The 57,671-nt window shown below is 51.6% G+C and carries 44 protein-coding genes and 1 riboswitch (1 of these 45 running past the window's edge); of the genes, 19 read left to right on the top strand and 25 right to left on the bottom strand.

Annotated features, from left to right (window positions below):
• Positions 1 to 550, top strand: the final stretch of a protein-coding gene (locus ABYK60_RS07380; RefSeq protein WP_372871330.1) for a methyl-accepting chemotaxis protein. The gene continues 1,079 nt to the left of window position 1, outside the view; only the last 550 of its 1,629 coding nucleotides appear in the window; its start codon lies off the left edge, out of view; the stop codon is at positions 548 to 550.
• A gap of 138 nt (positions 551 to 688) precedes the next feature.
• Here the strand turns inward: ABYK60_RS07380 and ABYK60_RS07375 are convergent, their stop codons facing one another.
• On the bottom strand, positions 689 to 2,263 hold the full coding sequence (locus tag ABYK60_RS07375) for a diguanylate cyclase (RefSeq protein ID WP_372871329.1): 1,575 nt from the start codon (positions 2,261 to 2,263) through the stop codon (positions 689 to 691).
• A 112-nt stretch (positions 2,264 to 2,375) separates the two neighbouring features.
• A complete protein-coding gene (locus ABYK60_RS07370) occupies positions 2,376 to 4,238 on the bottom strand; it encodes a methyl-accepting chemotaxis protein (RefSeq protein WP_372871328.1) in 1,863 nt (620 codons plus the stop codon).
• 284 nt (positions 4,239 to 4,522) lie between these two features.
• Between ABYK60_RS07370 and ABYK60_RS07365 the strand changes: the two genes are divergently transcribed.
• The 4 genes from ABYK60_RS07365 (at position 4,523) to ABYK60_RS07350 (ending at position 7,586) form a co-directional block, all read left to right on the top strand.
• On the top strand, positions 4,523 to 5,485 hold the full coding sequence (locus ABYK60_RS07365; protein WP_372871327.1) for an ornithine cyclodeaminase family protein: 963 nt from the start codon (positions 4,523 to 4,525) through the stop codon (positions 5,483 to 5,485).
• A gap of 99 nt (positions 5,486 to 5,584) precedes the next feature.
• Positions 5,585 to 6,148 (top strand): RNA polymerase sigma factor, encoded by a 564-nt coding sequence (locus ABYK60_RS07360; protein WP_372871326.1) that lies wholly within the window; start codon positions 5,585 to 5,587, stop codon positions 6,146 to 6,148.
• Complete coding sequence (locus tag ABYK60_RS07355; protein ID WP_372871325.1) at positions 6,145 to 6,660, top strand: hypothetical protein; 516 nt, start codon at positions 6,145 to 6,147, stop codon at positions 6,658 to 6,660. The genes ABYK60_RS07360 and ABYK60_RS07355 overlap by 4 nt, the downstream gene beginning before the upstream one ends.
• A complete protein-coding gene (locus tag ABYK60_RS07350) occupies positions 6,657 to 7,586 on the top strand; it encodes a DUF4097 domain-containing protein (RefSeq protein WP_372871324.1) in 930 nt (309 codons plus the stop codon). The genes ABYK60_RS07355 and ABYK60_RS07350 overlap by 4 nt, the downstream gene beginning before the upstream one ends.
• Before the next feature lie 16 nt (positions 7,587 to 7,602).
• Here ABYK60_RS07350 and ABYK60_RS07345 read toward each other — a convergent pair whose 3' ends face one another.
• Positions 7,603 to 8,517, bottom strand: coding sequence for a LysR family transcriptional regulator (locus ABYK60_RS07345; protein WP_372871323.1), 915 nt, complete (start codon positions 8,515 to 8,517; stop codon positions 7,603 to 7,605).
• 491 nt (positions 8,518 to 9,008) lie between these two features.
• On the opposite strand from ABYK60_RS07345, the gene ABYK60_RS07340 reads away from it, so the two are divergent.
• Positions 9,009 to 14,027: a S8 family serine peptidase gene (locus ABYK60_RS07340; protein WP_372871322.1), complete on the top strand. Its 5,019-nt coding sequence runs from the start codon at positions 9,009 to 9,011 to the stop codon at positions 14,025 to 14,027.
• Between the two features lie 71 nt (positions 14,028 to 14,098).
• Here the strand turns inward: ABYK60_RS07340 and rsuA are convergent, their stop codons facing one another.
• Positions 14,099 to 14,797, bottom strand: a complete 699-nt coding sequence (gene rsuA / locus ABYK60_RS07335; protein ID WP_372871321.1) for a 16S rRNA pseudouridine(516) synthase RsuA — start codon at positions 14,795 to 14,797, stop codon at positions 14,099 to 14,101.
• A 224-nt stretch (positions 14,798 to 15,021) separates the two neighbouring features.
• Between rsuA and ABYK60_RS07330 the strand changes: the two genes are divergently transcribed.
• From ABYK60_RS07330 to ABYK60_RS07305, 6 genes are all read left to right on the top strand, one after another.
• Entirely contained in the window at positions 15,022 to 17,109 is a 2,088-nt protein-coding gene (locus ABYK60_RS07330; RefSeq protein ID WP_372871320.1) for a M13 family metallopeptidase, read from the top strand.
• Positions 17,110 to 17,237: 128 nt separating this feature from the next.
• Complete coding sequence (locus ABYK60_RS07325) at positions 17,238 to 17,639, top strand: SMI1/KNR4 family protein (protein WP_126167825.1); 402 nt, start codon at positions 17,238 to 17,240, stop codon at positions 17,637 to 17,639.
• A gap of 14 nt (positions 17,640 to 17,653) precedes the next feature.
• Positions 17,654 to 18,157, top strand: a complete 504-nt coding sequence (locus ABYK60_RS07320) for a DUF4447 family protein (protein ID WP_372871319.1) — start codon at positions 17,654 to 17,656, stop codon at positions 18,155 to 18,157.
• Positions 18,158 to 18,225: 68 nt separating this feature from the next.
• The gene (locus ABYK60_RS07315; protein ID WP_372871317.1) at positions 18,226 to 19,320 is read left to right on the top strand and encodes a serine hydrolase domain-containing protein; all 1,095 of its coding nucleotides are present in this window, start codon (positions 18,226 to 18,228) and stop codon (positions 19,318 to 19,320) included.
• 93 nt (positions 19,321 to 19,413) lie between these two features.
• Complete coding sequence (locus ABYK60_RS07310) at positions 19,414 to 19,875, top strand: DUF1456 family protein (protein ID WP_372871316.1); 462 nt, start codon at positions 19,414 to 19,416, stop codon at positions 19,873 to 19,875.
• A 235-nt stretch (positions 19,876 to 20,110) separates the two neighbouring features.
• Positions 20,111 to 21,799, top strand: a complete 1,689-nt coding sequence (locus tag ABYK60_RS07305; protein WP_372871314.1) for an NAD-dependent malic enzyme — start codon at positions 20,111 to 20,113, stop codon at positions 21,797 to 21,799.
• A gap of 87 nt (positions 21,800 to 21,886) precedes the next feature.
• Here the strand turns inward: ABYK60_RS07305 and ABYK60_RS07300 are convergent, their stop codons facing one another.
• Positions 21,887 to 22,324 (bottom strand): DUF3069 domain-containing protein, encoded by a 438-nt coding sequence (locus ABYK60_RS07300; RefSeq protein ID WP_372871313.1) that lies wholly within the window; start codon positions 22,322 to 22,324, stop codon positions 21,887 to 21,889.
• A 342-nt stretch (positions 22,325 to 22,666) separates the two neighbouring features.
• On the opposite strand from ABYK60_RS07300, the gene ABYK60_RS07295 reads away from it, so the two are divergent.
• Complete coding sequence (locus ABYK60_RS07295) at positions 22,667 to 24,562, top strand: diguanylate cyclase (protein WP_372871312.1); 1,896 nt, start codon at positions 22,667 to 22,669, stop codon at positions 24,560 to 24,562.
• A 2-nt stretch (positions 24,563 to 24,564) separates the two neighbouring features.
• Here the strand turns inward: ABYK60_RS07295 and ABYK60_RS07290 are convergent, their stop codons facing one another.
• Entirely contained in the window at positions 24,565 to 25,404 is an 840-nt protein-coding gene (locus tag ABYK60_RS07290) for a substrate-binding periplasmic protein (protein WP_372871311.1), read from the bottom strand.
• A gap of 126 nt (positions 25,405 to 25,530) precedes the next feature.
• On the opposite strand from ABYK60_RS07290, the gene queG reads away from it, so the two are divergent.
• Complete coding sequence (gene queG, locus ABYK60_RS07285; protein WP_372871310.1) at positions 25,531 to 26,697, top strand: tRNA epoxyqueuosine(34) reductase QueG; 1,167 nt, start codon at positions 25,531 to 25,533, stop codon at positions 26,695 to 26,697.
• Here the strand turns inward: queG and ABYK60_RS07280 are convergent.
• Together ABYK60_RS07280 and metE are read right to left on the bottom strand one after the other, a co-directional pair.
• Positions 26,694 to 26,903 (bottom strand): dodecin, encoded by a 210-nt coding sequence (locus ABYK60_RS07280; RefSeq protein WP_372871309.1) that lies wholly within the window; start codon positions 26,901 to 26,903, stop codon positions 26,694 to 26,696. The genes queG and ABYK60_RS07280 overlap by 4 nt on opposite strands.
• A gap of 89 nt (positions 26,904 to 26,992) precedes the next feature.
• Positions 26,993 to 29,263, bottom strand: a complete 2,271-nt coding sequence (metE, locus tag ABYK60_RS07275) for a 5-methyltetrahydropteroyltriglutamate--homocysteine S-methyltransferase (protein ID WP_372871308.1) — start codon at positions 29,261 to 29,263, stop codon at positions 26,993 to 26,995.
• A gap of 164 nt (positions 29,264 to 29,427) precedes the next feature.
• Here metE and ABYK60_RS07270 point away from each other — a divergent pair, with 164 nt between their 5' ends.
• Entirely contained in the window at positions 29,428 to 30,333 is a 906-nt protein-coding gene (locus tag ABYK60_RS07270) for a LysR family transcriptional regulator (protein ID WP_372871307.1), read from the top strand.
• Positions 30,334 to 30,373: 40 nt separating this feature from the next.
• Here the strand turns inward: ABYK60_RS07270 and ABYK60_RS07265 are convergent, their stop codons facing one another.
• The 4 genes from ABYK60_RS07265 to ABYK60_RS07250 form a co-directional block, all read right to left on the bottom strand.
• The gene (locus ABYK60_RS07265; RefSeq protein ID WP_372871306.1) at positions 30,374 to 31,102 is read right to left on the bottom strand and encodes an HDOD domain-containing protein; all 729 of its coding nucleotides are present in this window, start codon (positions 31,100 to 31,102) and stop codon (positions 30,374 to 30,376) included.
• 141 nt (positions 31,103 to 31,243) lie between these two features.
• The gene (locus ABYK60_RS07260; protein ID WP_372871305.1) at positions 31,244 to 31,840 is read right to left on the bottom strand and encodes a GDSL-type esterase/lipase family protein; all 597 of its coding nucleotides are present in this window, start codon (positions 31,838 to 31,840) and stop codon (positions 31,244 to 31,246) included.
• 95 nt (positions 31,841 to 31,935) lie between these two features.
• Positions 31,936 to 33,915 carry a TonB-dependent receptor gene (locus ABYK60_RS07255; protein WP_372871304.1) on the bottom strand — a complete coding sequence of 660 codons (1,980 nt, stop codon included), beginning with the start codon at positions 33,913 to 33,915 and terminating at the stop codon, positions 31,936 to 31,938.
• 85 nt (positions 33,916 to 34,000) lie between these two features.
• Positions 34,001 to 34,131, bottom strand: a riboswitch (cobalamin riboswitch).
• A gap of 83 nt (positions 34,132 to 34,214) precedes the next feature.
• Positions 34,215 to 34,808, bottom strand: coding sequence for a hypothetical protein (locus ABYK60_RS07250; RefSeq protein ID WP_372871303.1), 594 nt, complete (start codon positions 34,806 to 34,808; stop codon positions 34,215 to 34,217).
• A 380-nt stretch (positions 34,809 to 35,188) separates the two neighbouring features.
• On the opposite strand from ABYK60_RS07250, the gene ABYK60_RS07245 reads away from it, so the two are divergent.
• Positions 35,189 to 37,054, top strand: coding sequence for an MOSC N-terminal beta barrel domain-containing protein (locus ABYK60_RS07245; protein ID WP_372871302.1), 1,866 nt, complete (start codon positions 35,189 to 35,191; stop codon positions 37,052 to 37,054).
• A gap of 64 nt (positions 37,055 to 37,118) precedes the next feature.
• Here the strand turns inward: ABYK60_RS07245 and ABYK60_RS07240 are convergent, their stop codons facing one another.
• From ABYK60_RS07240 to ABYK60_RS07185, 12 genes are all read right to left on the bottom strand, one after another.
• Positions 37,119 to 39,239: a methyl-accepting chemotaxis protein gene (locus tag ABYK60_RS07240; RefSeq protein ID WP_372871301.1), complete on the bottom strand. Its 2,121-nt coding sequence runs from the start codon at positions 39,237 to 39,239 to the stop codon at positions 37,119 to 37,121.
• A 132-nt stretch (positions 39,240 to 39,371) separates the two neighbouring features.
• Entirely contained in the window at positions 39,372 to 40,649 is a 1,278-nt protein-coding gene (gabT, locus tag ABYK60_RS07235; protein WP_372871299.1) for a 4-aminobutyrate--2-oxoglutarate transaminase, read from the bottom strand.
• A 21-nt stretch (positions 40,650 to 40,670) separates the two neighbouring features.
• A complete protein-coding gene (gabD, locus tag ABYK60_RS07230; RefSeq protein ID WP_372871297.1) occupies positions 40,671 to 42,113 on the bottom strand; it encodes an NADP-dependent succinate-semialdehyde dehydrogenase in 1,443 nt (480 codons plus the stop codon).
• A gap of 48 nt (positions 42,114 to 42,161) precedes the next feature.
• On the bottom strand, positions 42,162 to 43,448 hold the full coding sequence (locus ABYK60_RS07225) for an NAD(P)/FAD-dependent oxidoreductase (RefSeq protein WP_372871296.1): 1,287 nt from the start codon (positions 43,446 to 43,448) through the stop codon (positions 42,162 to 42,164).
• 176 nt (positions 43,449 to 43,624) lie between these two features.
• Complete coding sequence (locus tag ABYK60_RS07220) at positions 43,625 to 44,440, bottom strand: ABC transporter permease subunit (protein WP_372871294.1); 816 nt, start codon at positions 44,438 to 44,440, stop codon at positions 43,625 to 43,627.
• Positions 44,437 to 45,348: an ABC transporter permease subunit gene (locus ABYK60_RS07215; RefSeq protein ID WP_372871293.1), complete on the bottom strand. Its 912-nt coding sequence runs from the start codon at positions 45,346 to 45,348 to the stop codon at positions 44,437 to 44,439. The genes ABYK60_RS07220 and ABYK60_RS07215 overlap by 4 nt, the downstream gene beginning before the upstream one ends.
• Positions 45,345 to 46,481 carry a polyamine ABC transporter ATP-binding protein gene (gene potA, locus ABYK60_RS07210; RefSeq protein WP_372871292.1) on the bottom strand — a complete coding sequence of 379 codons (1,137 nt, stop codon included), beginning with the start codon at positions 46,479 to 46,481 and terminating at the stop codon, positions 45,345 to 45,347. The genes ABYK60_RS07215 and potA overlap by 4 nt, the downstream gene beginning before the upstream one ends.
• Positions 46,482 to 46,594: 113 nt before the next feature.
• On the bottom strand, positions 46,595 to 47,695 hold the full coding sequence (locus tag ABYK60_RS07205) for a polyamine ABC transporter substrate-binding protein (RefSeq protein WP_372871291.1): 1,101 nt from the start codon (positions 47,693 to 47,695) through the stop codon (positions 46,595 to 46,597).
• A 173-nt stretch (positions 47,696 to 47,868) separates the two neighbouring features.
• The gene (locus ABYK60_RS07200; RefSeq protein WP_372871289.1) at positions 47,869 to 49,248 is read right to left on the bottom strand and encodes an aspartate aminotransferase family protein; all 1,380 of its coding nucleotides are present in this window, start codon (positions 49,246 to 49,248) and stop codon (positions 47,869 to 47,871) included.
• 51 nt (positions 49,249 to 49,299) lie between these two features.
• Positions 49,300 to 50,655 (bottom strand): glutamine synthetase family protein, encoded by a 1,356-nt coding sequence (locus ABYK60_RS07195; protein WP_372871288.1) that lies wholly within the window; start codon positions 50,653 to 50,655, stop codon positions 49,300 to 49,302.
• A gap of 3 nt (positions 50,656 to 50,658) precedes the next feature.
• Entirely contained in the window at positions 50,659 to 51,423 is a 765-nt protein-coding gene (locus ABYK60_RS07190) for a gamma-glutamyl-gamma-aminobutyrate hydrolase family protein (protein ID WP_372871287.1), read from the bottom strand.
• A gap of 389 nt (positions 51,424 to 51,812) precedes the next feature.
• On the bottom strand, positions 51,813 to 52,361 hold the full coding sequence (locus ABYK60_RS07185; protein ID WP_372871286.1) for a cupin domain-containing protein: 549 nt from the start codon (positions 52,359 to 52,361) through the stop codon (positions 51,813 to 51,815).
• Between the two features lie 293 nt (positions 52,362 to 52,654).
• Between ABYK60_RS07185 and ABYK60_RS07180 the strand changes: the two genes are divergently transcribed.
• A complete protein-coding gene (locus ABYK60_RS07180; RefSeq protein WP_372871285.1) occupies positions 52,655 to 53,962 on the top strand; it encodes an NAD(P)/FAD-dependent oxidoreductase in 1,308 nt (435 codons plus the stop codon).
• A gap of 83 nt (positions 53,963 to 54,045) precedes the next feature.
• Here ABYK60_RS07180 and ABYK60_RS07175 read toward each other — a convergent pair whose 3' ends face one another.
• Positions 54,046 to 55,542 carry an aldehyde dehydrogenase gene (locus ABYK60_RS07175; protein WP_372871284.1) on the bottom strand — a complete coding sequence of 499 codons (1,497 nt, stop codon included), beginning with the start codon at positions 55,540 to 55,542 and terminating at the stop codon, positions 54,046 to 54,048.
• A gap of 417 nt (positions 55,543 to 55,959) precedes the next feature.
• Between ABYK60_RS07175 and ABYK60_RS07170 the strand changes: the two genes are divergently transcribed.
• Together ABYK60_RS07170 and ABYK60_RS07165 are read left to right on the top strand one after the other, a co-directional pair.
• Complete coding sequence (locus ABYK60_RS07170; RefSeq protein ID WP_372871283.1) at positions 55,960 to 57,300, top strand: aspartate aminotransferase family protein; 1,341 nt, start codon at positions 55,960 to 55,962, stop codon at positions 57,298 to 57,300.
• A gap of 32 nt (positions 57,301 to 57,332) precedes the next feature.
• A partial coding sequence (locus tag ABYK60_RS07165; protein WP_372871282.1) for an aldehyde dehydrogenase family protein occupies positions 57,333 to 57,671 on the top strand: 339 nt, incomplete at its 3' end.

Genomic DNA, 57,671 nt, shown 5'->3' with positions numbered 1-57,671 from the left:
GATTGGACAATTGGCAACTGAGAGTCAGAACATCGGCAGGGTGCTTGATGTTATTAAAAGCATCGCAGAACAAACTAATCTTCTGGCGCTTAACGCCGCTATTGAAGCAGCAAGGGCCGGCGAACAAGGGAGAGGTTTTGCGGTAGTCGCTGACGAAGTAAGAACCCTTGCACAGCGCACCAGTGAATCTACTCAGGAAATTGAATCCATGATCGAATCGCTACAGCAAGGGGTTAAGGGTGCTGTCAGCTCCATGGAAAAGGGCATAGAACAGGTCGACGCTGCCAATATCAGTACTAATCGTGCTGGGGAAGCACTGCGCGACATAGTCAATGCGGTAGACACTATCACTCAGCTCAATACCCATATAGCCACCGCAGCCGAAGAGCAAAGCAGTGTTGCCGAAAGTATAAATCGCAGCGTTATCGCCATCAGTGACATAGCGCAGGAGTCAACCGAAGCTTCCAATAACATGACAAATGCTGTGGCAAAGCTTTCCCGGCTGGCGACGGAAATGCGGCAACAGATGGGAACCTTTGTTTTGCACTGAAAGACTTTATCGAATTCAGAACTGCCCAACCGTAAAGCAGATTGAATCTTTTCAACGTAAAAACGCCTGATATTTTTCATCAGGCGTTTTATATTTCAAGCTATAGGTAATTGCTGCTCGTTGCAGATGCTGGTTAATTCATCCAACGGTTTTGACCAACTTGGCCGCCTGCATAAACCGCAAACAAACACGATTCCGCCCCTCAGATTTAGCCAGATAAAGTTGTTTATCAGCCATCACCAGCATATCTTGCCAGGAGGTATCTTTAAATTGGCTGTCAAAACGCTCAAATAAGACTCCGCCAATACTGATAGTAACCAAACCAAATTGGCCGGCTGGATGAGGAATAGCCAACGAACGGATCCGTACCAGCATGCGTTCGGCCAAGCGCTCCATTTGAGTGACATTGTCACCTTGAATAACGACACAAAACTCTTCACCACCAAACCGTGTAACCAATTCCCCTCTCCGGCGGCACTCAATCAGCAATGCCTGCGCCAGTGCCAGCAAAACCTTGTCACCAGCCGCATGCCCCTGTGTATCGTTATATTTTTTAAACTCATCCACATCTATCATTAAAAAACCAATCGCCCCCTTGCCGTCACTCCACTCCTTGTGCGCGCGGCTCGCAAACGCATCCAAGCCCCTGCGATTGGCAATGCCGGTTAAAGGGTCTTTCAAAGACAGAGATTCAAGATAATTCTGATGACGCTCAAGCATCTCGGCGAGCTGGTTAAATGACGATGTAAGCCGGTCCAGCTCATCCAGAAAGAATCGCTGATTTATCTTTATCATCCTACCCCGGGAGGTCATTTTCATCAGCACTCTGTTGATATTGGCAAGCGGAGTAAGGACCAACAATGAGATAGGTATACTGCCAACCAACAATACGACCATAAATGTCAAAAATATCAATCCGGACTCACGAGATATAAAGGATGGCACATCCCCTTTTTGATGTTGCACAGTCATCACCAAAGCGGGGCTGTCAAAGACGTCATTTATCAGCCATTGATGCGAGTGCCTCACTGCATCAACACTGAGCTCTCCGTGAAAAGACGGTAAATGCCCGTGAAGTCTGGCATTGGCCAGTGAAAGGCTGGATTCCACCAAAGTGAGCGCCTTGAGCTTTTCGGTTAAAGATACATCCACTATCCTCAACACCAGAAAACTGCCCACAATCCTTCCCTGCCCTTTGCTTGGAATTACTGCGCTGTTGCTGAAAAACATCACTTTCGCGCCATATCTGAGCAATCCGGTTCGACTATTGGGTTTCTCACTCGCAAGCTGCGCCGCAGAGGGCAGTATTGCCCCCACCCAATTCTGAAACTCATGGGCGCTTTCCGGTACCATGCCGGGTTGTGATAGATAAGACCAAATAATATTGCCTTCAGTATCAAACAAAAGCGCCGCATCCATCCCTGCGACTACAAAGGCATCATCATACAAATTGGAAGCTATAAACTCATCGGTGGGCTGATTAACAAAGTCAACCATGTCATCCCAAACAGCGTAATCAAAACTGAAAGTGGTCAACGGCTGGCGAAAAAACTCCATTCCCGCCTGCAAGGCCTTTACTTCCATCAGTTGCTGATCCTTCAGCTCATTGGTCAGGCTAGGGCGCAAAAACAAACCATAAAGCAAAAACGAAGTGAAAAAAGCAATCAGGGTAAGGGCGCTGCCCAATAATAAGGTGAAGTTATTCAGCTTCATATTTATAGCCTGAAGTTTTAATACTTTAAGCTTAGTCAGGAATTACTGCTTTGCAGAAAAAAACCGCCTTGCGGCGGCTTTTCATTATTCATCACGTTCATTGACCTGAAGGCTAAATCCTGAACTGACTGACTGCGGATTTAAGATATTGCGCCCGTTCCCGAACATCGTCCGAAGCTTTGGAATTTGCCAGCGCTGAATGTGATGATTCATCGGCAATGTCACGGATCACCACTACATTTTTATTCACTTCCGCCGCAACAGAGCTTTGCTCCTCAATCGCCGCGGCTATCTGGGTACTCATATCCATAATATTGGTCACATCAGCGTTAATCTGCGCCAACATGGTACCGGCACTAGCTGCCTGCTCAGCACTCTCACCGCCCTGCCGCTGACAGGCTTCCATAAGTTGTACAATTGAACGCGTGCGGGTTTGCAGAGTTTGAATAATTCCTGCTATCTCTTCGGTAGATTCCTGAGTCCGCATGGCAAGTGAGCGAACTTCATCAGCTACAACAGCAAAACCACGCCCCTGTTCACCAGCTCTTGCCGCTTCAATGGCCGCGTTCAGAGCCAATAAATTAGTTTGCTCAGCAATGCCGCGGATCACATCCAAAACACTGCCAATAGTTCCGCTGTCACGCTCCAAATCCCCAACGACTGATGCCGAATGATTCAACTGGTTCGCCAATGACTGAATTCTGTCAATAGTCTGCTCAACGCTTGACTGACCATTTTGGGCGTTTAGATGAGTGAGATTCGCACGCTCAGCGGCCAACTCTGTATTTTTGGCTATCTCATCGATGGTTGCCCCCATCTCTGTAATGGCAGTGGCAACCATATCGGTTTCATTTAACTGACGCATCACACCTTCAGAGGTTCGATTGGCATTGGCAGACAAGTCTTTGCAAGACTGATTCATCACATCAACCGCTTCGTTGACCTGCTGAATTAACCGCTGAAAACTTTCAATCATTTGATTGAAATGCATACCAACTTCTGCGATTTCATCTTCACTGGCCGTATCGCAACGCAAGGTCAGATTTTTATCACGTCCTACTGTGGAGATAATCTGATTAATGTTGTTTATTGGGGTAATTATCGCCCGAATAATCATTATGGTGACAAAGGCTACCAACAGCGCAATGACAGCAAACAGAGTCGTCGCCATTGCTATGGCCGCCTCCTCCTCACTATGGATCTCATCCAGAGCCAGCTCACGCAACTCAGAAGCGACCTTGTCGATTTCGGCTACAACTGAACGCAACTCCCCCAGCTTGCCATCGGTTTTAGACAATCCAAACTCTTTCTCCTTTGCAATCAATGCATTGAAGTTTCTCTGAAATTCAGACATCAATTGACGGATCTGCGCCTTTACCGAACCATCAAGATCCGACAAATCCAGCGCCAAGTAAAAATTCTCCAGCGTTTTTTCGAACTTGTCCTGGTAAGCTGCATCGCGGCGTAGCATGAAATCTTTTTCATTTCTTCGCAGTTGCAGCATTTGCACAGCAATTTCAGCTTGGTCGTGTTGTTTAAGCAATGTCTCTACGTTATGCACAGCATCACGCAAGGCACCATATAATCCATCCTTTGGAGTAAGGCCTATTTGTTTCTCAATATCCACCACCTGAGAAAACAGCGACAAATACTGGTTCATCAAAGTACCAAATCTGGTAAGCGCCGCAGGAGGGATATCGTATTTTTCAAATACTAACTGCATGTCAGAGAGTTTATCCGTCAAAGAGGCTGCATGCTTTTTATGGTCATCTACATAAGCTAAATCTTTACGATCCAGAAAATCTTTTTCATCTTTTCTGAGTTCCAACATATCTCTTTCGAGCTCAACAACCGTTTGTGCGGCAACAGACAATTCCACCTGTGTTTTGCCTGAGTAAAGCTGAAGAATAAACATAACGATAAGCGCACCTATGGACAACGATGCGCTGAGCAATAATTTTTGACGAATGAGCATGTTACTCTCCCCCGGTTGGTCACTCTTATTAACTGTAGACCCTAAGCCTGAAATTGGTAAATGGACACATCCGTGTAACAAAAACATCACCTGTACTTTCTGTTTTCATCCGGCAAATTACAAGTGTTTTTTCGTTTAACCTATTAATTTATAGCGCTTCTTATTCTAAGCTGCGCTCCTTCAACAAAGTAAAACTTACATACTGCAATTTACAGACCAGATAATATTGAATACAATATCCAAGACTACCAAGATATCCACCAAAACTAACAAACAGGTGTTTCATGAAAGTTATCGATGCTCAACAGGTTCATCAATCACTGACGTTTGAATCCCTGATTGCGGCATTACGACAACAATTTTCCCAACCCTCGACTATCCCCCAGCGTCAGGTATATCCGTTGGCATCTGACAGCCACGATGCTTTTGCGGTTCTGCCAGCCTGGGATGACCACAGCATTGGTGTTAAAGCCTTTACTTACCTTCCTGATAATACTGCCAAAAATCCTGGGTTTCAGAGCCTTTACTCACAAATATTGCTCTTTGATCGCCAAACTGGCGCTCCGCAGGCCTTGGTGGATGGCACCAGTGTCACCTACTGGCGCACGGCTGCCGTATCGGCGCTGGCAGCCGATTATCTTGCACGAAAGAACAGCTCCCGACTGCTGGTGTTGGGCACGGGGAATCTGGCACCTTTCATGGCCCTGGCGCATGCCAGTGTCAGACCCATCCGTGAGATCAGAGTGTGGGGGCGAAACCCTGCCAAATGCGAGCAGGTGTGCCGGCAAATTCAGGCGGCAAGGCCAGATATGACAGTGACCATCAGCCAGACCCTTGAACAGGATGTACCCTGGGCCGATATCATCAGCTGCGCCACCGGCAGCCCCGAACCACTATTCAGCGGCGCCTTGGTCACGCCAGGCACCCATACCGATTTTGTCGGCAATCACCATAAAAACTGTAGGGAATGTGATACAGAACTGGTGATAAATGCTCAGGTTTTTGTCGATTCGCGCCTGAATGTGTTTAACGAAGCCGGGGAATTACTGCTGCCTGTGGCCGAAGGGTGTTACGAACTCGCTTCCGTAAGCGCTGAGTTGGCAGAGCTTTGCAGCGGTGCCATTCCCGGCAGACAATCAGACTCCGAGATAACCCTGTTCAAAAGCGTCGGTTCGGCACTCGCCGATTTGGCCGGAGCAAGGCTTGTGTATCAACAGCTTAATCAAGCAAATGGCGAGAAAAAATAAGCTATTACAACTCTGATTGACGTTGGGATGTAAAAGAATTGGCATCCCGACTAAACCTTTCTATCTTGGGCATCTGTCTTAAATAGCAAACAAAGACCGATGGAACCCAAGGTGCTCCCCATCTCCAAGCAAGCCAGTACACAGCAAACAGATACCAGCGACAGCCATCTGGCCCAGCTGGCCGCTGACGGCGATAAGCTCGCCTTTGAACAGCTGTATCAACGGCATCATAAACGGATTTATGCCCTGGCACTGCGCCTTGGCGGCGAGCCCAGCCTTGCCGATGAAATTCTGCAGGAAAGTTTTGTACGCCTGTGGCACAAGCTGCCGCAGTTTCGCGGTGAGAGCCAGTTTGGCACCTGGTTTTATTCGCTGGCGCTCAATCAGGCATTAAACACCCTCAAGCAGCACCGCAGCTTTTGGGGGCGTCTGATCCCGGACTGGCAATTACAGCAAGCCCCTGAGCAAGCTTGCCACGACGATGAACTCTTGCTCGATCGCCTGATAGTCAGACTGCCGGAACGGGCTCGACTGGTGTTCGTGCTCTTCGCTGTTGAAGGCTTTTCCCACGAGGAAGTGGCCAGTCTGTTGGGGATTTCAACCGGCACCAGCAAGGCCCACTACCACAGGGCGCGGGAACTGATGAAGGAGATGCTGTCATGACCAATGCAGCCGACAAACAGCTCGACACACTGATTGCAAAGGCTCCCAGAGAGCTGACACCACCTGCGGGCAGCTGGGATGCAATAGCAACAAGGTTGGACCGGCCACAGGTTGAATATCGAGCTTCCAAGCCACGATGGCTAATGCCCGCAGCCCTGAGCGCCTGTCTTTTACTGGCATTGCTGCCCCTGCTTTTAAAGCAGCCAGCTTCGGAAGTGGATAACAGTTTGCTGCCTCTGATTGAGAGTATCGAGCATGCCCATTTTCAGGAAGTCGCCTCCCTTGAAACCGCATCCAGCCATGCATGGCAGAAAGCCGGATTCCAGGAGACCGTGGATGCCGGACTTCAAGAATTGCGAGAGGCTGCACGACTCATACTCGGTTCGCTAAAAGCCAATCCTCATGACAAACAACTTTGGCAGCTCTGGCTCTGGGTCCAGCGCCGCGAAATTGAACTTCTTACCCAGGGACAAAGGCTGCCAGCGGCCGCCACACAAGGAGACACCCTATGAAGACTCTGCACACATTGACATTACTGTGCCTGCTTACAAGTCCACTGTTTGCGGCCGAAAAGGTGGATAAACACCTTGAGCTTAGCGGTCAGACAATGCTGGAAGTTAAAGTGCAGCGAGGTCAGGTTGAGTTGAGCCCCTGGGATAAAAACACCATTCAGGTGCAAGGCACGCTGGATGAGCTCAGCGAAGGTTTGGTGTTTGAAAGCCAAAGTGGCCGGATCCTGCTGGAAGATAAAATGCCCAAGAGCTACCAGGGCAAAAACAGTCAGGGGTCAGCTCTGAAAATCAGCGTACCAGCCGGTATGGCATTGAAAGCCGAAAGTATCTCCGCCGATTATCAACTGAATGGACTGATGGGCGATGTGGAGCTTGGCACCGTATCCGGCGATATCACAGCCGCCAGCCTGACCGGTCAAGTCAGCTTTAATACTGTATCCGGCGAAATAGATGCCAGCGAGCTTTCTGGAAAAGTTAATATGGAAACAGTTTCAGGCACCATTCAAGACAAAAACTCCAGCAGCGACGAAGCAAATTACAAATCGGTCAGCGGCAATATTAAACTGACCACTCAAGCACAGACGGTCCTTATTGAGCAGGTTTCCGGCGATACCGAAGCCCAGCTTGCCAATGCCGGCACGGTAAAGTACAACGCCGTCAGCGGTGATGCAAAACTGTCGCTCAAAGGCAATGTTAAGCTATCCGGCGAATCAGTCAGTGGTGATATCACTCTCAAGCTGCTCGATGCTGCCAATGCACGCGTTGATATCAATGGCGGTCCCGGTGGCAGGATTGACAATAACCTCTCGGGCGATGCACCGAGCAAACCCAAATATGGCCCGGGAAGCAGTCTGGATATGCAACTTGGTGACGGTACAGGAATTATTGAACTGTCGACTCTGAGCGGTAAAGTGACTCTGGATTAAAGTGACTCTGGATTAATCAGTGTCTTTCGTGGATGAGTGAGGCCTCAAGGAAGCTAATAAACGCCGAGGCCAGCTCATCCAATTCCCGCCTTCTCCAATACACCACGCTGAAATTTGCATTAAGCAGTGGCATATCTGTTACGGGTAAAGCCACCAGCTCACCACGCTTTAACTCTTCGCTTATCCCCAACTCCGGGATGAGAGCAATCAAATCGCAATCCGGCAGAGACGACTTGATACTGCTGAACTGATCAAATTTCAGCAAGCCACCATTCGCACGCCCCTGTGGCGATAACAACTGGCCAAATTGTGCAGCAACCTGCTCGGGCAGCTCTCTTGGGATAGCCATGGGATAGTTCGCCAGCTCAGTCAACGTCAGCGCTTCATGACGACTTAAAGGATGCGCTCTTCGCACACAAAATACGACTTTGAATGGCGGCAGCGGCACCAGGCTAAGCTCCGAGTCCTGGTCAAGCCCGGTAACCCGGGTTTCTGCAATAAAAAATGACAAGGCTCCCTGCTGTAGCCTATCTCTCAATGCCCGCCAGCCATCAACTTTAAGCTCGACATTAACGGTCGGGTACTTTGATAAAAAGCGTCCTACCACAGGCCCCAGCATGTGAGATGAAGGCAAGGGGCTTGCGCCTATGACTAACTCGCCCCGATTAACCCCCTTCAACGAGCGGATCTCACGCTCCATGCTCTCCAGTTCTATGGCAATTTGACTGCCGCGGCTCTGAACAAGCTCGCCAAATCGGGTCAACTCAACCCCACGGGCATGGCGTTCCAATAACTGCACACCCAGTAATTCCTCCATGCGCTGGATAGAACGGCTAAGAGAAGGCTGAGCCAGATTCAGCTTGGTCGCGGCCTGATTAAAATTCTTTATCTGTGCCAACACCAGAAAATGCCGTAAATGTCGTAATTCCATAATTACCACCCAGGGACGCAGGTATGTTCTAAGTCATACTTTTATCGGATACCGCCCTTCAATCTATGCAATCTGACTATGGTAGACAAGCGGACAAAATTTACACTTTGTATCAAGACTGTTAACAACCACCACCTTACCTCACCTTTGTATCAATACGTAACAGCCCAATAAAATCGCGACATTGCTCATTGCAGAGTCTAATCAAGGCTAACGCGATGATAAAAAGAAACATATTTTCAACTTTGTCATTACCTGAGTGGCGAGCAATAGCTTTTATGCATCGATCAACAAACAAATATGCATTGGACGTTACTTCAGTACCTCACTGAGTATCTCTGGCGAAAGAACTACTGCAGCAGCCATTGGTAAAGCAGAAGACCATCGGCATCTTGATTATCTGCACTGAGGGGATCGTTCCCACAATGATGCCATAGCGGTTCTTTGCAGAAAAAATACAACAATAAAGCCATGCCTTAAGGAGATTGACAGTGAAATTAAACTCAATTTCGATCGCAATAACGAGTGCCATCTATGGCGCGTTAGCGATGTCGAGCGCTCACGCAATCGACAATCAAAGAATAAAAAGTGTTAACGTAATGGAGCTGTACCAAGCCCAGCAGCAGGCAAAAGCCAAGATGGGTGAGGATGGGGCGCAAGTTACCAAACCGCTCAGACGGGGGGAAATGCGTAACATCCATTTCGAAGCCAAACAGCCGAGTGAAAAGCTGAAAATCGAACAAGACCTTAAAGGGACACAGACCTACATAGTCAGGTTGCACGGCGATTCAGTTGCCACCTACAAAGGTAATATCCCGGGTTTACAGGCAACCCAAGCGAGCTTGAATAGCACAGGCCTCAGCAGCAAACAGCCCAAGCTGTTCAGTGCCGGTAAGCCAACAGGCACAAATGCCAGCAGAATTGCAGCCTATAGCAATCACCTCCTGTCTGAACAACAAAACTTTATCCAAAAGGCAGGTATCAGGGCTAAACAACAATTCACCCTGGCTATCAATGCTGTAACCGTAGAAATGACACAAGATGAGGCCATCCAGTTAGCGGCCATGCCAGAAGTGGCCTACATTCAGCGTTCCAAAACATATGAACTCCATACTGATATTGGACCGGAACATATAGGCGCTAAGGGCGTTTGGGAGGGCACCAGTACCTCGGATGGTGGTAAATACCAGGGCGAGGGTATGATAGTCGGCATCATAGATACTGGCGTAAATACTGATCATCCTTCTTTTGCGTCTGTCGGTGACGATGGCTACCAACACATTAACCCTCTGGGTTCCGGAAATTATTTGGGCGATTGTGCCACTGACGAATTTGCTGATCGTTGCAACGACAAACTAATAGGCGTTTACACTCACAAAGATGTAACTGCCGAGTACGTTGATGAATGGGGAAATCCCCTCGCACCCAAATTTGGTGAGGACTTCCAGGGGCACGGCAGCCATGTTGCCAGTACCGTTGCCGGTAACGTTCTGTATGATGTCGATGTCGTAGGCTCACAACTGGGCGGCGGACCTGGCAACCCGATTGGCGTGAAAATGCCAAAAATATCAGGGGTCGCACCACATGCCAACATCATCTCCTATCAAGTGTGTATGGTCAGCGGTGGCTGCTCCGGAGCAGCCATGCTCTTTGCGATTGAACAAGCCATTAAAGATGGGGTTGACGTCATCAACATGTCCATTGGTGGCAGCGAAAGCTTTCCATGGGATGACGCATTCGAAATGGCTTTCCTTTCAGCCAGAGAAGCTGGAGTCGCCGTTGCATTATCAGCCGGTAACTCCGGGGAAGCCTATGGCACAGACTCCCTGTACACTGTCGACCATACCTCTCCTTGGGCGTTAAATGTGGCAGCGACAACCCACGCCCGCTCAATAGTGATCGCTGACAAAGCACTGGATAATTTCATAGGCGGAGATGCCAGCCTGATGCCTGCCAGACTCGACGCAGCAGGGATATCGGATGCTTTCACGGGTCGCTTTGTTATTGCAGCCGATATGGGTGATGCACGTTGTAACTCCCCTTTCCCAGCAGGAACCTTTGAAGCAACTGACATCGTTGTGTGTGAACGAGGTGATATTGCCAGGGTTGAAAAAGCCGTAAACGTCGCCTCCGGTGGCGCGGGTGGTTTTGTACTTTACAACACCTGGAGTGAAGGTGATCAGGTGTCCAATGATACTTATGCAATTCCCGGCGTGCACATCACTGCTACCCAATGGTATGGCAACTGGCGCATTAAAGGACTGCAACCTTGGCTTCAGTCAGGCACAGATTTACAAGGCACCATTACAGCATCAACCGCAACTCGGGTGATAAATCCTGATGATGCAGATCAGCTCGCCAGTTTTTCTTCTCGTGGACCATCTAGCACAATAAGCGAACTCTTTTCGCCAGGTATTGCAGCTCCCGGCGTTGATATTTTCGCGGCGTGGAACGATGAAAATCCGCTGAACCCTCAGGCTGATACCCGTAACTACAATGCTATCAGTGGCACTTCAATGGCAAGTCCACATGTGGCAGGGGTTATGGCCTTGGTACGCCAGGCCAATCCAAGCTGGAGCGCCTCCGAAGTCCAGTCAGCATTGCAAATGACGGCTGACAGTCAAGCTATCAAAACTAAGCATCCACTTGATCAGAAGGTTGAAGTTGCTGGCCCTTATCGAGCTGGCCATGGTCTGGTAAATGTCGAACGCGCCATAAATAGCGGCCTTGTCATGGATGAAACTGCTGATAACTTCCGCAGAGCAAACCCACGCAATGGTGGCCAGGTTCGTGAGCTGAACCTACCACAATTGATAAACCAGGACTGTGGCTTAAGTTGCAGCTGGATCCGCACAGTAAAAGCAACCCGTGACGGTACCTGGAATGTTGAAGCAACCTATGCAGATCGCTCACCATTATATTGGGACTTTACTCTTGACCCAACGGCCAAAGTTACGGTTTCACCATCCAGCTTCACATTAAAAGCGGGTGAAACCATTGACTTAACTGTTACAAGTAAATTCCAAGAATCGGATATGGCTTGGTACGACGGTACAGTTCAAACCACATCCGGAGAAATTCAGTTTATTCCTGAAGACAGTACAGTTCCCGCAGGTCACTGGCCATTTTTGGCAACATATGCCGGAAAAACTTTGCCAAGCACTATCAATATCACAGCCCACGATGATCAGTCACAGTATGTCATTGCAAATGTGCCTTTTGGTGCCCCTGGCTCAAGCCTTTCAGGCGTTGCATATACCCCGGTGGAAGCCACTGTAACCGAGGTAACCCTGCCGCGTATGGGCTTTGGTTCACCGATGGTTGATGACGAGTTCTATTGGGATTTGACCAAACCAAACCTGAAAACAATCAAAGTGGAAGTACCGGAAAATACCGCCGTATTCCGTGCAGAATTGTTGGGAAGAACCGGTTCAGAAATAGATCATCCGTTAAATCAGTATTTGGATACAGACCTTTATATTTTCAGGGACTATAACAACGATGGCCGTCTGCACCAGTCCGAAGCAATTTGTGGCTCTATGTTAGGCCAGACCACAAAAGGTGAATACTGCGCGTTGGAAAATCCTGAAGATGGCGAGTACACCATCATGGTACTCAGCGCCTATCCACTATTTCCATGGGAGAACATAGACACAGTTGAGTTGGCACACGTTATTATTCCGAAGGAGCAGACTTCAGCGATAAGCCTTAACTTTGAAGAGACCGCTAAGCTTAACTCAACTCTGACCATCGACTGGAATATGGCGATGGAGCAAGGTAAGCGTTACTACTCTGCGGCAGCCATTGCCGCTGGGGATAACGCCGATGGTTCACTCGCGCTGGTACCGCTGCAGATCACCCGTGGTGTCAACAGCGTGTCTATCGAAAGCTCTCAGGATGCCGCGCGTATCGGTGACATTGTTGATTTGAGTGTAGTAGTACAACCTAATCTTTCTGGTAATGACCGAGCTATAGAACTCAGTGCGACGCTCTCAAATGGGTTAAAGCTAATCCCCGGTTCAATGACGACTGTTGACGGGCTCACCGAAACAGAAAATGGTTTTACGTTGGTCAGTACCCAACTTAACACTGTCGATAAGAAAACCGACTATAAAATCACCACAAGCCTTGAAGATAAAATGTGTCGCACACCACTCGACATTGATTATCCTGACGGCACCCCCGTTAATGGTGGTTATTTAGATTTGGCGAAATTCGGCTTCAATGTCACTTGGGGCAGTTTCTATGAAGTCAACCAATGGGGTTGGGGTAACTGGGTACACGATACCGAAATTCCATTAATAACTGGCACCATGGCGCCGTTTGATAATGCGGACTATTTTACCACTGACTCAATAATCCTAAGCTCAAAGGGCTGGTTACAGCTTGATACTCTGCAATATGACCCTTGGAGCCCCGTGCCAGGAGATTTTTACCTGGAGCTGCCTGCAAAAGAGTATTCTGTTCCGCCTGACTTTATCGTCGCACCTTTCTGGGGCGGGCTTGATGCAGCGGATCCAATGGCAATGTTCGGTTCACAAAAATGGAATCTCGCCAAATATGAGCCCAGCTGGGATATCAATCAAGAGAAAGGAGTCACACTTGCCTATGCCGATGATTACACCATTATCGAATGGAACAAAGCTGCCACCCATGACCAAAGTTGGGATGAAAGCTGGAATCAGCTCATTACACCACGTGATGACAGCTACGACTTCCAAGTATTCCTGAAAGCCAACACCAGTCATAAGCAGGGTGAATTTGAAATCATCATGGCCTATGACAACATTAGCTTTGCTGACGAAAAGGGAGAAGGTTCAATAGGTGTTCGTGGTTATAATGGCCCACGCGCTACTTACGGCCCGCTGAAAGGTTACACAGGCCAGAGTTATGCCTTTAATAACCTCACTGAAAAAGTACAAGATAACTTGGTTGTCTGTTACGACATCAGCGGCCCAAGTGACAGCATGATAATTGTCAACATGAAGGCAGAGGTCACCCACGACGCCCTTGGTGTAGATCAAACTGTCAAGATAATCGGTGATGTGGAAGGCATCGCGAACGCCAATGTTGAACAGGTTATCGCAGTGGCCTCAAACATCATTATCTCGCCAATCAGCGACAAGACAATGGATGAAAACACCACACTTACTGGTATCGTCGTTAACTATGCAGACAATGACGGTGGGTTATCGAAAAATACTATCACTGTCAGCGGAGATAACATTACTGCCATCGTCAATGGACACGGTTCAGGTGCGACCTTTGACATCACACCAGCAGCTGATTTCTGGGGTGAGACCATAGTGACAGTAACAGTTGCAGATAACTTGTTCCCTAACGACAAGAGTTCCACCAGCTTTACGCTGACAGTGAACTCAGACGGCGTGGAGCCAACACCTCCAACACCGGAAACTCCAACACCTCCATCCAAGAGTGGTGGCGGTAGTCTGGGCTTCCTGAGCCTGATGCTGCTCGGTCTGCTGGGTGCGGGTCGTCGCAGACACTAACCTGAGTCTTTGAACCAAAAAGGGCCTTCATCGAAGGCCCTTTTCATTATTTGCGTTCGCGCTGAGTGCGCTCAACTGACGGAGGCGACCTCTGCATCGGTCAGGTAACGCCACTCACCCGGCTTCAGAGCCAAGTCAAGCTCAATCGCGCCTATGGCTTCACGGTGCAGCCCCACCACCTTGTTACCCACGGCGGCAAACATCCGCTTTACCTGATGGTATTTGCCTTCAGTAATGCTGAGCAGGGCTTCGGTGTCCGCCAGGATCTCAAGCACTGCTGGCTTGGTCAGCCCTTCTTCACCATTAAGCTGCAGGCCATTGGAAAATACCTGCACCAAATCCGCGGTCAGCGGATCGGCCAGTTGCACCCGATAGCGCTTGGCACAGTCGCGCTTTGGGGAGGTAACCTTGTGGGACCACTGACCATCGTCAGTGATAAGCACAAGGCCGGTGGTATCGGCATCGAGTCTGCCGGCGATATGCAATTTATCGGCGCGGGCAATATCAAGCAAAGAAATCACCGACGGATAGTATTCGTCCAGGGTGGAGCAAATGGTGTCCACCGGCTTATTCAGCATCAAGTAACGGACTCCCACCAGCTCAAGGTGCTCGCCTTCAAGACATACCCGGGCACCGTCCGCTACTTTGAAGGCCGGATTTTTAACAACCTCACCATCGCAGGTTACATCACCACCGCTGATGGCTTTTTTTGCCAGTCCACGGCTCAGGTCGGTGGTTTCAGCCAGAAATTTATCCAGTCTCACAATCATCTATTCCGCAGTGAATTTTCGCCGCCATTATGCCGCGGCGACACTAAAAGGCAATGTCGACAATTTTGCTTACAACCCCTAACAAACTATTGTGGCCCCGCCCTTGTTTACATTCCCGCAAAAGCCTTAACATATCGGCCGGACATAAGCACAGTAACCGCCTGTTAACCGAACGAAATACTTAAAAATGTATCGAGCGCAGGCAAAACAACCAAGGAAAAGCAATGAGAAAAGTACTCATCGGGGGATTGTGTGCCTCGCTCATCATGGGTCTGGCCGCGTGCAATCAAGAAAAAGCTGCAGACGCCAAAGCGCCGGAAGTCGCCAAAACCGCAGCAGCTGAAGCCGTTGCCAAAGCCCTGGGCTCAGGTATTGATTTTGCCAATTTCGACAAAAGTATCCGTCCACAGGATGACTTCTATGACTATGTGAACGGCACTTGGGAAAAGAACACCGAGATCCCTGGCGATCGCACCAGCACCGGTGCCTTCTACGACCTGCGTGAAAAGTCACGCGATGACGTAAAAGCCATCATCGATGAAGTAGCCGCCACCCCCAACCTGAAAGAAGGCACTGACGAGCAGAAAGTAGCCGACTTATACCGCGCCTTTATGGATGTGGAAACCCTGAACAAACTGGGTATCACCCCCATACAGCCAGAGCTGGATGCCATCAAGGCCATTGCCAATACTGACGACCTGGTGAAGTTTTTCGCCCACAGCCAAATCGTTGGTGGTGGCACCCCAATGGCATTCTACATTGGTGTGGATGCCAAAGACTCAAGCCGCTACGCCACCCACCTGTGGCAATACGGTCTGAGCCTGCCAGAGAAAGATTACTACTTCAACGAAGATGAGCGCTTCGTGAAAATCCGCGACGCGTTTAAAGCTCACATCGAAAAGATGTACGAACTGGCTGGCATTACCGGCGGAAAAGAAGCCGCAGAGACAGTACTTAAGCTGGAAACTGCCATCGCCAACGCACACTGGAACGTGGTTGATGTACGCGACAGCACCAAAACCTACAACAAGTACCTGGTTGCCGACCTGCCAAAGCTGGCACCCGACATCAACTGGGGCCTGTATCTGGCTACATTGGGCGCAGACAAGCAAACCGACATCATCATCAACCAGCCAAGCTTTGTTGAAGGTCTGAATGCACTGGTGAAGAGTGAGTCGCTGGATAGCTGGAAAACCTACCTGCAATGGCAAACCCTGACACACGCCGCCGGTTACCTCACCGAAGCTCTGGATCAGGAAAACTTTGAGTTCTTCTCCAAAACACTGAACGGTCAGGCCGAACAACAGCCTCGCTGGAAGCGCGGCGTAGCCTCTGTCAACGGCATGCTGGGTGAAGTCGTTGGTATGGTGTATGTGAAGCGTCATTTTACCCCGGAAGCCAAAGCCCGCATGCAGGATTTGGTCGAGAATCTGCGCGGCGCTTACGGTAAGAGCATCGATGAACTTTCCTGGATGAGTGCCGACACCAAGGTGGCTGCCAAAGACAAGCTGGCCAAGTTCAACCCCAAGATTGGCTACCCCAACAAGTGGGAAGACTACAGTAAGTTGACCATCAAGGCCGATGATCTGGTGGGTAATGCCAAACGCGCATCAGCCCTTTCCCACGAAAAAGAACTGGCCAAACTGGGTGCCCCTATCGATCGCGATGAATGGCACATGACACCACAAACCGTGAACGCCTACTACAACCCAACCATGAACGAAATCGTGTTCCCTGCCGCTATCCTGCAGCCACCTTTCTTCAACATGGAAGCCGATGATGCGGTGAACTATGGTGGTATCGGCGCGGTTATCGGCCACGAAATGGGCCATGGTTTTGACGACCAGGGTGCCAAATTCGACGGTGAAGGCAACATGCGTGACTGGTGGACCGAGCAGGATCTGCAGGAGTTTGCTGCCCGTGGTAAGGCCCTGGTTGAGCAGTACAACGGCTATCAGGTGTTTGACGACCTGCACGTGAACGGCGAGCTGACCCTGGGCGAAAACATCGGTGACCTGTCTGGCGTGACCATCGCCTACAAGGCCTACAAGATGTCACTCAACGGCAAAGAAGCTCCGGTTATCGACGGTCTGACCGGCGACGAGCGCTTCTTCATCGGCTTTGCCCAAATATGGCGCGCCAAGATGAAAGAAGAAGCATTGCGTAACCGCGTGGCCACCGACCCGCACTCACCGGCCAAGTTCCGCGCCCTGGGTGCCCTGTCGAACATGCCTGAGTTCTACAGCACCTTCGATGTGAAAGAAGGCGACGCCATGTATCTGGCCCCTGAAAAGCGCGTGAAAATCTGGTAATCCAGACGCGCCCACAAGGGTAAAAATCAGTAAAAACTGATACAAATCAAGGGTGCCTCAGGGCGCCCTTTTTTTTATATCAGCGCATGGTTATACTCGGCTCACTATGCCAAGGAGCAATAAAAACAATGCATGAACTCATCGAACAACTACAAGAAATGAGTGAACAGGTTCCGGTACCGCTGGAACTGCCTTCATTTGATCAATTGATTGACGTGGAAGAAGAAATACTGATCCCACTGCCGTCCGAACTTAAAGAGTACCTGCTGCACGCCAGTGACGTGATTGTTGGCAGCCTTGAGCCAGTGACCGCCGCCGACCGTCAAAGCCACACCTTCCTGCCGGAAGTGGCCGCTTACGCCTGGTCCATTGGCCTGCCACGCGCCATGATCCCCATCTGCCAGAACGGCGATAACTTTTACTGTATCGATCAGGAAGGTCAGGTACACTACTGGGCCTTTGGCGACTTCACCGAAGACCAGTGGGACTCCTTCTGGGAATGGGCTGAAGACGTCTGGATGAACAGTTAATTACGGAAACCATCATGGCAAAAGAGATTGGCCTCAACGGCATCGAAATGCAGTACCTGAGGCTGTCACTGGGCCTGAGCCCTGCGCAGGCGGGCACAGTCACCGGCCACAGTGAAGATGAGGTGGTTGCCTGGGAAGCAGGCAGCACTGAAGCGCCCGGTCTGGCACAGAAAAAACTGCTGGATATCGACGAAGTGATTGAGATGCAGGTGCTGAACACCTCAGACGGCATCGAAGCCATGTTCAAAAAAGAGCCCAAGCGCCGCCTGGCCTTCGTGGTGTACCCCACGCAAGCGGTGTATGCCCAGTACAACCCGGAGTTTTTAAGCTCTCTGCCGCTGGCGGAGCTGTACAACACCTCAGCCTGGCGCATCAAAAAAGAGTGCCAATTGGTACTGGACGTGGAAGTCACCCTGGTGCCACTGGATGTGGAGAGCTACAAAGCCTTCCGTGAGCAGAACGGCCTCGGCGAAAGCCGTGAAAGCCGCGCCAAATGGGCTGCAGCACAGCTTAAATAAATTGCAGCTACTTGGTACAGTTTATAAAAAAACGGCATCCACAGGATGCCGTTTTATTAGGATAACTCATGATACTTAAATGGATTTATGCAAACATCATTTTGATTTCAGTACTTGCGAACTCTGTTGCTTGCGCTGCTACGGGTCTTCAGGAAAGAAATGAGCGACTAAAAACGCATCTTAACAAGGAGCTGGCGACAGACTTTCAGGGCGAAGTGCTGCTGCGCCAGCACGGCCGCCCCCTGTACCAGAGCTCACGGGCAACATCAGGTGAGGCCTATGCGACCAAGGGCAATCTTTATGTGATTGGTTCAATGTCAAAAACGGTGTTTGCCGCTTTCTATCTGGCGCAGCATGAAGCGCAGTTAAATCAGCCGCTGGATCAGAATTCCCTGCCGGCGATATTGCGACGGCCTGCGCCACTGACACCCTTGATGCTGCTCAGCCACACCTCCGGCATTAATCGGAATGGCAATGGATTGCATGACAAGAAACAAGGAGATAGGGCCGCATTTGTCTACAGTAATGCCAACTATCAGCTGCTCGCGACATTGCTATTCCCCGCCTCTTCAGGCGTTGAGCCCACTGTCCGTTCAAGCATTCCGGAAGATACCAAGCCAAGGCTCCAATCGGCGCTGAATACCTTTTTCAGCCGCCAACAGTTGGATATCCAGGCACAAACCGGTGAACTCAGTCAAATAATGGCCCGCGAACCCAGACTCAGGGCGGGCTTTCAAGAGCAGCTGACAGAAAATGGCCCCCAGCTCACCGTCACTGAACTCACCATTGCCGAGCCTGAACTTGCCTCTGGGTTCCTGATTGCCTCGGTGGACGGTATGGCGGATTTTCAGGACAGACTGTTTGGCGGCAAAACGCTGCTGCCATCGGCATTAAATGCCATGGTCACACCATGGGCAGAACGGGAGCATAGATGGGGCTCTCTTGGCTATGGGCTGGGGCTGCAAATAGCTCAGCAGCCACTGGAGTACAGCCACAGCGGCTATGTACCCGGTTATATGAGCCTGATGCTCTATTACCCCGAGAGCGGCCTGCAACTGGTGATGCTGGACAATGTCTCACGGGACCTTACCGATATGGAGCGCGCCTTTGCCAGAATGGACAGGCTCAGACAACTGGTGCGCGAGTATGCCAATAGCCTCTGAACGCGACGCCAGCAGTCGCACCCAGAGCCGGCCTTGGGTATAATTGCTGCATTCGGCATTTGCCACCAAATAAGCTCCTGAATCTGGACACCTATGACCAATAACGATATTTTGCGCCGTCTGCGCTTCGCCCTGGATATTAACGATGCAGGGATGGTGCAACTCTTTGCCCTGGTGCATCAGCCCATCACCGAAGATGCACTGCTGGCCATGCTGAAAAAAGACGATGAGCCGGGTTTTCGTCCCTGCACCGATAAAGAACTGTGTCAGTTCCTGGATGGACTTATCATCAGCCGCCGCGGCCTGAAGCCCGGCAGCGAAATACCCAGACCCACGCCGCTCGACAACAATCTGATTTTCAAAAAAATCCGTATTGCACTGGAGCTGAAAGAAGATGACATCCTCACCCTGCTGACCAAGGCTGGGTTTGATTTATCCAAATCGGAACTTGGCGCCATTTTCCGCAACCCCGACCACAGACACTATCGGCCATGTGGTAATCAGTTGCTGCGCAACTTCCTGAAAGGATTGTCGAAGCATCACCGCGGCCGTTAAGATTATAAGGCAGATCCATTTAGGTCGTTCGAACAGCGTTGAAAATACGCGTGTTGTCATACACGCGTATTTTTAACGTTTTTTACACATAAGCACGCGTGTTTAAAACGCTTATTTGTGAAAAAAACCACAATTCAACATCCACCCAAAGCTACAAAGATCACATTTCGTGATAGTCTTTACTGTTATTGACAGCCAACCGCTCATACCCAAAAAAGCAACCAAAAGGTAGCCCATGGACGATAACAAACGCCCGCTATATTTACCGTTCGCCGGTCCCGCCATTCTTGAGGCTCCGCTCATTAACAAAGGCAGTGCCTTTACCGAAGAAGAGCGTATGTTTTTCAACCTCGAGGGACTGTTACCTTATGCCATCGAAACCATCGAAGAACAGGCTTCCCGTGCCTACGATCAATTCAGAAGTTTCAGCAACGATCTGGACAAGCACATTTATTTGCGCAACATCCAGGACACCAACGAAACCCTGTTTTATCGGCTGGTTCAAAACAATATTGCCGAGATGATGCCCATCATTTACACCCCGACCGTAGGTTTGGCATGCGAACGTTTTTCTAAAAACTACCGCCGTAACCGGGGCTTGTTTATCTCCTACCCTAACAAGGACAGGATTGATGACATCCTCAACAACTCTACCCGTCATAAAGTGAAAATCATCGTTGTGACCGACGGCGAACGTATTCTGGGTCTGGGCGATCAGGGCATTGGTGGCATGGGGATCCCTATCGGTAAGCTATCTCTCTACACCAGCTGTGGTGGCATTAGCCCAGCTTACACCCTGCCCATCACTCTGGACGTTGGCACGGATAATCCACACCTGCTGGAAGATCCCATGTACATGGGATGGCGCCATCCACGTATTGGCGGCGACGAGTACAGCGAATTTATCGAAGCCTTTATGGAGGCCGTTTATCGCCGCTGGCCGGATGTATTGATCCAGTTTGAAGACTTTGCCCAGAAAAACGCCATGCCACTGCTGGACAAATACAAAGACAAATACTGCTGCTTCAATGACGATATTCAGGGCACTGCTGCAGTGACTGTAGGCTCATTGCTCGCCGCATGTAAAGCTGCCAACACCCAGCTCAGCGCTCAGCGCATCGTTTTCCTTGGTGCCGGCAGTGCCGGCTGTGGTATCGCCGAAGCCATAGTGGCGCAAATGGTGTCCGAAGGCATCAGCGACGAGCAGGCACGCAATCAGGTATTTATGGTCGACCGCTGGGGCCTGCTGCTCGATAACATGCCCAATTTGTTGCCGTTCCAACAAAAGCTGGCTCAAAAAGTTGACACCGTAAGTCAATGGTCGGACTTCAGCGACAACCTGTCGCTGCTCAATACCGTCAACAACGCAAAGCCAACCGTATTGATAGGTGTATCCGGTGCTCCGGGCCTGTTTACTGAAGAAATTATTCGCGCCATGCACAGCCATTGTGAGCGTCCCATAGTATTCCCACTATCCAACCCCACCAGCCGGGTTGAGGCTACACCAAAGGACATTCTGCATTGGACCAATGGTCAGGCATTGGTGGCCACCGGCAGCCCATTCGAGCCTGTGGTGGTGGACGATGTGACTTACGATATCGCCCAGTGCAACAACAGCTATATTTTCCCCGGTATCGGCCTTGGAGTGTTGGCATGCGGTGCCAAGCGGGTGTCTGATGAAATGCTGATGGCCTCAAGCCGGGCACTGGCCGAGTGCTCGCCGCTTGCCATTAATGGCACTGGCGCCCTATTGCCACCGCTGGAGGAAATCCATAAGGTCAGCAAGCATATTGCTTTTGCCGTGGCCAAGGTAGCGATAGCCCAGGGGCATGCACTGGATACCACTGATGAGTTGCTGGAGCAGTCCATTGAGGCAAACTTCTGGTATCCGGAATATCGCCGCTACAAGCGCACCTCATTCTGATCGCAACACCTCAAACCGTCTGCTTGATACAAACAATTAAAAACGCCCGGTTTAAGCCGGGCATTTTTTTATTAAATAGATTCAAGCCTATGACAGCCCCATCACCTCGCGCATACTGTTCAACATGCTGCGGTCAGTTCTGGCTTTCTTCAGCTTTTTCAAGCAGTCCTTTAATGAGGCCTCCGCCATACGGGCATAAAGCTCGCTATAATCCTGTTTAGCAATAGCTTCATCGGTATCCTGACGCTCAACGATGTCCTGCGCGAGGATGCTGAGTTGCAGCCATGCATTGGCAATATAAAAACCATGAAAACTACCGCGAGAGAACAAAGCGCTGGCACTCTGTGGCAAGCTATCCCAGGCACAACTGAATCTGTTGGCTTTATCTGCCAGCAATTCATCAAAAAGATCTTGATATGCCGCGAGCAAGGAGTCTGGCAACTTTTCAAGCACAATAACCCGACCAACGACACTGTTGGCCACTTCAAGAGCCTCTACTCGATAAGGCTCTGACAACTCAAACATGGGAATTTCCTTAAACGGTACCGGATACAAACCTGGGGGCATTGTCTCATATTCTGGGCAGATTTCACCGCCCCCAGCACTCCGGCCATGGCTGTGGCTGAGTCTGTCTGAATTTTGCATCACTTAGCCTGTAAGTACCCAATTCCACAAGCAGCAAAAGCTTCAGTAAAGCCCTGTTCCATCATCGCATCACGCCCAGCAAGCGTTACCATCAAACAGGCAGCCAGAATGTGCAGGGATAAGAACAAAATTCGGGAGTTATTAACAATTTGTTAGTAAATATCACTGCGTACGGTTATGATTTATCCTAAATAAAGATAATAACCACCTACAAAGCCTCCAATGACCCGAGTTTTGCTCTCCATACTGATTTTAGTCAGTGCGTTTACTGGCTTTCATATGCCTGCAGCTGCAGGAGAGTTAACGCTGGAGCAAATTGACGACATAATTCACATTCTTGAGACTGGTGAGTTAGACGACTTTGAGGAAACAAAAGCCAAAGTTGAGTTGTTGTCTGACAATATTTCCCCGGACGATCTTCCCCGCATGCTTAAACTCAAGCGCATGCAATGCTGGGTACACGATACCCTTGACGAAGCTGAACTGGCGAAAGCCATTATCTTTGCCAACACACAATTAGCCCTCCCTTCGGTTCAATCCGATGCAGCTGCTACCTCCGACCTCACCCTTTGCAGAGGCTGGATGCTGCAACTGAATGGCCAGATTTCAGAGGCTATGAATGACTACAACAAATCTGTAGCGCTGGCATACCAAACCGAAGACCCAAGACTGATTGCTGATTCCCGAAGTGTGCGCGGTGCACAGCTCTCCTATCAGGGGAATTTTGCTGATGCACTGGAAGATCTCATTACTGCTCAGCATCTGTATGAAAGTTTAAACCTGCAATATTGGGCACGCCTCAATCTGCTGGAACTTGCCACCAGCTATCGCCGCTTTGGCGATCCGACAACCGCTATCCGTTACTACAGGGAGTTACTGGAGAAGTACCAACAAACTAATGATAAATTGGGGATCATTAGTGTAAAGTCTGACATGGCCTTGGCCTATGAAACCATGAATGAGCCGGCTAAGGCGCTCACCATGTATCAGGAAGTGTTAAAAGGCAGGCAGGAGCATCCTGAAGAAGAAAATAAAGACATCAGTATTGCTGCTACCCGGATAAATATGGTCGGCACCCTGATAAAACTTTCCCGCTTTCAGGAAGCAAAAAACAATCTGGAATTGGCCTTCCCAATTATCAAACCGGAACACCAGGGCTTTTATGCTTATAAGCACTTATACCTGGCTCAGGTTTACCTCTCAGAAGGAGAGCCTGCCAAAGCTATGCCGTTACTGGAAAAGGCAGAAAAAAGCTTTCAGGATATTCAAAATAAGCGCGGACTGGCGGAACTTTATCTGAGCAAAAGTCAGACTTATGCGGCCTTAAAGGACTGGGCCAATGCCTTTTATGCACTCGAAATTCAGAACTCCATTCACGCCGAGCTTGATAACCAAATGCAGTCTCAGCGCACCACCGAAATGAGAACCCGCTTTGATACCGACCGCGTGGAGCGTGAAAACAAGCAATTGATTGAGTATCAGAAACTAAGGGAAAAAGAAATGCTTATCCTGCAGGAAAATAAAATCCTGCAGCTCACCATTATCGTTATGGCCGTATTTATTTTGAGCATAGTGTCTGTGTTTGCCTTTAAGCAGGCTCAACGTTCAAAAATTATGGAGCGTTTGGCGTTAACGGATCACCTTACCCAACTGGCAAACCGTCGCCATACCTACCACGAAGGTGAAGCACTATTCCGCACGGCCAAACAAGGGCAGCCACTCTCTGTTATTCTGTTCGATGCCGATCACTTCAAGAAAATCAACGACAACTTCGGTCACGAAATTGGCGACAAGGTATTGGTAGCCATGGCCAAAAGCTCCAGCAGCCAAATGCGCCGGGGTGATTTGGTTGGCCGGATAGGTGGAGAAGAGTTTCTTGCTTTACTGCCTAATACAACGCTTGAACAAGCAATGGAAATCGCTGAACGCTTAAGAATAAGTGTAGAAAATACTGACTTAACTGAGTTTGCCGAGGGTCTTGGCATGAGTATCAGCGCAGGTGTCGCGGCTTTTGATGCTGGCAAAGATAAAAATTTCTCTGCACTTATGAACAGAGCCGATCACGCCCTTTACATTGCAAAACACAATGGACGTAATAGGGTTGAAAAAAACCTTTAACGTTATGGTGTCAACCGCCATAAAATTTGGCTCTGAGCTGACTCTGGCACCAACTTGAACCATCGCTCATACAAGTGTGCAAAATGACCCTCTTGCTGAAACGCCTGCAACGCATATTGCCAGCGCTCAACCATTTCCCTGGATGTACCGCGGGAAAAGGCCAAATACAAGTCGATTCTCTCCAGCTCAGCCAAAGGCACTACGGCCATATCACCGCCACCAGCCTGAGCCAACAGCCTGCCAACCGTTAAATCCACCTGACACCAATACCTGACCCGGCTGGCCAGAAGTTGTCGCAAAGACTGTAGTGGATAGGTAGAAACTTCAACATTTTTGATATCTGCTTGCTGAAGTATACGTTCAGCCGGAGAACCCCGATAAACACCAATACTGCCCATGCGCGCCGCTTCCACAATGTTGGCCGGCGATGACTCATCGTCTGCCCGTTTATAGAGCATGATTTTTGCCGTCGCTATGGGTCCCACGAAATCAAACTGACTTCTGCGACTGTCTCTCAGGGCTGTGGAAAATAACAGCACATTCGAAGACTGACTGGCGATGTTAAAAGCTCTCGCCCAAGGCAATACTTCTATATCTGCAGAAATCCCGAGCCGCGACTTTAGCTGCTCAACCAATTCCACGGAAAACCCAGTAAGTCGCGAATTCTCAATAAAACTGAAAGGAGGTAATGGTTCTGTCAGGAGCCGAAGTGAATGTGTTCCCGGGTCAATGTCAGCATGATTGTCGTTATCATCGGCCCTGGCAGTCTCAATCATCAGCGGTGCGAATGAAATCAACACTGACATCATCAATGCGCTGAATATTGAGCCCTTCTGTGTCATTGCAGCTCCTTGGATACTCCGACATAACTTCATCATAGCTGCAGGAATCTTCGACCTCCAGCAGTCTCCTGACTGAAGTGTCAAAAGCTGTTATTATCTTCGGGCTTTCAGTCCAATTATCATGTCATGCCACCTAAGAACTCAATAACCAGTTCAGCCGCTTACAGTGAGCTTGCCCGTCAGATCAAAGACTGGGGAAGAAGTCTTGGCTTTGCCGACGTTGGCATTACCGATACCGACCTGACGGATGAAGAACCCAAATTCCTGGACTGGCTCACCAAGGGCTACCACGGCGAGATGGGCTATATGGAAAGCCATGGGTTGATGCGCGCCCGCCCGCAGGAACTGCACCCCGGCACCATCCGGGTCATTGCCGCACGCATGGATTACCTACCCGAGAACGCAGGTTTTGCCGCTAACCTGCGCGACCCCAATCTTGGCTATATTTCCCGCTATGCCGGTGGCCGTGACTATCACAAGCTGATGCGTAACCGACTCAAAAAACTTGGCGAGCAAATCGATGCCTGGCTTATTGAACGAGGCTTTACGCCGTCGAACTTTCGCCCCTTTGTTGATTCGGCTCCCATTCTTGAGCGGCCACTGGCGGAAAAAGCCGGTCTTGGCTGGACTGGCAAGCACTCACTTATGCTTAATCATCAGGCTGGCAGCTGGTTCTTTTTGGGAGAGCTACTGGTAAATCTGCCACTGCCTGTCGATATTCCCATTGCAGACGATTGCGGCACCTGCGTGGCCTGCATCAAAAGCTGCCCCACTGATGCCATAGTCGCTCCCTATGTGGTAGATGGCCGGCGCTGCATCTCCTATCTCACCATTGAACTTCAGGGTGCCATTCCAGAAGAATTCCGGCCCTTGATCGGCAACCGCATCTATGGTTGTGATGACTGTCAGCTGGCCTGCCCGGTCAACAGTGGCTCGCCGCTGTCAGCTGAAGCCGACTTTCAGACACGACAGCCACTCAAACTGCCATCGCTGCTGAGCCTGTTTGCCTGGGATGAGGCTACCTTTTTAAAGCAAACCGAGGGCAGCGCCATCCGCCGCATTGGTCATAAAAGGTGGCTGAGAAACATTGCTGTGGCACTGGGTAATGCGCCGGCAAATCCGGATATTCTGTGCGCGCTGAAGACTCGCCTTACGGATGTCGAGGTGGATGGAATGGTGGCCGAACACATTCATTGGGCCATCACCCGCCAACAAGGTGGCCTCACTACTGAGAGCCGCAGAACGGCGCGGCTGATCCGCGCCATTGAGAAAGGCATGCCAAGAGACGCCTAAGGCGTATCCAGGGTAAATCCGATTTTCACCGTCACCTGCCAATGGGCTATCACACCCGCTTCAAGGTGGCCGCGGGTCTCTATCACTTCGAACCAACGTAAATGATGCAGTGACTGCGCCGCCGCAGCCACTGCATTGCGAATGGCATCATCGCTGCTGAGGGGAGAGGAACCTGTGACTTCAATAATCTTGTAGACGTGATTCATGGCAAACCTCCTGTAAGCGGGAACGCAGCCCTGAAGCGCATCCCCTATATTGTTCCCTCAGTATAGCCCCTGATTTCATGGGTTAAGATTTAGCTCAGACGGCGACGCAGCTCGCGGGTGGCTTCCACCATATTGCGCAGCGCCGGCTCCACCTCATCCCAGGTACGGGTTTTAAGGCCACAGTCAGGATTTACCCACAGCTGACGCAGAGGAATACGTTTGGCGGCTCTTTCCATCAAGGCGACCATGGCTTCAACGTCCGGCGTATTGGGGGAGTGGATGTCGTACACGCCCGGACCAATTTCGGCTGGATACTCAAAGTCCTCAAAGGCGCGCAGCAACTCCATCGCCGAACGGCTGGTCTCTATGGTGATCACATCAGCATCCATGGCGGCTATGGCGGCTATGGTGTCGTTAAACTCGCTGTAGCACATGTGGGTGTGGATTTGGGTGTTATCCCGCACGCAGGCAGCGCTCAGCTTAAAGGAGTCCACTGCCCAGTCGAGATACGCCTGCCAGTCAGCGCGGCGCAGGGGTAACCCTTCGCGGAACGCTGGCTCGTCAATCTGGATAATGGCAATGCCTGAGCGCTCCAGATCCGCCACTTCATCGCGAATCGCCAGTGCAATTTGCTTACAGATAGTCTCGCGGCTGATATCTTCCCTGGCAAACGACCAATGCAGAATGGTCACAGGCCCGGTCAGCATGCCTTTCACCGGCTTGTCGGTCAGGCTCTGGGCGTACTCGGCCCAGTCGAGAGTCATCGGCCGAGGACGCGTTACATCGCCGTAAATCAATGGCGGTTTTACGCAGCGACTGCCATAACTCTGCACCCAGCCGTTTTTGGTAAAGCCAACACCGTCGAGCTGCTCACCAAAATACTCTACCATGTCATTACGCTCGGCCTCACCGTGCACCAACACATCTATGCCGAGTTTCAGCTGGCGGTCGATGGTATCGCGGCACACCTGCTTGAGCTGGTTATCGTACTCAAAGACGCTGATTTCACCTTTGCGCAAACGGCTTCTCAGTGCTCGAATGGCCGGGGTCTGCGGGAAAGAACCTATGGTAGTGGTTGGCAGCAGTGGCAGCTTAAGCCGCTGTTGCTGCTGTAGTTGACGGGCAGCAAACGCACTTTGACGCTCAAAATCGGCACTGGTGAGTGCATCCAGCCTGGCGGCCACCTCGGCATCGGCGGCCTGGGCGCGCTCGGCGCGGCGCGCCACACATTCGGCGACAATCGCCAAAGCTTCAGCGCCATTGGGTGCGGTCAGCAAGGTATCCAGGCTTCTTAGCTCCAGCAGCTTTTGCCTGGCGAAGGCAAGCTGGCGCTTGAGTTCAGGCCTAAGGGTAGTTTCCACATCGAGATCAACCGGCGTGTGCAGCAGCGAACAGGATATGGCGAGCCACAGGCGATCGCCAAGATCTCTGGCAACCGGCGCGATACGCTCGGCAATCACATCCAGGTCTGCGGCCCACACGTTGCGGCCATTAACAAGGCCCAGACTCAGCACCTGTTGCTGTCCAAGCCTTGGCAAAAAGACCTCAAGCTGCTCCGGCGCAGACACCAGATCCAAATGCAAGCCCGCCACCGGCAGCGCACCAATGATGTCAGCATGATGGGCCACTGAACCGTAGTAGCAGGTCAAAAGCAGCTTAACCGACACACAGGTAAAAGCCTGATATGCCGTGGCAAAGGCTGACTGCCAGCTTTCATCCAGATCCAGCGCCAGCACAGGCTCCTCAATTTGTACCCAGCTCACGCCCTGAGCGGCAAAGCGCGCCAGCAACTCAGCATAAGTATCCAGCAGCTGCGGCAACAGGCTTAATTTATCAAATTCACTGCCGTAAGCTTTCGACAAATACAGGAAAGACACCGGACCCAGGATGCAGGGTTTGGGGTCATAGCCAAGCGCTTTGACTTCTTCGACTTCGTCAAACAACTGAGTCCAGGCGATGGAAAAGGTTTGGTTGGCGTGAAGCTCAGGCACTATGTAGTGGTAATTGGTATTGAAATACTTGGTCATTTCCGCCGCTGCAGCAGCTTTGCCGCTTGGTGCCCGGCCTCGGGCAACCCTGAACAGGGTATCCAGATCCACCTTATCGCCATCGCGGTGGCGCAAAGGAATGGCATTTAAGGTCGCCGCCAGGGTCAGCACCTGATCGTAATAGGCAAAATCCCCTACCGGCAAACGTTCTACCCCAGCATCAGCCTGCCACTGCCAGTGGGTGTGACGCAGTGCCTTGGCCTGTGCCAGCAGCTCATTCCGGGACAACTCTCCACGCCAGTATTGCTCGAGGGCGAACTTCAGCTCACGGCGACGTCCTATCCGTGGAAAGCCAAGACTATTTAATTGCATATTGTATACCTTCTTGGTTTAATATGAACACAATTCAAAGAGGGACCCCTGTTAAACAAATTTTAATAGGCGTCTGGACGTCTAGAAGTTTATTGTGGTAGTCTTCTGGCAAGCAAACGAATTGCATTCACGGGCAACATGAACAAACTTCATGTGGAGTAGAGATGATAGAGCTAAGACACCTTCGCACCCTGATGGCACTGAAAGAGAGTGGCAGCCTTGCGGCTGCGGCCAAAAAGCGCTTTGTCACCCAGTCAGCTTTGTCTCATCAGATTAAAGAACTGGAAACCCGCATCAACTCGCCCGTGTTTGTGAGAAAGAGTAAACCTCTGTCCTTTACCCAGGAAGGTGCCAGATTGCTGAATCTGGCCGAAGAAATTCTGCCGCGGGTAATGGAAACAGAGTCAGTATTGAAAAAAGGTCTGGAGAGTGACGATAACCTTATTCGGGTTGGGATTGAATGCCACAGCTGCTTTCGCTGGTTGATGCCGGTGATGGAAGCCTTCCGGGCGGAATTCCCTGACTCAGACCTGGATCTCTCCAGTCGTCACCTGTTCGACTCCCTCAACGCGCTGGAATCCGGGGAGCTGGACATAGTGCTGACATCCGACCCTGTACCTGGCCACCAATTGGCTTATCAGCACCTGTTTGATTTTGAAGTGCGTCTGGCGGTTGCCAAAGAGCATCCTCTGGCCGATAAGCCACAGGTGCTGCCACGGGATCTGCAAGGACTGCCGATTATCAGCTATCCGGTACCACTGGAAAGACTTGACCTGTTCCGCTTGTTTCTGGAGCCGGCAGGCGTTACCCCGGGAGTGCAGAAAACCTGCGATCTCACCTCGGTACTGTTGCAACGCATCGCCTGCCAGGATGGTATTGGGGCCCTGCCAAGCTGGTCCATCAGCGAAGCACAGGGACTCAGCCTTACCAGCGTACGTCTCGGAGCAGAAGGCTTAAAACGCCCCCTGTTTGGCGCCTACCGCCGTGGGCACGCCAACTCAAGCAAGCTTCAGCGTTATCTGGAATTGGTCGCGGCCGAAGGAGTCGCAAAACAAAAGCAACCGCGCTAATAGTAAAAAAAGCCTGCTTAAGCAGGCTTTTTACTATTGGTTACAACGGGTTAAGCAGCAAGCCGCGCATCGATAATATTCGGCGCAGCACCAGCCCGGCAGAATTGGGATTACGGGTTTGCCTCAGATTATGGGCAATCATAAACTCATCTTTTAGCTCTTCATCCAGCCCAAGAGAATCGAATGCTTCCAGTGTTAGCGTTTGTTGTTGATTATCAATAATTTCTTTAATAACACTCAGTGGAATAGACTTCTGCGATTCCGCATTAAGATAAGCGAAGGCGGTCAACGCAATAATCTGCCCAAACACGCTGAATAAGGCTAACGTCTGGACTTCGTCCGGATCAATTTGACTGTTGATGTCCTTGAGACTGTCAACGGCAGCCGCAGCAATACTCTCGGTTAAGCGCCAATAACCTTGCACCAGCTTTTTGTAAGGCTCAGGCAATTCATCAAGCCGCTCTTTAAGATAAAAACTGAACGCGTAACGATAAATATTGACCTGACCCAGGCGGATTAAGGCATCCTTCAGGCTGCGGTTCTTACTATTGTTAGCCACACCAGCGGCGTGAGCCGTAGTACTGCGCCACAACAAGTGTGCTGCAAGCGCGGGATCGCTGGAAATGATATCCACTACGTTACGCACATCACCATCGGCAATGATGGCCTTTTTCAGTGGTATAAGGATCCCACGGCGACCAATGACCTGTTCTTCATTGGCTATGATCGCCCTGATTTGAGAAAACACCTGATGCACAAGCTCAGTCATGAATCCAACCTATTATTTTCCGGGCTATTACAACCTGACCCAACAACCGACCCGGTGATTATTATCTGGGAATTTACCCATAAAATCCCGTTCCCGGTCAAGTTGATTTCCCCCAGGGTTCACATTTTTATCTTCTGTCCATCAAAACGCACCGCTCTCACTGGCCAAACGGTAAATATCGTCTGCCAAAGCCCGATACCCAGCGTCATTTAAATGTACGGTGTCCGATTTCATGGCGCTGTCTTGCAGTAATTCAGACAACGACTTATCCAACAGCGGAAGTGAAAACTCTTCCGCTAACTCCCTGTATAGCGTGGGCGGCGACAATAACAACTGCTTTTCCGGCACCGCAATTAACAATACCGCTATTTGTCTTGCACGAGCTTCCCTAATCATAGCTGCCAAATTGGTTTTCAGCGCTGCTTTGTCGAGGTTTCTGAGGATATCATTGCCACCTTCCAGCAGTATCACCATATCCGGAGCAGCCTCATCCAACACGTCGGCAAAACGTGCCAGGCCTTGCGCACTCGTTTCACCGGAAACGCCAGCATTGATGACTTCACAGCCACAAAAATTTGCCAGATGCGCCGGATAATCCCCTTCATCAGAGGCACCAACCCCCAACGTCAGACTATCACCAAAAGCCAATATTCTTGCGTGCTCTCCCAAATAAGGCAGACGTGGCCCGCCGCAAGCGGTTAGTAACATCAAGATGGCAACACAATAAATCCAGCGCACTATGCTCTCCCATGGCTATCCCACGCCCAGAGTTTATCTGTTATCGCCGAAAAAAAAGCCGGATACAAGTCCGGCTTTTTGTTTTCAAGTATTTATCAGTATCGCAGGCTTAACGTCAGGCTCACTCTGCGGCCTTCGCCGGGGTAGAAACCACTACCCCATTCGCTGTAGTAGCCGGAGGCAGCGTATTGCTCATCAAACAGGTTATCCACCCGCAGACTGGCGTTAACGCCATCAATATCAAAATTCAGTGCCACATTGGCAAGCCAAAATGCATCCAGCTGGTTCGCTGCATTGGCATTGTCACCTTCAATGAAACGGCTGCCGGTATAACTGGCATCAAGATACAGTTGCCAATGCTCTGCAACATCCAGACCTGCAAAGGCACGACCACTGTGTTTTGCCACCCAGGACAATGCCTTGCCATCGTTGGAACCAGCCGTAAATTCCGCATCTGTGTACTGATAATCCAGCCCAAACTTCAGGGACTCAGTGACCTGCCAGTCCCAGTCCAGCATGGCACCATAGCGGCGGGACTTATCTGCATTGACGTTGGAACCTGGGAAAAAGCCGCCGGTTGGCGTATCTGCGCTTGGGTCAAATACAATTTCATCTTCCAGAGACAGGCGATAGAGGCTCAGACGCAGCCCGTGTGCGTTGCCCAAATAGTCCCAACCGGCTTCATAGCTTCGACCGGTTTGTGGCTTTAAACTGCCCTGTGAGGTGTACGCCTGCTCATCCACTTTGGCAAAACGGAAGTTATCCTCAGCGCGCAAATAAAAGCGACTGGCAGCCGATGGACGATAGTTAATACCAAACTCCAGCGCGTGGGCATCGTTATCCAAATCACCACCTGCAGGGAAGGTGTTGCCATCACGAATATCGTCGGTCACTTCGGCGTAACGACCACCCACCACGTAGCTTAGCTGCTCAGTAAGGGGCACACTGGCCTGCACAAAACCGGCCCATAGTTTCTGGGTATTACCTCTGTTCATGTAAGCAGACTCAAACTCAGACTCGCCGCGGGACAAGTCAAAGCCCGTGATAAGCTTCAGCTCTCCGGCGCGTGTCTGATACTTGCCGATGGCCTTTGGCGAGAGTGCCAACAACGAACGCCCGGTTGCACCCTGACCACCCCAACTGATGTAGTTCACCTGGGTGTCACTGTAATCCACATCGGCACCCAGATCCCAGTGATCAGTCAACTGATGTTGATAGCCACTGCGGACAGCCTTGGTGATTTCATGTTGATAATCAGTGGCATTGAATTCATTCGCCTGACGAGGGTTGTCATCAAGCTGAGCTTCATTCAGAGAACCTGCCAGCAGCCTGTCATTGTCGAAATAAGCCGTTTCGGCGAAAAACTGATTGGCATCACCACGGTATTCAAGCCGACCAAGCACACTGCCCGTCTCGCTCTTTGCATGGTCGCGGTAGTTATCGCTCTTATCGAAATGGCCGCCGATAAAGGCATGCCAACCACCGCCAATGTCAGTGGCAAAGTCGGCCGACGCGTTCAGGCTGTTAAAACTGCCACCGCCAATGCTGGCGCCGCCGCTTTGGCCTTCTGGGCGCTTGGTAATAATATTAATCACGCCACCTACGGCCTGGTCGCCGTAAAGCACCCCAGCACTGCCGGAGAGGATTTCAATCCGCTCAATTTGACTGACAGACACGGCAGACAAACTGGGGGCGGCGATGTCAATATTATTCAAACGGCGGCCGTCGACCAGAATCAGAGTGTTACTGGCAGCCTGGCCTGCGCCAAAGCCACGCATGGCAAACACAGGGCCAGTGCCACTGTCACTCACCTGAATACCGCTTTGCCCACGCAGTAAACCCGCCAAATCGGTAGCACCAACAAGGGCAATATCGTCGGCGGTGATCACGGCCACATTGGCTGCAATATTCAATGGAGTGTCGAGCTTGCGGCCAATCACGACCAGATGCTCATCAGTCGCAGACCGAATAATGTCAACATCAGCGGTTGCCGTATTGGAAGGGGATGCAGCGAAAGCCACAGGCGCAAGCACTGCGCTCACAGCCAGTGCGATGAAAGAAAGTTTGGTTCCCATTTTCCTTATTCTCCTTCAAGGGAAACGGGGCAGGTTGTCGGCAGCCCCTATAGAGCCACATGTGCGGATCTGCCCACCGAAATCCACAACAAATCCTCATTTGGGCCGGTCTCCGGACTCAGGCTCAATGCCATTACCGTTGCGGGGGCAGTGTCGGAATTCCACCGACTTCCCGATTCTCCCGCGATAGCGGGCACCCAAAGGGTTGACGTAAAAAAACCGCCCGAACGGGTCGGGCGGCGCATTATAGACGTCTAAACGTATAAAAGTCTAATTTGTTAACTAGTGGGGAGCATCTTTCACTGCAACCTGAGTGGTAACATAGGGGCAATAAATTCCTGATAATTGCTCGGCGTCACTGGCACGTTACCCGAGGAAAACACTTCCATACGCATCGATTTATGTAACAACATCAGCTGCCCCGGACGCTGGAAAACGCTGTAGTAACCTGCCTCTCCAGCAGGCTCAGACACAAACGATGGCTGATTCTCCAAAGATTTATGCAGCGCGGGCATTTTGCTGCAAGCCAAAATAGCATGATAGCCTCTTTGACCATCAATCTGGGTTTCCCCTAACTTCTCGTATGATGAGTCTCCCTGGCAACTTTGTTGATATTGCTGTGCCAATCCATCCAAAAACTCTTCGGGAGTGGTTCCATTCGTCGCCAATCTGAAGCTTTGCACGCAAATCAGCGCCCCCCATTCGTTAAGACTATCCGTAGCAGGAACAAATTCAGCACTGGTCATGTCTCCCCTAACCTCCTGTTCGGCCAGTCTCCACCCTTGTGGCAATTCAAAGGAAAAAGGCACTTCAAACAAAGACAGAGCCTGCGTCTGAGCCTGAGCACTTACGCCAACAAGTAAAGTTAACACACTGAAAATATAGCGAATCATAATCAACTTCCGTGAAATCTATGCAGCTTCATCCTGAATAAGTCCCGCATGCTGAGCACCAAATCTTTCAGCCAATGTCAGAATAAAAACCACCATAACCAGAATCAATCAATAGTCATTCCAGCTACTCAAAACCAACCCGATATGGTGTTACATCGTTTTTACACCATGGCTACCAGCGGCCAACACTTTACCACAGCGAATGCATTTTCAAAGTCAAATATTCCGCATGACTGCTGGCAAACCTAAGCCAGTAAGTCTTGTGAATTTAGCCAACCCGAGCCTCCTCTGTCAGACATTTTGCCGTCCCTCGGGTACTGATGTTTTGTCACTGAAAGGTATATAGTGAGCGTTTTGCCGCCGATGCAGGGAGAAGGCCAATGGCGAAGCTCAGTGGAATACATATCTATCCGGTCAAGTCCATGGCAACACAGCGACTGTCTCAGGCGCGGGTCTGCAAAGAAGGACTGGCCGGAGATCGCCGTTTTATCGTGGTTCGGCCGAATGGCGAGTTCATTACGGCCAGAACCCATCCGTTACTACAACAAATCCAGCCGCTTGGAACCGACGAGGCCATTCAGTCCGGCGAACTCTGGCTCAGATTTGCAGGCAAACCGGATCTGCGTGTACAAGCATCAGCCTTTCAACGCACCCAGATACCAACCCGAGTCTGGAAAGACAACTTCAATGGTCTGGCCACCAATCCACTTGCCGACGCCTGGGTGTCGTCCATTTTAGGCGAAAACGCCCGGCTGTTATGGCTTGGCGAAACCTCCGACCGCTACCGCGAGAAGCTTGGCACCACCGTCAGTTTTGCCGATGGTTACCCACTGCTGCTGATCAGCGAAGCTTCACTTGAAGATCTCAATTTACGGTCCGACGCCATCAGCCAGATGAGCCAATTTCGCACCAATTTGGTGGTTTCAGACACCCGCGCCTTCGAAGAGGATACCTGGAAGCGTATTCGCATTGGTGAGGTAGAGTTTGATGTGGCCAAGCCCTGTGGCCGCTGCGTAATGACCACTGTGCTACCGGGCACTGCCAGCTTCCATCCACAGGGGGAGCCACTGTCAACCCTGAGTAAGTTTCGCAAAAGTGCCAGCGGCGAAGTGAATTTCGGTCAGAACTTGATTGCCCTGAATGAAGGCATCATCCGTGAGGGTGATACCATAGAGGTGCTGAAAACCCAGGAAAGCGAACATTATCGCAATCTCGCGCCGGCCAAACGCGCTATGGTGCTCACAGAAAAGCGCACCATAGCCCGTGATTTCTGTGCCTTTGCATTCAAAGCCGCCGACAACAAGCCGCTGCCGGGTTTCCTGCCGGGCCAGCATCTGGTATTTGCCATCGACATCGACGGCGAGCGCCATATTCGCCGCTACAGCCTGACCCATGCTGCGGGAGACGGCCTGTACCATATCGCGGTGAAACGCACCGAAGGCGGGCATATTTCCAACTGGTTACACGACGAACTGGCGATTGGAGACACCGTACTCTGCGGCCGCCCCGAAGGACGCTTCAGCCCCAGGGCAGGCAAAGCGCTGCTGCTTATCAGCGCAGGCTCTGGCATCACACCCATGCTGGCGATGGCGCGCACCGCCCAGCTTAAGGCCCATCAGCAAGGCGCTGCACCAACGGATGCCAAGCCGCTGTCCCATATTTATTTTATCCATCAATGTCGCAGCCGGGAGGACATCCCGGAAGCCGACGCGCTGACAGAAATGCACGCCAGCGGCATGACGCTGGAACTCTGGCTGACCCAGGCCGATGACAAATGGCAAGGCAACCGTGGTCGCTGGCAAGCTGGTCAATCCCAATCCATTCGCCACCTTGCTGCCGCAGTATCCGGCACCGAAGCCTATATTTGCGGACCACTGGGCTTCATGCAGCATGCGGAAGCCGAGCTTCAATCTCTGGGCTTATCTCAGGCGCAAATCCACAGCGAGAGCTTTGGCGGCCTTGCGACACCCGCCGCCAGAGAAAAGAAGTCAGTGAGCATTCGCATTAATGGCAAGGCTTTTCAGGGAAACAACCAAACCAGCCTGTTGGCACAGGCCGAAGCACAGGGCATCAGTATTCCCTGGTCCTGCCGTGCAGGAATATGTGGCAGCTGTAAATGCCGCTTAGTCAGCGGCGAGGTGGCGCAGCACAAAGCGGAGGCTTTATCAGAGCAAGAACAAGACGCAGGGCTTATTCTGGCCTGCTGCGCCGTGCCGGTTGACGATGTGGAAATCAACCTGAGTTAACTGTCTGACGCCAATAAAAAGGCAGCCATCGGGCTGCCTTTTCAGTTTTGATACCTGATTGGTATCAGGTTCGCAGTTTGGCCAACTCACCATCCTGGCGCCCAACCAACTTGGCAAGGCTTTCGCTGCTTCCGCGGGCACGCTCAGCAAGCTGCATCAACTCGGCGGCCGAATCCGAAATGCCGGTAATGTTACGGCTCACTTCTTCGGTGACTGAGCTTTGCTCCTCGGCTGCGGTGGCGATTTGAGTCACCTGATTGGAGATTTCGTTAATACGCTCCACCATGGACGACAACGCCTCAAACGCTCTCTCGGTTTGAGCTGTGGCCTGCTCAGCCAAAACCACTCCGTTGTCGATAATGTTGGTGGCGCCGCTTACTTCCTGCTGCAACGCATCAATCAGCCTGCCAATATCATCGGTGGAGGCCTGGGTTTTGGATGCCAGCGAGCGCACCTCATCAGCAACCACCGCAAAGCCACGCCCCTGCTCGCCGGCACGGGCAGCTTCAATGGCCGCATTCAGTGCCAGCAAGTTGGTTTGCGCCGCGATGGCACTGATCACTTCCAAAATCTTACTGATATTGGTACTGCTGTCTGCCACCTTGCCCACGGCAATTTTCGCCTGCTGAGACTCATTGGCCATGGTAGAGACCAATTTCACCGCTTCGGTCAGGCTTTCCTGACTTTGCCTGACCTGTGATGTCATGGCGGATGATTCAGTTGCTGTCTGCTCTGACGCATTGGCCACTTCCTGCGCTGTATGGCTCATTTCATTTACCGCAGTGACAACACTTTCAATCTCACTGTATTGCCGATTGACACTCTGCTTGGTGAGCTCTGCAATATCGGCCGTTACCTTACTTTCCTTTCTGGACTCAGCAGCAACTGACTTAAGATCGCTGATAAGTCCATGGAGCTTGCCGATAAAAGCATTAAAGCCGTCGCCAAGTGCAATCAGTTCAGCATGTTCTTCCACCTTCAACTGTTGGGTCAAATCCCCTTCAGCGCTGGCCAGTTGACTTACCCTGTGCTGAATTTGCTGTATTGGCGCGACAACACTTCGAATGAACAGTGCCACTATCACCACGGCAACGGCCGCAACGGCAATCCCCAACAGCAATACAAACCGCCCCATCCCCGAGGCCATGGCTTCCATACTGTCATGAACCTTATGGGCGCTGGCAAAAGCAATGTCACGGGGCACTTCAATGCTCAGCAGCCACTGACTGCCGGAAAGCGGAATATCTATGGGGTAGCCAACAATCAGACTCTCATCATTAAGAAGGTAACCACTGCCCTGACCCAAAGCCAATATTTGCTGTGCCAAGGATTTGTTAACGACCTCAGCCAGCGGGCGCGCTTTCTTATCATAGTGGCTGGCTGCAACTATCAATCCTTTGCCCGAAAGCAGGGTTACTTTAGCCTGCCCCTGATAGAGACTGGCAGATAACTCCTGAATCATCTTTTGGAACACAGGCAAATTCAAATCGACCCCAACCACACCAATAAAACGCCCTGCCCGCAATACCGGTACTGTCAGGGAAGTCATCAGCATGTTGTTACCAGGCTCAATTTCGTAGAGGTAGGGCTCCATCAGGCAAGGCTTTTTGCTGTCCTTGGCACACAGATACCACTCGGCCTCGCGCAGGCCAAACTCATTGAGGGTATCGACGTATTTTTCACTGGCATCATCCACCTGCTGCTGAGTGATGCTGCCATCATCATTACGATAAAAGTACACTTCCAGAGTACCGGCTTCAGCCACCGAGTGCATCAGTCCGGATGCGGTAAATTCGGCATCCCGGCCATCAAAGCCATTGGGTTCGAACTGGGAGTACATAGAGGATATTTGTTTATTTTTATTCAATATGCTCCCCACGGCGGCCTGAACCGCATCCCGGCTTATTCCCCGGCTAAGGGAGTCATCTTCCATCATGGCAGAAAAAGAATAAGGAATTCGGTAGGCTTCGTTGATAAAGGCCGCTACCTTTTCGCCATAACGTCCGGCACTGGCGGTCAATTTAGTTCTGATTTCATCGTTCAGAGCTTGATCAACTTCGACTGAAAGTTCTTCGGTTTCGGAAGATAAGGTTGTCCAAAGGCTGATGGACATAATAGCTACCGTGGCAAGAAACAGCGCCGAGGTCATCCAAAGCAGCTTCTGTCGCAAAGGAAGTTTTTTCATGGTTTTCCCCAAAAAATCCTAAAAAGGCTTGTCTGAGTATAGTAGGTACGAGCCTCCCTGCCCTGTAAGGTCTTGCGCAATAACACCAATTCCCAATAAAAAGCGGCCCTACACGGGCCGCCTTTACTAACACTAGTTGCCTAGAACGGTCTCGAAGCATTCGGCCATGATTTCAAGCCCACGCTGGATTTGTTCATCCGGTGCCGTGATGGGCACCAAAATCCGCAGCACGTTGCCGTAAGTTCCGCATGACAGCAGGATAAGGCCACGGTTACGCGCCTCTGTGAGAACCTGTGGGCAGTACTGAGGAGCTGGTTTGCCGTTCTCCATCAGCTCAATGGCAATCATCGAGCCCAGACCACGTACCTCGGCGATTTGCGGATAACGGCTGGCAAGTTCACCGATGGCTGACTTAATGGTCTGGCCAATGGCGTTGGAGCGCTCAAGCAGCTTTTCCTGCTCAAACACTTCAATCACCGCCAGCGCAGCGGCACAGGCCAGCGGGCTGCCGCCGTAGGTGCCACCAAGGCCACCTGGGCCAATGGCGTCCATGACTTCGGCACGGCCGGTAATACCGGACAGCGGGAAGCCACCGGCAATGGACTTGGCAAAAGTGGTAATGTCCGGCGCCACACCCATTTGTTCCATGGCGAAGAAAGTGCCGGTACGGCCAGCGCCTGTTTGCACTTCATCGGCAATCAGCATGATGCCTTCACGATCACACAGCTCACGCAGACGCTTCATAAAGCTGGGGGTGGCCGCATAAAAACCACCCTCACCCTGAACTGGTTCAAGAATAATGGCGGCAATATCGCCTGGCTCAGCGTCGTTCTTGAAAATGCGGTCGATGGAAGCCATGGCATCGTCTTCGCTCACCCCGTGCAGTTCACAGGGGAATTCGGCGCGAAACACATTGGCCTGCATCAGCCCCATGCCCTTGCTGTAGGGTGCCACTTTACCGGTCAGCGCCAATGCCGCCATGGTGCGGCCATGGTAGCCCGAGGTAAAGGCAATCACCCCGGCACGCTTGGTGTAGGCGCGAGCCACCTTGATGGCGTTTTCCACCGCTTCAGAGCCACTGGTAAACAATGCCGACTTCTTGGCGAAGTCACCGGGCACCAGTTGGTTCAGCTTCTCACACACGGCCACGTAGCTTTCATAGCCCAGCACCATAAAACAGGTGTGAGAAAACTTCTCAAGCTGCTCGGCAACGGCAGCCTTCACTTTAGGGTGCAGGTGGCCGGTGTTCAGCACCGCAATACCGCCGGCAAAGTCGATATACTCGCGGCCTTCCACGTCCCACACGGTGGCGTTTTCGGCGCGATCGGTGAACACAGGGTGGATTTGGCCAACACCACCGGCTACAGCAGCGCGGCGACGAACCATCAAAGAATCATTGGTCAAGCTCATAACGTTCTCCTGTTTGGCCGGTCACACCGACAGACAGATATATTTGATTTCTACATACTCATCGATGCCGTACTTGGAGCCTTCACGCCCCAGCCCCGATGATTTCATGCCGCCAAAGGGGGCTACTTCTGTTGAAATAAGCCCGGTATTCACACCTACCATGCCGTATTCCAGTGCCTCGGCTACCTTCCAGATAAGGGAAATATCGCGGCCATAGAAGTAGGCAGCCAGTCCAAACTCAGTATCGTTGGCCTGACGAATCACATCGTCAACATCGCTGAAGCGAAACAGCGGTGCCAGCGGGCCAAAGGTTTCCTCGCGGGCCACCTTCATGCTGGCATCCACGTTGGTCACAATGGCAGGCTCCATAAAGTTGCCACCCAGCGGTTTGCCGCCGGCAACCAGGGTCGCGCCTTTATCCAGCGCGTCCTTTAGATGCCCCTGCACCTTCTCAAGTGCGGCTGAGTTGATAAGCGGGCCTGTGGTCACGCCAGGTTCGGCGCCATTGCCCACCTTGAGCTTGGCCACGGCAGCGGCGAGCTTCTCGGCAAAGGCATCGTACACACCGTCCTGCACATAGAGGCGGTTGGCACAGACACAGGTTTGACCCGCGTTGCGGTATTTGGAAATCATGGCACCTTCAACTGCCGCATCCAAATCCGCATCGTTAAACACGATAAAGGGTGCGTTACCGCCCAGCTCCAGCGAGACTTTTTTCAGCGTCGGCGCGCACTGCTGCATCAGCTTGATACCAACACCGGTGGAACCGGTGAAGGACAACTTACGCACCACAGGGTTTTCGCAAAGCTCGTTGCCAATCGCTACTGCATCACCGGTAACCACGCTGAAAACCCCGGCAGGAATACCAGCTTCCTCGGCAAGCTCAGCCAGTGCCAGTGCGGTGAAAGGTGTCTGCGGCGCAGGTTTTACTATCATGGTGCAGCCTGCGGCCAGCGCGGGCCCGGCCTTGCGGGTAATCATGGCTGCCGGGAAGTTCCACGGCGTAATGGCCGCAGTAACACCCACGCCCTGCTTAATCACCATGATGCGCTTGTCGCCCTGATGGCCGGGTATGGTATCGCCATACAAACGCTTGGCTTCTTCGGCAAACCATTCGATAAAGGACGCGGCATACACCACCTCGCCCCTGGCTTCGGCCAAAGGCTTACCCTGCTCTGTGGTCATCATCAGCGCCAGATCATCGGCGTTTTCCAACATCAGCTCATACCAGCGGCGCAGTTTGGCACCACGTTCCTTGGCGGTAAGCGCACGCCAGGCGGGCAACGCCGCCTCCGCAGCGGCAATGGCCTCGCGGGTTTCATCACGCCCCATCACAGGCACAGAGGCAATGGCCTCATTGGAAGCCGGATTAGCGATAGTGACCGTTTCGCCCGAAAGGGCATCGCGCCACTCGCCGTTTACATAACACTGGTTTTTCAAAAGTGAAGGACGTTTGAGCTGCACAGCTGACTCCTTGTTACTTGTTACTGGGCACTTACGCCGTGAATACTGTTAAATGCCAAGCTTATCGCGCATGGTGTAATACCAGGCACCGATGGCACTGAAGGGGATCCGCATCGCATGGCCGCCGGGGAACGGATAATGAGGCAACTCAGCAAACACATCGAAGCGGGTGGCCTGTCCATTGAGCACTTCAGCAATCAGCTTGCCCGCCAGATGGGTGTAGGTCACACCATGGCCACTGCAACCCTGAGAGTAATAGATGTTCTTGCCGATACGACCCACCTGCGGCAGACGCGAAAGCGTCAACAGGAAGTTACCTGTCCAGGTAAAGTCGATGCGAACATCCTTAAGCTGTGGAAAGGTTTTCAACATCTTGGGCAAGATGATTGATTTTATATTGTCCGGGTCACGGGCGCCGTAAACCACGCCGCCACCGTAAATCAGACGCTTGTCGCCGGAGAGACGGAAATAATCCAGCAGGTAGTTACAGTCTTCCACACAATAGTCCTGTGGCAGCAGGCTTTTTGCCATCTCATCGCTCAGGGGCTCAGTAGTAATCACCTGGGTGCCGCAGGGCATGGACTTGGCCATCAGCTCAGGCATCAGCTTGCCAAGGTAAGCATTACCGGCCACCACCACAAAACGGGCCTTCACCTGACCAAACTCTGTCTTAACGATGGCGGGCTCGCCTTCCACTACATCGAGCACGGCTGAGTCTTCAAAGATTTTACCGCCGAGGCTTTCCACCGCACGGGCCTCGCCCAGCGCCAAATTCAACGGATGAATGTGACCACCGCTCTTATCCAGCATACCGCCGACGTAACGTTCAGTATTCACCACATTACGGATACCGGCTTCATCGAGAATTTCCAGCTGATTGGTATGGCCGTGAGACTCCCACAGTGCTTTTTGCGCTTTGAGGTGTCCCATCTGCTTCTGGTTGAGTGCAGCAAACACGCCGCCGTTTTTCAGATCGCAGTCAATATTGTATTTTTCGATGCGATCGCGAATGATACGACCGCCTTCAAATGCCATTTCACCGAACAGCTTGCCCTTTTCCTTGCCAACGGTTTTTTCAATGACATCAATGTCCCGGCTATAGCTGTTAACAATTTGGCCGCCATTGCGACCCGAGGCGCCCCAACCAATTCGGGCCGCCTCCAAAACCACGACCTTGAAACCACTTTCAAGCAAATGCAATGCCGAGGACAGACCCGTGTAGCCTGCGCCTATAACACACACGTCGGTTTCAAGATGCTCCTCAAGGCGAGGACGAATGCGGGTGTCATTGGCGGAAGCGGCATAGTAGGACTCGGTATGAGGTGTAGCAGACATGATGCTTCCTTCTTTCTTATGTTCATTATTTTAAACAACCAACCCATCCTACACCTTCGACAAGGGAAACTCTAGCCGTATTTGCCGAATATCTTGCATATTTGTTGAATATATTAAACAAACAAAAACGGCCGCTTGCGCGACCGTTTATTGGTAAATCCAAGTACAGTGAAACTCTACTCCATGGCGGCCTTGGCCTTTTTCTCTGCCCGGCGGGCAAAATACCAGGACAGGAAAGCCATCAGGGATACCGCGAGAATGATTAACGTCGCCAGGGCGTTTATTTTGGGTGATACCCCTAAACGCACCGAGGAGAACACCACCATCGGCAGCGTGGTTGCACCTGGGCCGGAAGCAAAGCTGGCAATCACCAGGTCGTCAAGCGACAGGCTGAAAGACAGTAACCAGCCAGCGGTCAGCGCCGGGGCAATCATGGGGACGGTGATCAGGAAGAAGGTCTTGAGCGGCGTCGCGCCCAAATCCATAGCAGCTTCCTCAATCGACATATCCAGTTCCCGCAAGCGGGACGACACTACCACTGCCACGTACGCCGCACAAAAGGTGGAATGCGCGAGCCAAATGGTGAGTCTGCCACGCTCGGTAGGCCATCCGATTAAGTCTGCCATGTGCACAAACAGCAGCAACAGCGACAGACCTGTAATTACCTCAGGCATAACCAGCGGCGCTGTTATCATGTTCGACAGCGACAGTTTGGCCCAGCTGCGGCGAAAACGTGTCATCACGAAGGCCGCCATGGTGCCAAGCACCACCGCCATGGAGGCCGACAGGAAAGCTATCTCGAGGCTGGTCCAGACCGCATCGAGAATTTGCTGATCCTTGAACAGCTCCACGTACCACTTGGGCGAGAATCCACCCCACACGGTCACCAGCTTGGACGCGTTGAAGGAGTAGAAAATCAGGATAAACATGGGGGCATAAAGGAAGATGAGCCCCAACCACAACATCACGGTAGAAAAACCCAGCTTTTTCATGCCTCTTTCTCCAAATCACGGGACTGATAATGATGGAACAGGGTAATGGGGATAATCAAAAGTCCCAGCATCACTATCGCCAGCGCGGATGCCACCGGCCAGTCACGATTGTTGAAGAACTCCTGCCAGAGCACCTTACCTATCATCAGCGAGTCCGGACCACCGAGCAGTTCAGGAATAACGAACTCACCCACCGACGGAATAAACACCAGCATGGAACCGGCAATCACACCGCCCTTGGACAGTGGCAAGGTGATCTGCCAGAAGGTATTAATACTGCGAGACCCCAAATCTGCCGCGGCTTCCAGCAGGCTGATGTCCATCTTCACCAGGTTGGCGTATAGCGGCAACACCATGAAGGGCAGATACGCATAAACCAGACCTATATACACCGCAATGTTGGTGTTCATTATCTTCAAAGGCTCACTGATCACCCCAAGCCACATCAACACATTATTGATAAGGCCGGTATCTGCCAGCAGGCCCATCCAGGCGTACACCCGGATAAGAAACGAGGTCCAGGATGGCAACATAATCAGCAGCAGTAATACTGTCTGCATCTTCGCCGGTGCACGGGCAATGGCGTAAGCCATGGGATACCCCAGCAGCAAACAGCCAAGGGTTGCCACCACCGCCATTTTCAGCGAGCCAAGATAGGCGGTGTAATAGAGCGCATCGTCGAGCAGCAACCAATAGTTACCAAGATTAAGAGCAACATTCAGCAGCTCATCAACATAGGTAAAAGTGGGCTCGTAGGGCGGAATGGCAATCGCCGCAGTGGAGAAACTGATCTTGAGCACAATTGCAAATGGCAGTGCAAAGAACAGGGTCAGCCACAGAAAGGGAAAGCCGAGAGTAAAGTGCCTGCCACGGATGGCAAAGCGAAAACCTTTCTTTCGTTTGCTCATGATCTCAATACCACGCCACTGGTGGCCTCCCAGCTGATGTAGACTTCATCTTCCCAGGTGGGATGATCCGCACGACGCTCTGTGTTGGTCATGGAGCACTGGATAATCTTGTCGTCTTCCAACTTGATATAGTAGACCGACAGGCCGCCAAGATAGGCAATATCATGTACCTTACCCTTGGCCCAATTGTATTGTCCTTCAGGCTGTTTCCGGCTGATATGGGTCTTCTCGGGGCGCACCGCCAGCCACACATGCTTATCTTCAAGACTGGTGGTTACACCATGGCCAATCAGGAACGGCTGCGGCAAGGTGGGCGACTGCAAAATAACGTGGTCTACTTCATCTTCGATGATTTCACAATCAAACAGGTTCACTGTACCGATAAATTCGGCAATCATGCGGCTGTTGGGGCTCTCGTAGATATCCATGGGGCTGCCGACCTGAGCAATCCAGCCGTCGCTCATAATGGCTATACGGCCTGCCATAGTCATGGCTTCTTCCTGGTCGTGGGTTACCATCACGCAGGTCACACCCACACGTTCTAGAATTTCAACCACTTCAAGCTGCATCTGGGTGCGCAGTTTTTTATCCAGCGCGCCCATGGGCTCATCGAGCAGCAGCAACTTGGGACGCTTGGCAAGCGAGCGGGCCAGAGCCACACGCTGACGCTGGCCACCGGAAAGCTGATGCGGCTTACGCTTGGCGTACTGCTCCATATGCACAATCTTGAGCATCTCCTGCACACGCTGAGCGATTTCATCCTTTGGCAGCTTGTCCTGCTTGAGACCAAAGGCAATATTTTGTTCTACCGTCATATGGGGAAACAACGCATAGGACTGGAACATCATGTTAATTGGACGCTCATAGGGCGGCAGATCGGTAATGTCCTGACCGTCGAGAAAGATGCGTCCTTCAGAGGGTCTTTCAAAACCTGCCAGCATTCGCAGCAGGGTAGATTTGCCCGAGCCTGAACCGCCGAGCAATGCAAAAATTTCTCCCTTATTGATGGTCAGCGACACATCATCCACAGCGCGAACATCATCAAACAACTTGCTTACCCGCTCAATTTTGAGCAGCACTTCTTCCTGCGTCTTTGTCGTTGGTTTATTGGTGACGCCCGAGGTCATAGCCATAATACTTCTCCATTCCAAACTGCGCCAGAACGAGCCTCTGGCCTTCTGGAACCCGGTTTACTTGTGCAAGATAGAGTCAAAGGAGGGGCAGCAAGGGCTGCCCCAAATGTTGATTACTGGCCAGATTTAATCTTGGTCCAGATGCGGGTCATGGCACGCTGAGTTTTCATTGGACGCACTTCGCCCAGGTAAAGCTTGGCGAGTGTTTCTTCTGATGGATACACAGCAGGGTTCTTGGCCACTTCTTCGTCCAGCAGAGGGTTAGAACCATCGTTGGCATTGGCATAAGCCACGTAGTTACTGATGGATGCAATCACTTCCGGACGCATCAGATAATTGATGAAAGTATGGGCATTGTCCGGGTTTGCAGCATCGGCCGGAATGGCCATCATGTCGAACCACAGTGGAGCACCTTCTTTTGGAATACGGTAATCCACTTCCTGACCGTTACCGGCTTCTTCGGCACGGGCCTGGGCCTGCAGTACGTCACCGGACCAACCAATGGCAGCACAGATTTCGCCGTTCGCCAGGTCAGAGATGTAGCGTGAAGAGTGGAAATACTTGAGGTATGGACGGATTTTCAGCAGTACTTCACCGGCCTTTTCATAATCAGCTGGGTCGGTACTATTAGGGTTAAGACCCAGATAGTTAAGAGCTGGGGGCAGAATTTCATCTGGCGAATCCAGTACCGCAATACCGCACTTGGCCAACTTCTCGGCATTGGCAGGGTTAAAAATCAGATCCCATGAATCCACTGGTGCATTTTCGCCCAGCACTTCTTTCACCTTAGCGACGTTAAAGCCAATACCGGTAGTACCCCACAGGTAAGGTACCGCGTGGGCGTTATCCGGATCACTCTTTTGCAACTGAGACATCAGGTTATTGTTAAGATGCTTGGAGTTGGTCAACTTGGACTTATCCAGCTTCATAAAGGCACCAGCCTTGATCTGCTTTGCCAGAAAGTGCGCTGATGGCACCACCAGATCGTAACCGCTGCGACCGGAAAGCAACTTTGCTTCCAGCACTTCGTTGGTGTCAAACACGTCGTAGACTACGCGAATACCGGTTTCCTTCTGGAAGTTTTCCAGCGTGTCCTCAGCAATATAATCAGACCAGTTGTACACCCGAACCACTTCTTCGGCCGATACCGCAGCGCTGCCCATAATACCGGCAGTTGCCAATGCCAAAGCGGTCATTTTTTGTAATAACTTCATGCTATCTCCTTTTGCAGGTAGCCGTAATTGAACGCCAATTACTCTGATTGTGTCACCGGCACCGCCGGCTTTAGTGTTATTGTTAGGACCAATGCTACAACCTGAAAAACTGCATCGGCAGTTGCTGCTGCCCAGTACCTCTTTTACCTAAGTGGCAGGCTTTTAATATGCACTCAGTTACCCTGAGCTGCAATCTTCTCAAGCGTCAGTGAAAGTGCCTGACTTGCTTTAAAAATAAGTTCATCAATCTCATCACGACTGATACAAAGTGGTGGGGAAATAATCATGGTGTCCCCCACAGCGCGCATCACCAGCCCGCTTTCGATACAGGCTTCACGGCACAGCATGCCAATCCCAATGTCCCCATCGAACCTGGCCAGGGTGTCTTTATTTGCAACAAGCTCGATAGCGCCCACCATGCCCATACCTCGGACCTCACCCACCAAAGGATGGGCTGTCAGCGTCTGCAGTTTGTCCTGCAAATAAGGGCCTGTATCTTCCCGCACCTTATCTACCAGACGCTCCTCATCCAGAATTCGGATATTTTCAAGTGCTGCAGCCGCCGCAACCGGATGGCCAGAGTAAGTAAATCCATGGGCAAACTCACCACCGTTGTTAACCAACACATCTGCAACTCTGTCAGAGACTATTACGCCTCCCATGGGGACATAACCCGATGTCATGCCTTTGGCAATGGTGATTAAATCAGGTTTTAGATCCAATGTTTGTGCGGCAAACCAGTTACCTGTGCGGCCAAAGCCGCTGATAACTTCATCCAGAATAAACAGAATATCGTACTTTGCCAAAATCCTTTTTATTTCATTCCAGTAGCTCGCAGGGGGAATGACTACACCACCGGCTCCCTGAAATGGTTCGGCGATAAAAGCAGCCACATTATCCTCGCCCAATTCGAGGATCTTTTCTTCCAGAGCCTTGGCTGTTTTAATACCGAATGCTTCAGGGGTCATGTCCCGCCCTTCGCCAAACCAATAAGGCTGATCGATGTGGACAATACCCGGAATAGGCAAATCACCCTGCTGATGCATAAAGCCCATGCCACCAAGGCTGGCACCAGCCACGGTAGAACCATGGTAAGCATTCTTGCGGCTGATAATGGTTTTCTTGGCAGGCTTGCCTTTCAGATCCCAATAACGGCGCACCATACGCAGGTTGGTGTCGTTGGCTTCAGAACCCGAACCGGTAAAAAACACACGGTTCATATGAGCTGGCGCCAATTCAGCTATTCTGGTCGCCAGCTTAACCGCAGGCTCATGGGTGCACTGGAAGAAGTTATTATAAAAAGGGAGGGTTTTAAGCTGAGCATAAGCCGCATCGGCAATGCTTTGGCGGCCATAACCCACGTTAACACACCAAAGACCTGCCATGCCGTCGAGCAGTTTGTTACCGTCCGCATCCCAGATATAGACGCCGTCGGCACGCTCGATTATCCGTGTACCACGCTTTGCCAGCGCCGCCGTATCAGTGAATGGATGCAGATGATGGCTTGCATCCATTTCCTGCAGTGCGCCGATGTGATGTTGCTGTTGTTGCATCTTCGCCCTCCCCCTTAAATGCCGGAGCAAGCCCCGGCAAGTACTTAATTGTTATACTGTTAACAGCAGGAATTCACGCTCCCAGGCACTGACCACACGCCTGAAGTTTTCCAGCTCCGCCTGCTTCACCGCCACAAAGCCAGTGGTGAACGCATCACCCAGATATTTACGGGCAGCGTCACTTTCTCCGAGAGCCACCAGCGCCTCTTCCAATGTCAGTGGCAGACAATTGGTATCAGCAGTACGACTTTCGTTCGCACGACCCAATGCCGGATTGGTTGGCTTAAGCCCTTCCACCATACCGATATAACCGGCCAGCAGGCTGGCTGCGATGGCGAGGTAGCAGTTGGCATCCGCACCGGGAATACGGTTTTCGATTCGACGGTTCTGCGGTGATGACTCAGGGATACGCAGACCGCAGGTACGATTCTCCTCACCCCATTCCAGGTTTACCGGCGCAGAGGTACCGGGCAGGAAGCGACGGAACGAATTCACGCTGGGCGCCATCAGTGGCAAAAATTCAGGAATAAACTGCTGCAGACCGGCGATATACCCCAAAAAGTTAGCGCTCTTGGTACCATCTTCCTTGGTAAAGATGTTTTTGCCGGTCATCTTGTCGACCACACTCTGGTGAATATGCATGGCGCTGCCGGGTTCATTAGTGACCGGCTTGGCCATAAAGGTGGCGCAAACATTGTGCTTGAGTGCGGCTTCGCGCAGTGTCCGCTTGAACACAAACACCTGATCTGCCAGCGACAGCGCATTACCGTGGCTGAAGTTGATTTCCATCTGTGCAGGGCCATCTTCGTGGATCAGGGTGTCGATAAACAGGCCCTGGGCTTCACACCACTCGTACATGTCTTCGAACAATGGGTCGTATTCGTTGGCGGCATCAATAGAAAACGACTGACGACCGGCTTCTGGCAGACCTGAACGTCCCAGAGGTGGATTCAGCGGCAGATCAGGATCCCCATTGCGCGCCACCAGATAAAACTCCATCTCGGGGGCTATGACGGGCTCCCAGCCCTTATCCTCGTACAGTTTTAACACTTTTTTCAGTACGTTACGTGGCGACAGCTCAATGGGATTCCCCATACGATCGTACACGTCGTGGATCACCTGAGCGGTGGCTTCCGCACACCATGGCAACTCGAACACGGCGTTTTCATCGGGTACACACAGAAAGTCTACGTCAGCTTCGTTGAGCAGCTCATAGTAGGTATCATCATCAACATAGTCGCCGGTCACTGTCTGCAGCAGCACGCTCTCAGGTAAGCGCATGCCCTGCTCGGCAATAAACTTGTCAACCGGCGCAATTTTGCCACGGGCGATACCTGTCATATCGCTGATGACACATTCCACTTCGGTAATTTTCTTTTCTTTTAAAAACGCGATTAGCTTTTCCATGTCTTATCTCACTCGGTCTTGAGCCCTGCGTCTGCACGCATCACCGAAGGCGTTAAAAATCGACAGATAAAATGCATTGTCGGCTACCTTCCATTCTGGGTGAAACTGCACACCAAGGGCGAAATTTTTGGCATCTTTCACGGAAAAGGCTTCTATCAAGCCATCCGGAGCGTACGCTTCTGGCCGCAACCCATTACCCAGACGCTCAACGCCTTGAGTGTGGACGGAATTCACTTCCGCCGAGCTGCGGCCCCAGGCTTCAAAAAGCACCCCCCCGGGCTCCAGGGTAACCGTATGAGCCAGCCCATACTGCACCTCCAAGGGTGCCTCTCTGTCCTCCCTGTGCTCCATGTATTTGCCTGTTTCATGGATCTTTTGATACAGGCTGCCACCAAAGGCCACATTCATTTCCTGAAAACCGCGACATATGCCGAGCACCGGCACGCCGGCCTCTATCGCAGCCCGGATCAGTGGCAATGTGGTGGCGTCACGACGGGGATCGTGGTGTGTTCCCGGTTCGCTGGCAGTCCCCGCATAATGATGGGGTTCCACATTCGAGGGCGAGCCGGTAAAGAGAATACCGTCCAGGCGTGCCAGTATGTCCGACATAGGCAGACCTTCACCTATGGAAGGGATGATCAGCGGCCAACCGCCAGTCCCGTTGATCACACCGAGTAGATACTTTTCTCCTACGATATTAAACGTCTGCAAACCCAAAGGGGCATTGCAGGCAGATACACCAATCAGGGGTATCGTGGCGTGGGACATACTTCACCTTACATGTGAGTCAACGTTTAAGATTTGTGATCGCCTTCAAACACGGCGTTCATTTTTTCACACAGTACACCGAAATATTGAACGAGGCAATAGCCTCCGAAGGTGTTAGCCTCACTTTTAAGGCAACATTTAATTAACTATTGAAACAAATAGATTTTTACCATTGCATCAGGATATTTACTGAAAAATTGGTTAATGAAATGTCACAGAGAAGCACAGCAATGATAGTACGAGGGGCTTAATGGAGTAGCGAGGTTATCGACTATATTCGGTTAAAATTATTTACATCGTCTTTTTGAATGCAAACAAAGAAAAAGCGGAAAGGAGTTTTCAGGGGCTGAAATAATTGCGGCCCTTGAAGGGCCGCAACAGGAAAACAATCAGAAGTTTGCCGGGGTGGTAGCACTCACCAACTGGCAGGGTTCTTCGAAGGGGTTCCTGAATCTGTGTGGTAGTTCACTGTTAAAATAATAGCTATCACCGGCTTCAAGAACGAACACGTCATCACCGACAGTCAATTCAAACTTACCCGAAATAACCAGAGCCGCTTCTTCGCCCACGTGCTTTAGCATTTCTTCACCGGTATCTGCTCCGGGGGGATAGGTTTCGCTCATTACTGACATAGCACGATTGGGATAATCACGGCCGATGAGCTTAAACTCCAGCGCTCCCGTCCCTATGTCTAACAATTCATTGGCCCGATAAACAATCTTTTGTTCAGCTGACGCTGACTCGCCGATAGAGAAAAACTCAACCAGAGACATAGGGATCCCTGAAAGCACCTTCTTCAATGAACTGACTGAAGGACTTACACTGTTTTTCTCAATCATGGAAATGGTACTGTTGGTCACGCCTGCACGCTTGGCCAGCTCGCGCTGGGACAGGCCTTTCATCTTACGAACAGCTTTGAGACTGGCTCCGATATCCAAATTTGTCACCCCCAAACAGGTTCAGTTATCTGCACAGCAGATAAAGTGCAAATTATGTTTTCCGAACTTGAGCACAGCCACCCCCACGTTCGAAACTTACAAATTATCAAGTAAATTCATATACCTGAGAAAAAATCCGCTCTCGTTAACTATAAAGAGCAGAACAGATACAGATTGTATTCTAGCGGCAATACATGTTAAATAAAATGAACACTGTGTAATTATCCGCAAAAAGTGTGATGAGTATACAGACACAAGTCCAATTTACAATAAAAACCAGTGTCGGAGCCCTTATGGCAAACAATTCACCCATTCACAGCGACAAGTACCCTGAATCCTTCTATTTTGCGACTGCAAAAGAGATATATCAGTATCCCGTACTGGATAGTTCACTGGAGGTAGACGTCTGCATTGTGGGAGGGGGATTCAGTGGCCTGAATACGGCTATTGAACTGGCACAAAAGGGCTTTAAAGTTGCGCTGCTTGAAGCCAAACGGGTTGGCTGGGGTGCCTCCGGTCGCAACGGCGGCGAGCTTATTCGCGGCATAGGTCACGGGCTGGAACAGTTTAAAAACGACATCGGCCAGGAAGGCATAGACGCCATCACCCAAATGGGCTTTGAGGCGGTAGAAATAGTGCGAGAGCGGGTTGCCAAGCACAACATCGACTGCGACCTGACCATGGGCTACTGTGATTTGGCGGTAAAACCCCGCCATATGAAGGAGTTGGCTGAAGAGCTGGAGCACTTGCAGGCCGTAGGCTATCGCCACGAGCTCAAGCTGTTGGAAAAAGGTAACATTGGCGAGGTGATTGGCTCAGATTGTTATCAGGGCGCGCTGATGGACATGGGCAGCGGCCATTTGCATCCGCTGAACCTGGCCCTCGGAGAAGCCAGAGTGGCGCGCGAGCTGGGTGTGCAGATTTTTGAATACAGCGCCGCCACCAAAATCATCAAGGGCGATAAGCCCAAAGTACTGACCGAGCGCGGCGAAGTCAGCTGCAATCAACTGGTACTGGCCGGCAACGCCTACATTGGCCATAAACTCGAACCTTATGTTGGCGGCAAGGTGCTGCCTGCAGGCAGTTATCTGCTGGCTACTGAGCCGCTCTCACCAGAGGTGTGCAAGCAAATCATTCCCAAAAACATGTCCTTTGCGGACATGCGTATTGCCCTCGACTACTTCCGCCTCTCCAGTGATGGTCGCTTGCTGTTTGGCGGCCTCTGTACCTATTCAGGCAAAGATCCAGCCGACATTGAAGCGGCGCTGCGCCCCAATCTGGAAAAAGTATTCCCCCAGCTCAAAGGTGTACGTATCGATTATCAATGGGGCGGCATGATTGGCATTGGTGCCAACCGCCTGCCCCAATTGGGCACTCTGCCGGATGCACCCAACATCTATTTTGCCCAGGCCTATTCAGGCCACGGCGTCAACGCCACCCATATGGCAGCCCGTTTGCTGGCCGAGGCAATAGCAGGCGACACAGCGCGTTTTGAGATATTTGCCAAGGTGAAACATATGACCTTCCCAGGTGGCCCTGCGCTGCGCTCGCCGCTGCTGGCAGCAGGCATGCTTTATCACCGCTTTATGGACATCTTCTGATTAGCTGCCATATCGCCATATCAATGAGTAATGAAAAAGAAACCCGCCGATTGGCGGGTTTCTTTTTGAAAATCACGTTGGCGTTAAAGCGCTATCCAGGTGGCTTTGACTTCAGTGTATTTTTCAAAGGCATGCAGCGACTTGTCCCGGCCGTTACCGGACTGCTTATAACCACCGAATGGCGCAGTCATATCACCGCCATCATAGTGGTTAATCCACACCATGCCACTGCGAAGCGCCTTGGCTGTTTTGTGGGCCTTGCTGATATCCGAAGTCCAGACACCGGCGGCCAGACCATAGATAGTATCGTTGGCAATGGCAACGGCTTCATCCATGCCATCGAAAGTAATCACCGACATCACCGGGCCGAAGATCTCCTCACGGGCGATTTTCATCTGGTTGGTTACGCCATCGAATACAGTCGGCGCCACATACACGCCACCGGTATCCTCAAGTTTACGCTCGCCGCCACAGAGCAGCTTAGCGCCTTCATCGTGGCCGGCCTTAATATAGCTGAGCACGGTATCGAGCTGCTGCTTGTCTACCACGGCACCGCAGGTAGTGGCAGGGTCCAGCGGATGACCCGGCTGCCAGGCTTCCATTTCTTTAACGATAAGTTTAAGCAGCTCATCCTTCACACCAGATTCCACCAGCAGACGGGAACCGGCGGTGCACACTTCACCCTGGTTAAAGGCAATGGCAGAGGCAGCCGCTTCGGCGGCGGCCTGCAGATCCGGCGCATCGTTAAAAACTATGTTGGGGCTCTTGCCGCCCGCTTCCAGCCACACACGCTTCATATTTGATTGACCTGCATACACCATCAGCTGCTTGGCAATCTTGGTAGAGCCGGTGAACACCAGAGTATCCACATCCATGTGCAGCGCCAGCGCCTGACCCACAGTATGACCAAAGCCCGGCAGCACATTGAGCACCCCTTCAGGGATCCCAGCTTCTTTAGCGATCTGCGCCATACGAATGGCGGTAAGTGGTGACTTTTCAGATGGTTTGAGCACGACGCTGTTACCGGTGGCGAGCGCAGGACCCAGTTTCCAGCACGCCATCAGCATGGGGAAGTTCCAGGGCACAATGGCTGCCACCACACCCACAGGCTCTCGGGTGATCATGCCGATTTCGTTATGGGGCGTGGGTGCCAGCTCATCATAAATTTTGTCGATAGCCTCACCTGACCAGCGAATAGCACGGGCGGCACCAGCTACATCCACCGCTTTAGAGTGGGCAATGGGCTTACCCATATCGAGGGTTTCCAGCAGCGCCAGCTCATCGGCATTGGCCTCCAGCAGGTCGGCAAAACGGATCATCACCTGCTTGCGCTTCACCGGCGACTGCTGCGACCACACGCCCGACTCAAAGGTCGCACGGGCATTGGCAACGGCAAGATCCGCATCGGCCTGCTGGCAACTTGCAACCTGAGTCAACACCCGGCCATCTACCGGACTGATGCACTCAAAGGTTTCCTGACCCACGGCATCACAATACTGGCCGTTAATAAAAGCTTTGCCATTGATCTCAAGACGCTGTGCCAGTGCTTCCCACTCGCTACGGCTCTGGGGTGTACTCATGATGACCTCGTATCCACTTGATTATTATGTTTATAAATATTCTTCGATTGTCAGACGCGGCGTGACGTCTGTATTTCGCCCCAGGCGTTGGCTTTCCACCCCGGCCAGCGACTAAACCACTTATCTATTGTGCTCTATATAAGTGGCGTTGCAGCTGGTTATGGAGAAACTACAGCCAAACGGCAGCAAACATGTGGGGATTCACGCCCCTGTGCCAAGCACACTCTCAAAAGGAAGGCGCAAAAGCCTTTGGTGCCAGATTACGCTCAGCCCTTACTTATTTCAATATTTTTTACAAAAGACGCTTTTTTGGCACAAATAAATGCACAAAGCTATTCCATGTTCATTATTTCTGACATAGCATAGCGAATATTCACCACCACATAACTACCAACATAACAGGATCAAGGTAAATGTATGCCAGACATCAGCGCACCTACAGGACACGACACACCATCCCTTGAGCACTACTGGATGCCGTTCACGGCAAACCGCCAGTTTAAGGCCAGCCCACGACTGCTGGCCGGTGCAGAGGGGATGTTTTATAAAGACGTTGACGGTAAACCCGTACTCGACTCCACTGCAGGGCTGTGGTGCTGCAACGCAGGCCACGGCAGACAGAAGATAAGTGAAGCAGTCAGCCGCCAGATCCGCGAGCTCGACTATGCGCCGTCTTTCCAAATGGGTCACCCGCTAGCGTTTGAGCTGGCGAGCCGACTGGCCGAGATAGCTCCGGCCGGTCTGAACCGCATCTTCTTTACCAACTCTGGCAGTGAGTCTGTCGACACAGCGCTGAAAATGGCCCTGGCCTACCACAGAGCCAATGGCCAACCCACCCGTACCCGATTCATTGGCCGCGAACTCGGCTACCATGGCGTTGGCTTTGGTGGCATTTCTGTTGGTGGTATCGGCAACAACCGACGCACCTTCAGCCAACAATTACTGCAAGGTGTGGATCACCTTCCCCACACGCTGGACATTGCCAAGAACGCTTTCTCACGCGGCTTTCCTGCCCATGGTCTGGAAAAAGCCGAAGTACTTGAGCAGCTGATCACCCTCCATGGCCCAGAAAACATTGCGGCGGTGATTGTTGAGCCCATGTCAGGGTCTGCCGGTGTGATCCTGCCTCCCGCTGGCTACTTGAAGCGCCTGCGCGAGATCACCCAGAAGTACGGAATCCTGTTGATTTTCGACGAAGTTATTACTGGTTTTGGCCGAGTGGGCGATGCCTTTGCTTCCCAACGCTGGGGCGTAACACCGGATCTGATGACCACCGCCAAAGCGCTGAACAATGGCGCTATTCCCATGGGCGCTGTGTTCGTGAGCCAGGATGTGCACGATGCCTGCATGACCGGCCCCGAAGAGCTGATTGAATTCTTCCACGGTTACACCTATTCCGGCCACCCGGTAGCTGCCGCTGCCGCGCTGGCCACCCTGGACATTTATAAAGAAGAGCAACTGTTTGATCGGACCAAAGAGCTGGAAGGCTATTGGGAAGATGCGGTACACAGCCTTAAAGATCTGCCCAATGTGATTGACATCCGCAACATAGGTTTGGTGGCCGGCGTGCAAATGGCACCCAATGCCGAAGGCATTGGCCGTCGTGGCTACAAGGTGTTCGAGCACTGCTTTAAGAACGGCACCCTGGTGCGGGTGACCGGCGACATCATCGCCATGTCACCGCCACTGATTGTCGAAAAGCAGCACATAGACCAGATGATCAATACCCTGGCAGATGCCATCAAGGCCATCGGCTGAAAAACAGAATTAATAGGTAGCCAAAGATAACCATGCAAAGCATTACTCATTTTGTAAACGGCGAGCACACCGCCAAGAGTGCCCGTACCCAATCAGTATTTGAACCTGCCACCGGTGAAGCCCGTGCCGAGGTGTCCCTGGCAAGTGCCCAGGAAGTGAGCGACGCCATCGCCGTTGCCAAGGCTGCATTCGATAGCTGGTCACAAATGACCCCGCTTAACCGCGCCCGCATTCTGTTTAAGTTTAAGGCGCTGGTCGAAGCCAATATGGACGAGCTGGCTGAGCTTATTACCCGCGAGCACGGCAAGGTGCTGGACGATGCCAAGGGCGAGCTTATCCGTGGTCTCGAAGTAGTGGAATTTGCCTGCGGT

It is taken from the genome of Shewanella sp. (genome assembly GCF_041630135.1).
GTDB lineage: Bacteria > Pseudomonadota > Gammaproteobacteria > Enterobacterales > Shewanellaceae > Shewanella.
Note: the sequence above shows the minus strand (reverse complement) of the source record. Positions and strands in the feature narration are given on the sequence as shown.

Excerpts from the sequence above, each read along its gene's own strand:
- queG (WP_372871310.1), top strand. The coding sequence starts at position 25,531 with ATGCCACCTAAGAACTCAATAACCAGTTCAGCCGCTTACAGTGAGCTT.
- ABYK60_RS07365 (WP_372871327.1), top strand. The coding sequence starts at position 4,523 with ATGAAAGTTATCGATGCTCAACAGGTTCATCAATCACTGACGTTTGAA.
- metE (WP_372871308.1), bottom strand. The coding sequence starts at position 29,263 with ATGCAATTAAATAGTCTTGGCTTTCCACGGATAGGACGTCGCCGTGAG.
- ABYK60_RS07330 (WP_372871320.1), top strand. The coding sequence starts at position 15,022 with ATGAGAAAAGTACTCATCGGGGGATTGTGTGCCTCGCTCATCATGGGT.
- ABYK60_RS07200 (WP_372871289.1), bottom strand. The coding sequence starts at position 49,248 with ATGCAACAACAGCAACATCACATCGGCGCACTGCAGGAAATGGATGCA.
- ABYK60_RS07345 (WP_372871323.1), bottom strand. The coding sequence starts at position 8,517 with ATGGAATTACGACATTTACGGCATTTTCTGGTGTTGGCACAGATAAAG.
- ABYK60_RS07280 (WP_372871309.1), bottom strand. The coding sequence starts at position 26,903 with ATGAATCACGTCTACAAGATTATTGAAGTCACAGGTTCCTCTCCCCTC.
- ABYK60_RS07305 (WP_372871314.1), top strand. The coding sequence starts at position 20,111 with ATGGACGATAACAAACGCCCGCTATATTTACCGTTCGCCGGTCCCGCC.
- ABYK60_RS07350 (WP_372871324.1), top strand. The coding sequence starts at position 6,657 with ATGAAGACTCTGCACACATTGACATTACTGTGCCTGCTTACAAGTCCA.
- ABYK60_RS07295 (WP_372871312.1), top strand. The coding sequence starts at position 22,667 with ATGACCCGAGTTTTGCTCTCCATACTGATTTTAGTCAGTGCGTTTACT.
- gabT (WP_372871299.1), bottom strand. The coding sequence starts at position 40,649 with ATGAGCTTGACCAATGATTCTTTGATGGTTCGTCGCCGCGCTGCTGTA.
- ABYK60_RS07255 (WP_372871304.1), bottom strand. The coding sequence starts at position 33,915 with ATGGGAACCAAACTTTCTTTCATCGCACTGGCTGTGAGCGCAGTGCTT.
- ABYK60_RS07355 (WP_372871325.1), top strand. The coding sequence starts at position 6,145 with ATGACCAATGCAGCCGACAAACAGCTCGACACACTGATTGCAAAGGCT.
- ABYK60_RS07290 (WP_372871311.1), bottom strand. The coding sequence starts at position 25,404 with ATGACACAGAAGGGCTCAATATTCAGCGCATTGATGATGTCAGTGTTG.
- ABYK60_RS07240 (WP_372871301.1), bottom strand. The coding sequence starts at position 39,239 with ATGAAAAAACTTCCTTTGCGACAGAAGCTGCTTTGGATGACCTCGGCG.
- rsuA (WP_372871321.1), bottom strand. The coding sequence starts at position 14,797 with ATGATTGTGAGACTGGATAAATTTCTGGCTGAAACCACCGACCTGAGC.
- potA (WP_372871292.1), bottom strand. The coding sequence starts at position 46,481 with ATGGCTATGACCTCGGGCGTCACCAATAAACCAACGACAAAGACGCAG.
- ABYK60_RS07265 (WP_372871306.1), bottom strand. The coding sequence starts at position 31,102 with ATGACTGAGCTTGTGCATCAGGTGTTTTCTCAAATCAGGGCGATCATA.
- ABYK60_RS07310 (WP_372871316.1), top strand. The coding sequence starts at position 19,414 with ATGACCAATAACGATATTTTGCGCCGTCTGCGCTTCGCCCTGGATATT.
- ABYK60_RS07270 (WP_372871307.1), top strand. The coding sequence starts at position 29,428 with ATGATAGAGCTAAGACACCTTCGCACCCTGATGGCACTGAAAGAGAGT.
- ABYK60_RS07170 (WP_372871283.1), top strand. The coding sequence starts at position 55,960 with ATGCCAGACATCAGCGCACCTACAGGACACGACACACCATCCCTTGAG.
- ABYK60_RS07190 (WP_372871287.1), bottom strand. The coding sequence starts at position 51,423 with ATGTCCCACGCCACGATACCCCTGATTGGTGTATCTGCCTGCAATGCC.
- ABYK60_RS07250 (WP_372871303.1), bottom strand. The coding sequence starts at position 34,808 with ATGATTCGCTATATTTTCAGTGTGTTAACTTTACTTGTTGGCGTAAGT.
- ABYK60_RS07320 (WP_372871319.1), top strand. The coding sequence starts at position 17,654 with ATGGCAAAAGAGATTGGCCTCAACGGCATCGAAATGCAGTACCTGAGG.
- ABYK60_RS07315 (WP_372871317.1), top strand. The coding sequence starts at position 18,226 with ATGATACTTAAATGGATTTATGCAAACATCATTTTGATTTCAGTACTT.
- ABYK60_RS07205 (WP_372871291.1), bottom strand. The coding sequence starts at position 47,695 with ATGAAGTTATTACAAAAAATGACCGCTTTGGCATTGGCAACTGCCGGT.
- ABYK60_RS07325 (WP_126167825.1), top strand. The coding sequence starts at position 17,238 with ATGCATGAACTCATCGAACAACTACAAGAAATGAGTGAACAGGTTCCG.
- ABYK60_RS07370 (WP_372871328.1), bottom strand. The coding sequence starts at position 4,238 with ATGCTCATTCGTCAAAAATTATTGCTCAGCGCATCGTTGTCCATAGGT.
- ABYK60_RS07245 (WP_372871302.1), top strand. The coding sequence starts at position 35,189 with ATGGCGAAGCTCAGTGGAATACATATCTATCCGGTCAAGTCCATGGCA.
- ABYK60_RS07360 (WP_372871326.1), top strand. The coding sequence starts at position 5,585 with ATGGAACCCAAGGTGCTCCCCATCTCCAAGCAAGCCAGTACACAGCAA.
- ABYK60_RS07175 (WP_372871284.1), bottom strand. The coding sequence starts at position 55,542 with ATGAGTACACCCCAGAGCCGTAGCGAGTGGGAAGCACTGGCACAGCGT.
- ABYK60_RS07225 (WP_372871296.1), bottom strand. The coding sequence starts at position 43,448 with ATGTCTGCTACACCTCATACCGAGTCCTACTATGCCGCTTCCGCCAAT.
- ABYK60_RS07300 (WP_372871313.1), bottom strand. The coding sequence starts at position 22,324 with ATGTTTGAGTTGTCAGAGCCTTATCGAGTAGAGGCTCTTGAAGTGGCC.
- ABYK60_RS07195 (WP_372871288.1), bottom strand. The coding sequence starts at position 50,655 with ATGGAAAAGCTAATCGCGTTTTTAAAAGAAAAGAAAATTACCGAAGTG.
- ABYK60_RS07180 (WP_372871285.1), top strand. The coding sequence starts at position 52,655 with ATGGCAAACAATTCACCCATTCACAGCGACAAGTACCCTGAATCCTTC.
- ABYK60_RS07215 (WP_372871293.1), bottom strand. The coding sequence starts at position 45,348 with ATGAGCAAACGAAAGAAAGGTTTTCGCTTTGCCATCCGTGGCAGGCAC.
- ABYK60_RS07375 (WP_372871329.1), bottom strand. The coding sequence starts at position 2,263 with ATGAAGCTGAATAACTTCACCTTATTATTGGGCAGCGCCCTTACCCTG.
- ABYK60_RS07220 (WP_372871294.1), bottom strand. The coding sequence starts at position 44,440 with ATGAAAAAGCTGGGTTTTTCTACCGTGATGTTGTGGTTGGGGCTCATC.